Annotated in this window: 55 protein-coding genes (2 of these 55 running past the window's edge); 25 read left to right on the top strand and 30 right to left on the bottom strand. The window is 63.3% G+C overall.

Translation table 11 applies throughout. The features are described from left to right. Positions 1-702 carry the 3' portion of a DUF4336 domain-containing protein gene (locus ACEWPM_RS11675; RefSeq protein WP_393962280.1) on the top strand. It extends 99 nt beyond the left edge of the window, so only the last 702 of its 801 coding nucleotides appear in the window; the start codon falls outside the window, past its left edge; it ends in the stop codon at positions 700-702. 78 nt (positions 703-780) lie between these two features. Here the strand turns inward: ACEWPM_RS11675 and ACEWPM_RS11670 are convergent, their stop codons facing one another. The 3 genes from ACEWPM_RS11670 to secA all read right to left on the bottom strand — a co-directional run bounded on the left by ACEWPM_RS11670 (position 781) and on the right by secA (position 6,241). Next, positions 781-2,340 carry a substrate-binding domain-containing protein gene (locus ACEWPM_RS11670; RefSeq protein ID WP_393962281.1) on the bottom strand — a complete coding sequence of 520 codons (1,560 nt, stop codon included), beginning with the start codon at positions 2,338-2,340 and terminating at the stop codon, positions 781-783. A gap of 23 nt (positions 2,341-2,363) precedes the next feature. Continuing rightward, positions 2,364-3,392: a hypothetical protein gene (locus ACEWPM_RS11665; RefSeq protein ID WP_393962282.1), complete on the bottom strand. Its 1,029-nt coding sequence runs from the start codon at positions 3,390-3,392 to the stop codon at positions 2,364-2,366. A gap of 128 nt (positions 3,393-3,520) precedes the next feature. Then, complete coding sequence (gene secA / locus ACEWPM_RS11660; RefSeq protein ID WP_393962283.1) at positions 3,521-6,241, bottom strand: preprotein translocase subunit SecA; 2,721 nt, start codon at positions 6,239-6,241, stop codon at positions 3,521-3,523. A gap of 194 nt (positions 6,242-6,435) precedes the next feature. Between secA and ACEWPM_RS11655 the strand changes: the two genes are divergently transcribed. The 3 genes from ACEWPM_RS11655 to ACEWPM_RS11645 are packed head-to-tail and all read left to right on the top strand — an operon-like array spanning position 6,436 to position 8,927. After that, positions 6,436-7,296: a peptidylprolyl isomerase gene (locus ACEWPM_RS11655; protein WP_393962284.1), complete on the top strand. Its 861-nt coding sequence runs from the start codon at positions 6,436-6,438 to the stop codon at positions 7,294-7,296. A gap of 6 nt (positions 7,297-7,302) precedes the next feature. Further along, positions 7,303-8,532, top strand: a complete 1,230-nt coding sequence (gene argJ, locus ACEWPM_RS11650) for a bifunctional glutamate N-acetyltransferase/amino-acid acetyltransferase ArgJ (protein WP_393962285.1) — start codon at positions 7,303-7,305, stop codon at positions 8,530-8,532. Beyond that, positions 8,529-8,927: a (deoxy)nucleoside triphosphate pyrophosphohydrolase gene (locus ACEWPM_RS11645; RefSeq protein WP_393962286.1), complete on the top strand. Its 399-nt coding sequence runs from the start codon at positions 8,529-8,531 to the stop codon at positions 8,925-8,927. The genes argJ and ACEWPM_RS11645 overlap by 4 nt, the downstream gene beginning before the upstream one ends. A 60-nt stretch (positions 8,928-8,987) precedes the next feature. On the opposite strand, the gene infB is transcribed toward ACEWPM_RS11645, so the two are convergent. From infB to pip, 5 genes are all read right to left on the bottom strand, one after another. Then, the gene (infB, locus tag ACEWPM_RS11640; protein WP_393962287.1) at positions 8,988-11,480 is read right to left on the bottom strand and encodes a translation initiation factor IF-2; all 2,493 of its coding nucleotides are present in this window, start codon (positions 11,478-11,480) and stop codon (positions 8,988-8,990) included. After that, a complete protein-coding gene (locus ACEWPM_RS11635; protein WP_393962288.1) occupies positions 11,477-12,109 on the bottom strand; it encodes an RNA-binding protein in 633 nt (210 codons plus the stop codon). Before ACEWPM_RS11635 ends, infB begins: the two co-directional genes overlap by 4 nt. Positions 12,110-12,132: 23 nt before the next feature. Continuing rightward, the gene (nusA, locus tag ACEWPM_RS11630; protein WP_393962289.1) at positions 12,133-13,752 is read right to left on the bottom strand and encodes a transcription termination factor NusA; all 1,620 of its coding nucleotides are present in this window, start codon (positions 13,750-13,752) and stop codon (positions 12,133-12,135) included. 5 nt (positions 13,753-13,757) lie between these two features. Further along, positions 13,758-14,333 (bottom strand): ribosome maturation factor RimP, encoded by a 576-nt coding sequence (gene rimP, locus ACEWPM_RS11625; RefSeq protein WP_393962290.1) that lies wholly within the window; start codon positions 14,331-14,333, stop codon positions 13,758-13,760. A 167-nt stretch (positions 14,334-14,500) separates the two neighbouring features. Beyond that, positions 14,501-15,472: a prolyl aminopeptidase gene (gene pip / locus ACEWPM_RS11620; RefSeq protein WP_393962291.1), complete on the bottom strand. Its 972-nt coding sequence runs from the start codon at positions 15,470-15,472 to the stop codon at positions 14,501-14,503. An 80-nt stretch (positions 15,473-15,552) separates the two neighbouring features. On the opposite strand from pip, the gene ubiG reads away from it, so the two are divergent. After that, positions 15,553-16,299, top strand: a complete 747-nt coding sequence (gene ubiG, locus ACEWPM_RS11615; protein WP_393962292.1) for a bifunctional 2-polyprenyl-6-hydroxyphenol methylase/3-demethylubiquinol 3-O-methyltransferase UbiG — start codon at positions 15,553-15,555, stop codon at positions 16,297-16,299. Here ubiG and ACEWPM_RS11610 read toward each other — a convergent pair. Genes ACEWPM_RS11610 through ACEWPM_RS11595 form a run of 4 tightly spaced genes read right to left on the bottom strand, consistent with a single transcriptional unit; the run spans position 16,296 to position 18,600 of the window. Further along, a complete protein-coding gene (locus ACEWPM_RS11610; RefSeq protein WP_393962293.1) occupies positions 16,296-16,742 on the bottom strand; it encodes a MarR family winged helix-turn-helix transcriptional regulator in 447 nt (148 codons plus the stop codon). The genes ubiG and ACEWPM_RS11610 overlap by 4 nt on opposite strands. Then, positions 16,742-17,572, bottom strand: coding sequence for a carbon-nitrogen hydrolase family protein (locus ACEWPM_RS11605; protein WP_393962294.1), 831 nt, complete (start codon positions 17,570-17,572; stop codon positions 16,742-16,744). Before ACEWPM_RS11605 ends, ACEWPM_RS11610 begins: the two co-directional genes overlap by 1 nt. Further along, a complete protein-coding gene (gene grxC / locus ACEWPM_RS11600; protein ID WP_393962295.1) occupies positions 17,569-17,826 on the bottom strand; it encodes a glutaredoxin 3 in 258 nt (85 codons plus the stop codon). The genes ACEWPM_RS11605 and grxC overlap by 4 nt, the downstream gene beginning before the upstream one ends. Before the next feature lie 36 nt (positions 17,827-17,862). Continuing rightward, positions 17,863-18,600: a double zinc ribbon domain-containing protein gene (locus tag ACEWPM_RS11595; protein ID WP_393962296.1), complete on the bottom strand. Its 738-nt coding sequence runs from the start codon at positions 18,598-18,600 to the stop codon at positions 17,863-17,865. Positions 18,601-18,635: 35 nt separating this feature from the next. On the opposite strand from ACEWPM_RS11595, the gene ACEWPM_RS11590 reads away from it, so the two are divergent. Together ACEWPM_RS11590 and hemH are read left to right on the top strand one after the other, a co-directional pair. Further along, positions 18,636-19,454, top strand: coding sequence for a methyltransferase domain-containing protein (locus ACEWPM_RS11590; protein WP_393962297.1), 819 nt, complete (start codon positions 18,636-18,638; stop codon positions 19,452-19,454). Positions 19,455-19,525: 71 nt separating this feature from the next. Beyond that, positions 19,526-20,599, top strand: a complete 1,074-nt coding sequence (gene hemH / locus ACEWPM_RS11585; RefSeq protein ID WP_393962298.1) for a ferrochelatase — start codon at positions 19,526-19,528, stop codon at positions 20,597-20,599. A 96-nt stretch (positions 20,600-20,695) separates the two neighbouring features. On the opposite strand, the gene ACEWPM_RS11580 is transcribed toward hemH, so the two are convergent. Then, complete coding sequence (locus ACEWPM_RS11580) at positions 20,696-20,884, bottom strand: hypothetical protein (RefSeq protein WP_393933275.1); 189 nt, start codon at positions 20,882-20,884, stop codon at positions 20,696-20,698. Between the two features lie 144 nt (positions 20,885-21,028). Beyond that, positions 21,029-21,622, bottom strand: a complete 594-nt coding sequence (locus ACEWPM_RS11575) for a L,D-transpeptidase (RefSeq protein ID WP_393962299.1) — start codon at positions 21,620-21,622, stop codon at positions 21,029-21,031. Between the two features lie 173 nt (positions 21,623-21,795). Between ACEWPM_RS11575 and dalA the strand changes: the two genes are divergently transcribed. Next, positions 21,796-22,311: a divisome-associated lipoprotein DalA gene (dalA, locus tag ACEWPM_RS11570; protein WP_393962300.1), complete on the top strand. Its 516-nt coding sequence runs from the start codon at positions 21,796-21,798 to the stop codon at positions 22,309-22,311. A 106-nt stretch (positions 22,312-22,417) separates the two neighbouring features. Here the strand turns inward: dalA and ACEWPM_RS11565 are convergent, their stop codons facing one another. The 5 genes from ACEWPM_RS11565 to hslO all read right to left on the bottom strand — a co-directional run bounded on the left by ACEWPM_RS11565 (position 22,418) and on the right by hslO (position 26,967). Then, entirely contained in the window at positions 22,418-22,915 is a 498-nt protein-coding gene (locus ACEWPM_RS11565) for a L,D-transpeptidase family protein (RefSeq protein ID WP_393962301.1), read from the bottom strand. Positions 22,916-22,992: 77 nt separating this feature from the next. After that, entirely contained in the window at positions 22,993-24,207 is a 1,215-nt protein-coding gene (locus tag ACEWPM_RS11560; RefSeq protein WP_393962302.1) for a class I SAM-dependent RNA methyltransferase, read from the bottom strand. Further along, positions 24,204-25,358 carry a CCA tRNA nucleotidyltransferase gene (locus ACEWPM_RS11555; protein ID WP_393962303.1) on the bottom strand — a complete coding sequence of 385 codons (1,155 nt, stop codon included), beginning with the start codon at positions 25,356-25,358 and terminating at the stop codon, positions 24,204-24,206. Before ACEWPM_RS11555 ends, ACEWPM_RS11560 begins: the two co-directional genes overlap by 4 nt. Beyond that, complete coding sequence (locus ACEWPM_RS11550) at positions 25,355-25,960, bottom strand: CoA pyrophosphatase (protein WP_393962304.1); 606 nt, start codon at positions 25,958-25,960, stop codon at positions 25,355-25,357. Before ACEWPM_RS11550 ends, ACEWPM_RS11555 begins: the two co-directional genes overlap by 4 nt. Beyond that, positions 25,957-26,967, bottom strand: a complete 1,011-nt coding sequence (gene hslO / locus ACEWPM_RS11545; protein ID WP_393962305.1) for an Hsp33 family molecular chaperone HslO — start codon at positions 26,965-26,967, stop codon at positions 25,957-25,959. Before hslO ends, ACEWPM_RS11550 begins: the two co-directional genes overlap by 4 nt. An 82-nt stretch (positions 26,968-27,049) precedes the next feature. Here hslO and ACEWPM_RS11540 point away from each other — a divergent pair, with 82 nt between their 5' ends. Continuing rightward, positions 27,050-27,493, top strand: coding sequence for an NUDIX domain-containing protein (locus ACEWPM_RS11540; protein WP_393962306.1), 444 nt, complete (start codon positions 27,050-27,052; stop codon positions 27,491-27,493). Here the strand turns inward: ACEWPM_RS11540 and ACEWPM_RS11535 are convergent. Beyond that, entirely contained in the window at positions 27,468-28,751 is a 1,284-nt protein-coding gene (locus tag ACEWPM_RS11535) for a PP2C family protein-serine/threonine phosphatase (RefSeq protein WP_393962307.1), read from the bottom strand. The two genes, ACEWPM_RS11540 and ACEWPM_RS11535, sit on opposite strands and share 26 nt — an antisense overlap. Before the next feature lie 145 nt (positions 28,752-28,896). On the opposite strand from ACEWPM_RS11535, the gene ACEWPM_RS11530 reads away from it, so the two are divergent. Then, positions 28,897-29,229: an Hpt domain-containing protein gene (locus ACEWPM_RS11530; RefSeq protein ID WP_393962308.1), complete on the top strand. Its 333-nt coding sequence runs from the start codon at positions 28,897-28,899 to the stop codon at positions 29,227-29,229. Positions 29,230-29,243: 14 nt separating this feature from the next. On the opposite strand, the gene ilvA is transcribed toward ACEWPM_RS11530, so the two are convergent. Continuing rightward, positions 29,244-30,482, bottom strand: a complete 1,239-nt coding sequence (gene ilvA / locus ACEWPM_RS11525; RefSeq protein WP_393962309.1) for a threonine ammonia-lyase IlvA — start codon at positions 30,480-30,482, stop codon at positions 29,244-29,246. Positions 30,483-30,657: 175 nt separating this feature from the next. Between ilvA and ACEWPM_RS11520 the strand changes: the two genes are divergently transcribed. Continuing rightward, positions 30,658-31,884 (top strand): argininosuccinate synthase, encoded by a 1,227-nt coding sequence (locus ACEWPM_RS11520; RefSeq protein WP_393962310.1) that lies wholly within the window; start codon positions 30,658-30,660, stop codon positions 31,882-31,884. 84 nt (positions 31,885-31,968) lie between these two features. Here the strand turns inward: ACEWPM_RS11520 and ACEWPM_RS11515 are convergent, their stop codons facing one another. Together ACEWPM_RS11515 and ACEWPM_RS11510 are read right to left on the bottom strand one after the other, a co-directional pair. Then, complete coding sequence (locus ACEWPM_RS11515; RefSeq protein ID WP_393962311.1) at positions 31,969-32,520, bottom strand: ActR/PrrA/RegA family redox response regulator transcription factor; 552 nt, start codon at positions 32,518-32,520, stop codon at positions 31,969-31,971. 79 nt (positions 32,521-32,599) lie between these two features. Next, the gene (locus ACEWPM_RS11510; RefSeq protein WP_393962312.1) at positions 32,600-33,229 is read right to left on the bottom strand and encodes an SCO family protein; all 630 of its coding nucleotides are present in this window, start codon (positions 33,227-33,229) and stop codon (positions 32,600-32,602) included. 52 nt (positions 33,230-33,281) lie between these two features. On the opposite strand from ACEWPM_RS11510, the gene regB reads away from it, so the two are divergent. From regB to ACEWPM_RS11455, 11 genes are all read left to right on the top strand, one after another. Further along, positions 33,282-34,712 carry a sensor histidine kinase RegB gene (regB, locus tag ACEWPM_RS11505; RefSeq protein WP_393962313.1) on the top strand — a complete coding sequence of 477 codons (1,431 nt, stop codon included), beginning with the start codon at positions 33,282-33,284 and terminating at the stop codon, positions 34,710-34,712. A 108-nt stretch (positions 34,713-34,820) separates the two neighbouring features. After that, positions 34,821-36,320: a PAS domain-containing protein gene (locus tag ACEWPM_RS11500; RefSeq protein ID WP_393962314.1), complete on the top strand. Its 1,500-nt coding sequence runs from the start codon at positions 34,821-34,823 to the stop codon at positions 36,318-36,320. Positions 36,321-36,360: 40 nt separating this feature from the next. Continuing rightward, positions 36,361-36,840, top strand: a complete 480-nt coding sequence (gene tsaE / locus ACEWPM_RS11495; protein WP_393962315.1) for a tRNA (adenosine(37)-N6)-threonylcarbamoyltransferase complex ATPase subunit type 1 TsaE — start codon at positions 36,361-36,363, stop codon at positions 36,838-36,840. Further along, positions 36,833-37,843, top strand: a complete 1,011-nt coding sequence (locus tag ACEWPM_RS11490; protein ID WP_393962316.1) for an aminoglycoside phosphotransferase family protein — start codon at positions 36,833-36,835, stop codon at positions 37,841-37,843. The genes tsaE and ACEWPM_RS11490 overlap by 8 nt, the downstream gene beginning before the upstream one ends. Continuing rightward, positions 37,819-38,511, top strand: coding sequence for a nucleotidyltransferase family protein (locus ACEWPM_RS11485; protein ID WP_393962317.1), 693 nt, complete (start codon positions 37,819-37,821; stop codon positions 38,509-38,511). The genes ACEWPM_RS11490 and ACEWPM_RS11485 overlap by 25 nt, the downstream gene beginning before the upstream one ends. Beyond that, complete coding sequence (gene addB, locus ACEWPM_RS11480; RefSeq protein WP_393962318.1) at positions 38,504-41,431, top strand: double-strand break repair protein AddB; 2,928 nt, start codon at positions 38,504-38,506, stop codon at positions 41,429-41,431. Before ACEWPM_RS11485 ends, addB begins: the two co-directional genes overlap by 8 nt. Further along, complete coding sequence (addA, locus tag ACEWPM_RS11475; RefSeq protein WP_393962319.1) at positions 41,428-44,763, top strand: double-strand break repair helicase AddA; 3,336 nt, start codon at positions 41,428-41,430, stop codon at positions 44,761-44,763. Before addB ends, addA begins: the two co-directional genes overlap by 4 nt. 54 nt (positions 44,764-44,817) lie before the next feature. Continuing rightward, the gene (trxA, locus tag ACEWPM_RS11470; protein WP_393962320.1) at positions 44,818-45,138 is read left to right on the top strand and encodes a thioredoxin; all 321 of its coding nucleotides are present in this window, start codon (positions 44,818-44,820) and stop codon (positions 45,136-45,138) included. Positions 45,139-45,260: 122 nt separating this feature from the next. Then, positions 45,261-45,818 (top strand): ATP-dependent protease subunit HslV, encoded by a 558-nt coding sequence (gene hslV, locus ACEWPM_RS11465; protein WP_393962321.1) that lies wholly within the window; start codon positions 45,261-45,263, stop codon positions 45,816-45,818. A 63-nt stretch (positions 45,819-45,881) separates the two neighbouring features. Continuing rightward, positions 45,882-47,186 (top strand): ATP-dependent protease ATPase subunit HslU, encoded by a 1,305-nt coding sequence (gene hslU / locus ACEWPM_RS11460; protein ID WP_393962322.1) that lies wholly within the window; start codon positions 45,882-45,884, stop codon positions 47,184-47,186. 131 nt (positions 47,187-47,317) lie between these two features. After that, positions 47,318-48,541, top strand: a complete 1,224-nt coding sequence (locus ACEWPM_RS11455; protein ID WP_393962323.1) for an MFS transporter — start codon at positions 47,318-47,320, stop codon at positions 48,539-48,541. On the opposite strand, the gene ACEWPM_RS11450 is transcribed toward ACEWPM_RS11455, so the two are convergent. From ACEWPM_RS11450 to ACEWPM_RS11440, 3 genes are read right to left on the bottom strand one after another with little or no spacing between them, the layout of a single operon-like run. Further along, on the bottom strand, positions 48,524-49,117 hold the full coding sequence (locus ACEWPM_RS11450; RefSeq protein ID WP_393962324.1) for a Smr/MutS family protein: 594 nt from the start codon (positions 49,115-49,117) through the stop codon (positions 48,524-48,526). The two genes, ACEWPM_RS11455 and ACEWPM_RS11450, sit on opposite strands and share 18 nt — an antisense overlap. Beyond that, positions 49,117-50,151, bottom strand: a complete 1,035-nt coding sequence (gene mltA / locus ACEWPM_RS11445) for a murein transglycosylase A (RefSeq protein ID WP_393962325.1) — start codon at positions 50,149-50,151, stop codon at positions 49,117-49,119. Before mltA ends, ACEWPM_RS11450 begins: the two co-directional genes overlap by 1 nt. Beyond that, complete coding sequence (locus tag ACEWPM_RS11440; RefSeq protein ID WP_393962326.1) at positions 50,148-50,798, bottom strand: Tim44/TimA family putative adaptor protein; 651 nt, start codon at positions 50,796-50,798, stop codon at positions 50,148-50,150. The genes mltA and ACEWPM_RS11440 overlap by 4 nt, the downstream gene beginning before the upstream one ends. Positions 50,799-50,909: 111 nt before the next feature. Between ACEWPM_RS11440 and ACEWPM_RS11435 the strand changes: the two genes are divergently transcribed. Next, a complete protein-coding gene (locus tag ACEWPM_RS11435; protein WP_393962327.1) occupies positions 50,910-51,383 on the top strand; it encodes an FxsA family protein in 474 nt (157 codons plus the stop codon). A gap of 56 nt (positions 51,384-51,439) precedes the next feature. Further along, positions 51,440-51,940 (top strand): protein-export chaperone SecB, encoded by a 501-nt coding sequence (secB, locus tag ACEWPM_RS11430; RefSeq protein ID WP_393962328.1) that lies wholly within the window; start codon positions 51,440-51,442, stop codon positions 51,938-51,940. Here secB and dnaQ read toward each other — a convergent pair. From dnaQ to ACEWPM_RS11410, 4 genes are read right to left on the bottom strand one after another with little or no spacing between them, the layout of a single operon-like run. Further along, complete coding sequence (gene dnaQ, locus ACEWPM_RS11425; protein ID WP_393962329.1) at positions 51,937-52,629, bottom strand: DNA polymerase III subunit epsilon; 693 nt, start codon at positions 52,627-52,629, stop codon at positions 51,937-51,939. The two genes, secB and dnaQ, sit on opposite strands and share 4 nt — an antisense overlap. Continuing rightward, positions 52,622-53,215, bottom strand: coding sequence for a dephospho-CoA kinase (coaE, locus tag ACEWPM_RS11420; protein ID WP_393962330.1), 594 nt, complete (start codon positions 53,213-53,215; stop codon positions 52,622-52,624). The genes dnaQ and coaE overlap by 8 nt, the downstream gene beginning before the upstream one ends. After that, positions 53,212-54,045, bottom strand: coding sequence for a shikimate dehydrogenase (locus tag ACEWPM_RS11415; protein ID WP_393962331.1), 834 nt, complete (start codon positions 54,043-54,045; stop codon positions 53,212-53,214). The genes coaE and ACEWPM_RS11415 overlap by 4 nt, the downstream gene beginning before the upstream one ends. Continuing rightward, positions 54,042-54,641, bottom strand: a complete 600-nt coding sequence (locus ACEWPM_RS11410; RefSeq protein ID WP_393962332.1) for a Maf family protein — start codon at positions 54,639-54,641, stop codon at positions 54,042-54,044. The genes ACEWPM_RS11415 and ACEWPM_RS11410 overlap by 4 nt, the downstream gene beginning before the upstream one ends. Positions 54,642-55,050: 409 nt before the next feature. Between ACEWPM_RS11410 and ACEWPM_RS11405 the strand changes: the two genes are divergently transcribed. Then, positions 55,051-55,202 carry the 5' end (the start) of a CopD family protein gene (locus tag ACEWPM_RS11405; RefSeq protein WP_393962333.1) on the top strand. 298 nt of this gene lie beyond the right edge of the window, so only the first 152 of its 450 coding nucleotides appear in the window; the start codon lies at positions 55,051-55,053; its stop codon lies off the right edge, out of view.

The following is a 55,202-nucleotide window of genomic DNA, read 5'->3' as shown; positions in this document are numbered from 1 at the left end:
TACGGCATGCCCTATTCGACCCGCTGCACGGTGGTCCGGCTGCAGAATGGCGATCTCTGGGCGCATTCGCCTACCAACCTGACAGATGACCTCCGCCGCGAGTTGGACGCACTAGGCCCGGTGCGCCACCTGATAGCGCCCAACTGGATACATTACGCATCTGTCACAGAATGGCAGCGCGCCTACCCCGGGGCAATCTCCCACGCCGCCCCCGGCGTGGCCCGGCGCGCGGCGAGGAAGGGGATAAACGTCACCTTCGATCATGATCTGGACCAGGACGCGCCCAGTGACTGGCAAGGCCAGATCGACCAGATGATCGTTCAAGGCAGCAATATGCACCAGGAGGCGGTGTTTTTTCACCGCGCCTCGAACACACTCATTCTGGCCGACCTCATCGAGAATTTCGAGACGGCCAAACTTCCGATCTGGATGCGCCCCCTTGTCTGGATCGCCGGTATCGACGACAGCGATGGCAAGATGCCACCCGACATGCGGATGACATTTCGCAAGGCCGCGCTGGCCGATTCCGTCGAGCGGATGATTGCATGGGCGCCGGAGCGCATCATCCTCGCGCATGGGCGTTGGTACCGGAGCGACGGCGTCGCCGAGTTGCGCCGCGCCTTTCGCCGTGTTTTGCGCGACCGCGAGTGGACAGCGGCGATGGACCGGATCGAGGCGGATCGCGCGCGCTCCGACGACTAAGAGCAGCACTCTGCTTTTTCTTGGTAAAAATACCCCTTGCGGACCAGCGATGCCAGGCGCGACGTCCTAAGCGGAGCGCTAGCGCATCCAGATCTCGACCCTGCGATTGGCGCGGCGGCCCCATTCGCTGTCGTCGCAGGCCATCGGCATCGCCTCGCCAAACGCCTCGGTATCCAGTTGCAGCCGGTCCAGCTGCGCCGTCTCGGCGCTGTGGATCACGGCATCGCGCACCGCATCGGCGCGGCGCAGCGCGATGGTCCTGTTGGCCGCCGCCGGCCCCTCCCCATCCGAAAATCCGACGAAAAGCAGCTGCCGCCCGTCGTAAAACCCGCTCTCCAGCGCGCGCGCCAGGCTATCGACGTTCGAGCGTGATTGCGCATCCAGCCGGGCCGACCCAGGCTCGAACCGGAAAGTGGTAGTCAGGCGCTTGAGCGGGCTGAGCACGCGCACCATGCGCTGCAGATCTTCCAGGCCGATGTCCTCGCCCGCGCGCAGCACCGCATTGGCAAAGCGGTCACCCTGATCGTCGATGGAAATCTCCTCGGGCAACTGGTCGACAAAGCCGGCACGGCGGATCACCAGTTGAGCCGCAGGCTCACGGGTAAAGGCGAGAAATTCGCGCATCAACTTGGGCAGGCGGCGCGCGGGCAGATAGAGGAACATGGGCGCCGTCAGGGGGTAGTCCTCGGTCTTGACCGCGCGGCGCGTGGCGGTCATCCCGAACCCGCATTCTCCGGTCAGCGCCAACTCGAAGGTCAGGCCCTTTTCCGACCGGCTGCCGATCCCGATCGCGAACGGGTCCTGCGCCACCGCCTGCGACAACGCCTCTCCGTCGAGGTGCCGAATTGTGCCCTCGGCAAAACTGCCCCTCTCGCCACGCAGCATGCGCCGCTCGGTCGACTGGCCAAGGCCTGTGGTGGTGTCATGTAGATGCACCGCGATGGGCGCATCCGCGCCGCCAAGGCTGACCCATTCCGTGATCTCGCCCGACAGGATCTGCGCCAGTTGCGGCGTGGTCACGGAGGTGACCGGGTTTCCCGCCGAGACCAGCGGCACCAGCGCATCCAGCGCCAGAACGCGGCTGCGCCGCGCGTCGCGCATATCGCCAAGGCCCACCTCGCGGCCCCGGATCGCCTCGGCCCGCGTGACCTCGCGCAGGGACATCACCATGTCCGCCTCGCCCGCCAGCAGGTCGGCAAAGCCTTCGTCAGTATTGGTCAACCGGATGTGAAACCGGCCCCGTGCGTCACCGCTTTGCGGATCCGAAAGCGTGTAACTGAACGCGATGTCAGAGCTGTTCTCGCGCGACAACTCCAACCCCTGGCGCAGTGCGAACGCCTCGATCAGGGCGGGCATCAGGACGCGGCCAATCGTCGGCGCGCCCGACAAGGTCGCTTCGGCCACATATGCATTGAGATTGGGGCAGCCCGGCCCCTCGCAGAGCACGCCTGAGCCGTCGACCGTCAACTCGCCATAGATGGTATCGACGCGGTAGAATTCGCCGTCAAAGCCCAGAAGGTCACCGGTGATTGTCACGTCCCCGTCTCGCGACGTCAATGTTACGTCCTGCGCCGCGGCGCCAAAAGCCGCCAGACAAGGAAAAAGTGCGGCGAAGATCGCCGCACGTAGCTGTGTCATCTGATTGCCCTCAAGCCCGCGTGTCAGTTGCGCGCAATCGTGAGGTCATTCAGCAGATTATTCAACACCAGAAAATCCCCAACGGCATCGCACTCTGGCATCATCAGCGTCACATCCTGAACGCGCAGCGCGCCATCAGCCTGCAGCTGAAGCGCCTGCGCCTCGATATCGCGGTTGCAGTTGGCCTCGGTCACCTCGGCTTCGACGCGCAGTTCCACCTGACCATCGCGGCCGGCCAACTGGCTGGGGAATGTGTAGACCTCGGCCATCAGCCCATCTGGCTGACCGGCGTTGCCGAGGCGGGTCAGAAAGCCGCGATTGCCGTCTGCCGCGGCGGCCACGTCGCGACTGGCACCAGACCAAACATGGCCCTCCCCGGTGTAATCGGACCCGAATTCCAGCGCATGAAGCTGCACACCCGCATTGCCCTGCCACTGCACTGCGACGCGCTGATAATAGACGAGTCCCTCGACCTCGGCATTGGCCACGGCCCCGTCGCCATTGGGAAAGGACGCGATAAACGCCGCGCGGGACGAAAGGGCGGGAACCAGCATGCTGGCATAGCCGCCATCATCCGTCACTTCGGTGAACATCATGCCGTTGTGATGGAGGGTAAACCGCTCACCGGGGGCGCAGGGCGCATCCAGCGAGAGCGCAACCATTGCACCGGCTGCGACGTCGGCCTGCAGGGAATAGTCGCAGGTCAGGCTTGGGGCCGGCTCTTCTGCGGGCAAGGCATCCGTCAGGGTCTGGCCGGCAGCGTCGTTCAGCGCTGCCTCACGGATCTCGCTGAGAGGGGGGAGTTGCGGCAGCTTTCCCGGTGCTGGCGCCGCACTTGGCAATGTAGGCGCGGCAGAGGTCAGCGTGATGGCGGACAGGTGCAAGGCCCCGTTTATGGTGTCCGTGCCCTGCGCCAGGCTTGAGCCAAGGATTGGCGCGCGGCTCTGCTGTGCCACCGGGGCAACAGCGCTGCGCGATTGCATGAAGTGGCCAGCGCCCAGCGCCAACGCCAGCGTGCCACATCCCATAGCGACCATCTTGAGCTTATTCATACCGCACCTCCGCACGCCTGTAAGATCAGGTCATGCAAGGTGGGTACCTGCCGAAAAGGGCGCGCATGTGGCATAGGCGCGGAGTCATTCGGGCCGTCATGTGGCGGCCCGATGGTCTAATCTTCAGCTCACCCGATGCGTCCGTGGCAATGTTTGAACTTTTCACCGGACCCGCAAGGGCAGGCCGTGTTGCGCCCCGGATTGCCCCAAGTGGCGGGATCGTTCTCGTCGAATCCCTCGCGCGCGGCCTCGGAAGGGCGCTGGGCAGTGTCGCGGCCATCCTCCTGCGGTGTCGCCGCATCGGTTTGCGCCTTGAGCGCATTACGCTCGTCGATCATCTTTTTCAGCATCGCTTGCTGATCGGCCTCGGATACCGGCTGCACCTGACCCAGTTTCTGGGTCACGTCCTGACGCAGGCTGTCCAGCATGGATTCGAACAGACTAAACGCCTCATTCTTGTACTCGTTCAGCGGATCGCGCTGCGCATAGCCGCGAAAGCCGACGACGCTGCGCAGATGTTCCAGCGTCAGAAGATGCTCGCGCCACTTGGCATCGATGGTCTGCAGCAGGAGCTGCTTTTCAACCATACGCATGTTGCCCGCCCCGAAGGCGACGGCCTTTTTCGCCATCATCTCGTTCGCGTGCTTCTCGATGCGCTCGCTGATATCCTCGTCGTCGACGCCTTCCTCATCGGCCCATGCCTGCACCGGCAGGTCCATGTTCAGCTGCTCAACGATGGCGGCGTGCAGACCCTCCATATCCCACTGGTCAGCATAGGTCTTGGGCGGCATGTATTGATCGACCAGATCGTCGATCACCTCGCCGCGCATGTCCTTGATGATCTCGCTCAGGTCATCGGCGCGCATGATGTCGAGCCGCTGCTTGAAAATCACCTTGCGCTGCTCGTTCATCACATCATCGAACTTGAGCAGTTGCTTGCGGATGTCGAAGTTGCGCCCCTCGACCTTGGCCTGCGCGCGCTCGAGCGATTTGTTCACCCACGGGTGGATGATCGCCTCATCCTCTTTCATGCCGAGACCGGACAGCACCTTTTCCAGACGCTCGGACCCGAAGATGCGCATCAGGTCATCATCCAGCGACAGGAAGAACGAGGATTGCCCCGGATCGCCCTGACGGCCCGAGCGGCCGCGCAGCTGGTTGTCGATGCGGCGGCTCTCGTGCCGCTCGGTCGCGAGGACAAAGAGGCCACCGGCATCCTTGACCGCCTGCTCTTCGGCCTTGTGGCCTTCTTCGATACGGGCGCGGATCTCGGCGGGGTCGCCCTCGGGATCGGCGTGGATCGCCTCCATGATCTTGAGATCGATGTTACCGCCCAATTTGATATCGGTGCCGCGGCCAGCCATGTTGGTCGCGATGGTCACGGCGCCCAGCTTGCCTGCATCGCCAACGATCTGGGCCTCTTTCTCATGCTGGCGCGCGTTGAGCACGTTGTGCTCGATCCCCGCGTCGGTCAGCATCTGGCTGATCATCTCGGACTTCTCGATAGAGGTTGTGCCGACCAACGTCGGTTGGCCTTTCTCGTTGGCTTCCTTGATCTCCTCGACCACGGCCTTGTATTTCTCGGCGGTGGTTCGGAACACTGCATCGTCCTTGTCGATGCGCGCAATGGGCCGGTTTGTGGGCACGGCCACCACGCCAAGGCCATAGATCTCGGCAAATTCATCGGCTTCGGTCATCGCGGTGCCGGTCATACCCGACAGCTTGTCATAGAGACGGAAATAGTTTTGGAACGTCACCTGCGCCAGCGTCACGTTTTCAGGCTGGATATCGGCGCCCTCCTTGGCCTCGATGGCCTGGTGCAGGCCGTCCGACAGGCGGCGGCCCGCCATCATGCGCCCGGTGAATTCATCGATCAGCACGATCTCATTGTTGCGAACGATGTAGTCCTTGTCCTTCTGGAACAGCTTGTGCGCGCGCAGGCCCTGATTGACGTGATGCACGATGGTCGTGCTCTCAGGATCGTAAAGCGACTGGTCCTCAGGCAGAATGCCGCGCTCGACCAGCAGGGTTTCCAGAAACTCGTTGCCCTCATCGGTGAAGGTTACGCCGCGCGTCTTTTCATCGACCTTGTAGTGATCTTCTGCCAGTTCCGGGATCAGCTTGTCGATGGCGATATAGAGATCGCTGCGGTCCTGCGCGGGCCCCGAGATGATGAGGGGTGTGCGCGCCTCGTCGATCAGGATGCTGTCGACCTCGTCCACGATGGCGTAGTGATGGCCGCGTTGGCTCATCTGGGTCAGCTCGGATTTCATGTTGTCGCGCAGATAGTCGAAACCCAGCTCGTTATTGGTCGCATAGGTCACGTCGCAGGCATAAGCGCGCTGCTTTTCGTCCTCGGGCTGCTGCGGATAAACAACACCGGTGGTCATACCGAGGGCGGAAAAGACCGCGCTCATCCACTCGGCGTCCCGCTTGGCGAGGTAGTCGTTGACGGTAACGATATGCACGCCCTTGCCGGTCAGCGCGTTGAGATAGGCCGGAAAGGTCGCGACCAGCGTCTTGCCCTCGCCGGTCTTCATCTCGGAAATGTTACCCTGATGCAGGAAAATTCCGCCCATCAGCTGCACATCGAAAGCCCTCAGACCCAAGGCACGGCGCGCGGCCTCGCGGCAGTTGGCAAAGGCTTCGGGCAGAAGCGCATCAAGGCTCTCGCCGCCCTGCAGGCGCGTGCGCAGATCGTCCGTCTTGGCGATGATGCCGGCATCGTCCAGCGCCTCGATCTCGGGCTCCAGCGCGTTGATCTTGGCGACCAAGGGGCGCGTCGCCTTGACCTTGCGGTCATTGGGCGTGCCGAAAACCTTACGGGCGACCGTTCCTAAACCCAGCATGTGCAATCCGTTCCAGTATTGTGATTTCTTCGTGTTCGGCAATGCCTTGTCCCGTTTCCATTGCACCCCTATCTCGGGAGGGGTATCAGCGGGATATGCCTTTATTCAAAGGCGATGTAAGCGCCTGCTGGCTTAGTGTCAACGTCGCGCACCCAGCGCGGCATCTGCCGACGACAACTGTGAAGGAACGTTCAATGCTCGACCGTATCAAACCGATTGCCACCTGCGCCATGCTGATGGGGGCACTCGGCGCTGCGCCGGTCCTGGCCCAAGACGACGCGCCCAGCGCGGATACCGTCGTTGCCACTGTGGATGGCACCGATATCACCCTTGGTCACATGCTGATCCTGCGTGCGGGGCTGCCCGAGCAGTTTCAGCAGGTGCCGGCCGATGTCCTCTTTCCCGGCATCCTCGACCAGCTGATCCAGCAGACGCTGCTGTCGGACGCGCATGAGGGGGATCTGCCTCGCCGCGCCGCGCTGGCTTTGGAAAACGAGCGCCGTGCGCTGATCGCCGCCGAAGAGATGGCCGCGATTTCCGAGGCCGCCGTCACCGATGAGGCCATCCAGACCTATTTCGACGAAAACTACACCGGCGGGGATCCCGTCACCGAATACAACGCCGCGCATATCCTCGTCGAGACCGAGGAAGAGGCGCAGGCGTTGGTCGAGGAGGCCCGCGGTGGCGCCGATTTTGCCGCCTTGGCCGAAGAGCATTCGACCGGCCCGTCCGGCCCGTCCGGCGGCGCGCTGGGCTGGTTCAGCGAAGGCATGATGGTCGAGCCGTTCCAGACCGCCGTCGAGGGCATGGAAGCGGACAGCATCAGCGATCCGGTTCAAACCCAGTTTGGCTGGCACGTGATCAAGCTGGTCGAGACCCGCGCCAAGGATGCCCCCGATTTGGAACAGGTGCGCCCCGAGATTGTCGACGCCCTGCGCCAGCAGGCGATCGAACAGAAGGTCACCGAGCTGCAGAAGGGTAGCGAGATTGACCGGAACGCGGGCGATGAGATGGATCCCGCCGTGCTAAATCAGATGAACCTTCTGGAAGAGTAAACACACGTGGCCAAGATCACCTCCGTCTCGCCGCTGGCGCCCGCCGCTTTCCCGGACCTTCCCGTGATCGAGGGGGTTCGGTTTGCCAGTATTGCCGCCGGTGTGCGCTATCAGGGGCGCACCGACGTGATGCTGGCGCATCTGGCGCCGGGCAGCACGGTGGCGGGGGTGTTTACCCGCTCGGCCACGCGGTCAGCCCCGGTGCTGGACTGCCAGGCCAAGATCGGGCGTAGCGGAGATGAGGGCGCGGCAATCATCGTGAACTCGGGAAATTCCAATGCCTTTACCGGCGCGCGCGGAGTAGAATCGGTGCGCGCCGTGACCGGTGCCGTTGCCGATACGCTCAACCTGCCTGCGCACCGTGTCTTTTCCTCCTCGACCGGCGTGATCGGCGAGCCGATGAAGCACGAGCGGATCACCGCCGTGCTGGGCGATCTGAAATCGGCACTGCGCGAGGATGGCATTGCCGATGCCGCCCGCGCGATCATGACAACTGACACCTTCCCCAAGGGTTCGGCCACCGAGGTGGATGTGGGCGGCAAGACCGTGCGCATCGCCGGCATCGCCAAGGGCTCGGGCATGATCGAGCCTGACATGGGCACGATGCTGGTCTATATCTTTACCGATGCCGCAGTGCCGCAGCCCGTGCTGCAATCCATGGTATCGGCCCTGAACCGCACCACCTTCAACTGCATTACCGTCGACAGCGACACCTCGACTTCGGACACGCTGCTGGTCGGCGCGACGGGCGCCTCGGGCGCAGATATTACCGAGCATTCCATCGGTTTCATGGAAGGGCTGCGCCGCGTCATGCTGGATCTTGCGAAGCAGGTCGTGCGCGACGGCGAAGGCGCGACCAAGCTGGTTGAGATTTCCGTCACCGGCGCGGCCAGCGATGCCGATGCGCATCGGCACGCCAAATCCATCGCCAATTCGCCGCTGGTGAAAACCGCCATCGCGGGCGAGGACCCCAACTGGGGCCGCGTGGTGATGGCCGTGGGCAAATCCGGCGCGCGCGCGGATCGCGATACGCTCTCCATCTGGTTCGGCGATATCAAGGTGGCCGAAAACGGCTGGGTCAGCCCCGACTATGACGAGGACCGCGCCGCCGCCTACATGAAGGCGCAGGATCTGATCATCCATGTCGATCTGGGCCTTGGTGGCGGCTGCGCTCGCGTCTGGACCTGCGATCTGACGCATGGCTATATCGACATCAACGCCGACTACCGCTCGTGAAGGTCATTCTGGTTTCGGCGGTGGCGCTGATCGACGTCGATGGCCGCGTGCTGCTGGCTCAGCGACCCGAAGGCAAATCAATGGCAGGCCTCTGGGAATTTCCGGGGGGCAAAGTCGAGCCGGGCGAAACGCCAGAGGCGGCGCTGATCCGCGAGTTGCACGAAGAGCTGGGCATCGACACCTGGGCCAGCTGCCTTGCGCCGCTGACCTTTGCCAGCCATAGCTACGACGATTTCCACCTGCTCATGCCCCTATTTGCCTGCCGGAAATGGGACGGAATCGTGCAGGGGCGCGAAGGGCAGGCGCTGAAATGGGCGCGGCCAAACCAGCTGCGCGATTACCCCATGCCGCCGGCCGATATTCCACTGATCCCGATCCTGCGCGACTGGCTGTAGGTCTGGCACAGAAAAAGGGCGCCCCGAGGGGCACCCTTCTCAATTTCTATCAGGTCTAGATCAGTCCAGCGTGCGCGTGATCTCTTCGCGCTCGAAGATCTCGATGACATCGTCGGGGCGGATATCTTCGTATTTCTCGAAGGCCATACCGCATTCCTGACCCGACTGAACCTCGGCCACTTCGTCCTTGAAGCGCTTGAGCGTTTTCAGCGTGCCTTCATGGATCACGACATCGTCGCGCAAGAGGCGCACACCGGCCGAGCGACGGGCGATGCCCTCAGTGACCAGGCAGCCCGCAACCTTGCCGACGCCCGTGACCTTGAAGACTTCCTTGATCTTGGCGTAGCCGATGAACTTCTCGCGGATCTCCGCACCCAGAAGGCCCGAGGCCGCCGCCTTGATGTCATCCACGAGGTCGTAGATCACCGAATAATACCGGATCTCGACGCCCTTCTGGTTCGCGCTCTGACGAGCAGGCGCATTGGCCCGGACGTTGAAGCCGATGACCGGCGCGCCTGACGCTTCGGCAAGGCCGATATCGCTCTCGGTGATGGCGCCGACGCCCGAATGCAGTACACGCACGCGCACCTCTTCGTTGCCGATCTTCTCCATCGCCTGAACGATGGCCTCGGCCGAGCCCTGAACGTCCGCCTTAACGAGAATCGGCAGCTCGGCCACGTTTTCGTTCTGCTTGGCCTGCGCCATCATCTGGTCCAGCGTGACCGCAGCACCGGCTGCAGCGCGCTTCTCCTTGGCGGCGTTGGCGCGGTATTCCGCGATCTCACGGGCCTGCGCCTCGGTGTCGACGACGTTCAGGACATCGCCGGCCTCAGGCGTGCCATTGAGGCCCAGAACCTCGACCGGGACGGACGGACCCGCCTCATTCACGCGGTCGCCATGATCGTTGATCAGCGCACGAACCTTGCCGTACTGCTCGCCCACGACAAATATGTCGCCCCGGCGTAGCGTGCCCTTCTGCACCAGAACAGTTGCAACGGGTCCACGGCCCACATCCAGCTGCGCCTCGATCACGGCACCTTCGGCGGCGCGGTTCGGGTTCGACTTCAGCTCCAGGATTTCGGCCTGCAGCGCGATTGCTTCCAGAAGCTCGTCCAAGCCCTTGCCGCTCTTGGCGCTGACCTCGACGTCCTGCACATCACCCGACATCGCCTCGACGACGACCTCGTGCTGCAGAAGATCGGTGCGCACCTTTTGCGGGTTCGCCTCGGGCTTGTCGACCTTGTTGATCGCGATGATCATCGGGACCTTGGCGGCCTTGGCGTGGTTGATCGCCTCGATGGTCTGCGGCATGACCGCATCATCGGCTGCTACAACCAGAACGACGATATCCGTCACCTGCGCGCCGCGGGCCCGCATCGACGTAAACGCGGCGTGGCCGGGCGTATCGAGGAAGGTCAGCAGCGACCCGCTATCTGTCTTGACCTGATATGCGCCGATATGCTGCGTGATGCCGCCGGCCTCGCCGGACTGCACCTTGGCATCGCGGATCGCATCCAGAAGCGACGTCTTGCCGTGGTCGACATGGCCCATGATCGTGACGACCGGGGGACGCTGCTTCATGTCCTCGTCCTTGTCCTCGACCTTGGCAATCACGTCCTCCACGTCGGCGTCCGAGACACGGACGACGCGGTGGCCGAATTCCTCGACGATGAGCTCGGCAGTGTCGGCGTCAATCGCCTGATTCTGCGTCACCATCATATCATTCTGCATCAGCGCCTTGACCACGTCACCGACACGCTCGGCCATACGCTGAGCCAGCTCGGCCACAACGATGGTTTCCGGTAGTTGGACATCGCGAATGATCTTTTCACGTTCCTGGCTACCGCCCATCGCCTTCTGACGGGCGCGCTCCTGCTTGCGTTTCATCGCGGCCATGGACTTCTGGCGGCCGCCTTCGCCGCCAGACAGTGCCTGGTTCAGCGTCAGCTTGCCCGAGCGACGATTGTCGTCGCCCATGCCCTTGCCCTTGGCGGGACGCTTCTGCTCGCTATCGCGATCCTGGGTCTTGCGGGGGGCCGAAGACGGGGCCGCGCCGCGCGGTGCGGCACGCGCGCCCTCGGGCTCTGCGGCCGGGGCGGCTGCAGCCTGCTTGGCCGCGTCTGCGGCTGCTCGGCGCTGGCGCTCGTCCTCTTCTTCCTTGGCCTTGAGCGCCTCAACGCGCTCCTGCTCTTCGCGCTCCTTGGCCTCAGCCTCTTCGCGGCGGCGCTGGCGTTCTTCCTCGCGCTCTTTCTCTTCGGCCTCGCGGCGCGCGGCATCTTCGCCCTCACGCGCCTTGGCAGCCTGAAGCGCCTTCATGCGGCGCTCCATCTCGGCATCCGAGATGCCTGCGGGACGTTTGGACGGATCACCAATGGGCGCGGGTTTGCCAGCACCCGCCACGTTGCCTGCGCCCGGCTTGGGCACGACGACACGCTTGCGCTTGGTCTCCACCACGACGTTCTTGGTCCGGCCATGGCTGAAGCTCTGCTTCACGCTGCCCCCACGGGGACCGCCACGAACACCCAATGTCTTCTTTCCGTCGTTGTCGCTCATCTGGTCTTCTTTCCTTTCCGATGGCCGTTGCCATCGTCCGAAACGCGCAGGCCTTTCAGCCTTGCCGCTTCCTCTACAACACGTTGCGTCAAACCGCCAGCAGACAGTGCCGCATGGATCGTAGTTTGCCGCCCAAAGGCCTGTCCCAGCTCATCGGCGGTCAGCCAACCGATGAAAGAGCCGAAATGCGGCGTGCTGAGCTTTGACTTTCCACGCTCCGAGCCGTCGCTGGCCTGTATCAGTACTTCGGCCTCTTCCTTATCGAGGCTTCCCTTGACCTTCTCGTAGCCCGAAACGGCCTTGCCGCCCTTACGTGCAAGGCTGATCAAATTGACCACCCGCTGCGCCAACAGTTTTTCGACCCAATCGGACAGTCCCTCAGGCACAGTGACCGGCTGTTTGGCGGCGCGGGCAAAAAGGCCCTTCTTCGCCGCCTTGTCGATCGCGGCGCGATCCGCTGACACCCAGATGCCGCGCCCCGGCAGTTTTTCCATCAGATCCGGAGCCAACTGGCCCTCGGGGCCAATGACAAAACGGATCAGACCGTGTTTCGGTTGCACCTCGCCCGTGGCGATGCATTTACGCTCTGGACCGTCTTCGCGGTCTTTGGGCGCTCCGCCGCGTCCCATCAGGTGCACTCCGAGGCCTGCGATCAGGCCTCGGCCTCCTCGTCAGTTGCGTCGTCGGCGCTGTCTTCCGCGCCGTCTTCCAGTTCCGTCGGATCGACCCAGCCCAGAAGGACGCGCGCGGTCATCACCATATCCTGCGCTTCTTCCAACGAGACGTCAAAGGGTTCAAGCAGGCCATCGTCCTTGATGCGCTCGCCGTCCTGAACCGTCCAGCCGCCGGCCAGTTCCCAATCGGCGCAGGTTGCGAAATCTTCCAGCGTCTTGACGCCATCCTCGGCCAACGCCAGTACCATTTGGGGTGTCAGGCCCTCAAATTCAACCAGGCTGTCCTCGACACCCAATTCCCGCGCCTTGTCCAACGCCTCCTTGGCTTTCGCCTCAAGGATGTCGCGGGCGCGTGCCTGAAGCTCGCCTGCCGTATCCTCGTCGACGCCGTCGATCACCAGCAACTCGTCCAGCTCGACATAGGCGACCTCTTCGAGGTTGGTGAAACCTTCGGAAACCAGAAGCTGGGCAAAGAACTCGTCCAGATCGAGATTGTCCATAAAGAGCTTGGTGCGCTCCTCGAATTCCTTCTGGCGGCGCTCACTATCCTCGGCCTCGGTCATGATGTCGATATCGAGACCGGTCAGCTGGCTGGCCAGACGCACGTTCTGGCCGCGGCGGCCAATGGCAAGGCTCAGCTGATCCTCGGGCACGACAACGTCGATCTTGCCGGCTTCCTCATCGAGAACCACCTTCGAGACCTCGGCGGGCTGAAGCGCGTTGACAAGGAAAGTCGGCTGGTCGTCATTCCACGGAATGATGTCGATCTTCTCGCCCTGAAGCTCGTTCACCACGGCCTGAACGCGGCTGCCGCGCATACCGACGCAGGCGCCGACCGGATCGATCGAGTTGTCATAGGAGATGACTGCGATCTTGGCGCGGCTGCCGGGATCGCGGGCGACGGCCTTGATCTCGATGATACCATCGTAGATCTCGGGCACTTCCATCTTGAAGAGCTCGGCCATGAATTCGGGCGCGGTGCGCGACAGGAAGATTTGCGGACCGCGCTGTTCGCGGCGCACGTCCTTGATGTAGCAACGGATGCGGTCATTGGGGCGATACGCCTCGCGGCCGATCTTTTCATTGCGGCGCAGGATTGCCTCGCCGCGGCCCACATCGACGATGACGTTGCCATATTCCTCGCGCTTGACCAGACCATTGATGATGGTCCCGGCGCGGTCCTTGAATTCCTCGAACTGGCGGTCACGCTCGGCTTCGCGGACCTTCTGCAGGATCACCTGCTTGGCCGATTGCGCGGCGATGCGGCCCATCTCGACCGGCGGGACCTCCTCGATGAACTCGTCGCCCACCTTGGGATCGTCCAGGTATTGCCTGGCCTGCTCGACGGTGAACTCGGCCTGATAATTCTCGACGGCGTCATCCTCGACCACGGTGCGCACGCGGGTGAAGGTCGCGCGGCCCGTCTTGCGGTCGATGCTGACGCGGATGTCCATCTCGGCGCCGTATCGCGATTTGGCCGCGCGGCTGAGCGATTCTTCCATCGCCTCGACCACCAGACCGGGGTCGATCATCTTTTCGCGGGCGACAGCCTCGGCGGTCTGCAACAGCTCCAGCTGGTTTGCGGATGTGATTGCCATGGATTTCAGTCCTCCTCAGAACCGGTATCAGTCTGGATTTCGTCAAAATCGGTTTCGTTGATACTGCCCGCTGCCTTGCGCTGACGCAGCATTTCCTTGATCAGCTCATCGGTCAGGACCAGCTTGGCATCGGCCAGCCAGTCGAATTCAAGGCCGATGGTGCCCTCTTCCACGTTGATCAGCACCTCGGTGCCCTCGACGCCGGCCAGAACACCCTTGAAGCGTTTGCGCCCGTCGATCAGCTCGTTCGTCTCGATCTTGGCCTCGTAGCCCTCAAATGCCTCGAAATCCTTGAGCCGAGTCAGGGGCCGGTCGATGCCGGGACTGCTGACTTCGAGCGTGTAAGGATCGGTCAGCGGATCTTCGACATCCAGCGTGGCGCTGACGGCGGTCGAGACCTTGGCGCATTCATCCACCTCGATGCCGCCCTCGGGGCGGTCGACCATGATCTGCAGCGTATGATACTTGCCGCCCATCAGACGCACGCGCACCAACTCCAGCCCCAGATCCTCGATCACCGGGGTGATGATCTCGGCCATGCGGCGGTCGATGGCGGCTTTGGCGATAAGGTCGTTGTTCATAGGTCTCGGGTCAGTCTCGTTCAGGATCGTAAAGCACAAAAAAACGGGCGCGCGGCCCGTTGAATTATCCGGTGGGTTACTTCGGTTTGGACCCGAAGAGCGCCGCTGTTGAGCGTGATATAGCGAGGGGCGCGCCGGGATGCAAGGGCCATGACCGGTGCCGGCGATCAGCCCCGCTTCTGCACATCCATGACGCGGACCAGCTCAGCGCTGATGCCCGGCTCTGACAGGGCGTGACCGGCGACCGGGATCATGTGCAACTGGCACCCTTTCCACGCATGGGACAGCGCGTGGGCCGTGGCTGGCGGGCAGATCATGTCATAGCGGCCCTGCACGATTGTGCCGGGCACCTCGGCCAGACGGTCGATATTGGCCATGATCCAGCCGTCATGTTCGAGAAATCCGGCATTGATGAAATAGTGATTCTCGAGCCGGGCAAAGGCGCGGGCGTATTCGGCGGGGCTGTCGCCTCCCATCCCTGAGGAGCGCACCGTAGCCAGCGCGTTTTCCCAGCCGCTCCAGGCCTTGGCATGTAGGACCTCCGTGTGATGATCGCCGGAAAAGAGGCGTTTGTGATAGGCGGCGATCATATCGCCGCGCTCGCCTTCGGGAATCAGCGCCTCGAAGCGGGACCATGGCTCGGGCCAGAAGCGTCCGGCACCGCCGCCATAGAACCAGTCAAGCTCCCCTTGCGTCATGGTAAAGATCCCGCGCAGCACCAGATGCCGGCAGCGCGTGGGGTGAGTGATTCCGTAGATCAAGGCCAGCGTTGCCCCCCAGCTGCCGCCAAAAACCACCCAATGATCGATGCCCAGCGTCTCGCGGATCAGCTCGATATCATCCACCAGATGCCAAGTCGTGTTGTCCTCGACCGACGCGTGCGGCTTGGACCGGCCACATCCGCGCTGGTCGAAGAGGATGATCCGGTACGTTTTGGGATCGAAATAGCGGCGCATCGCAGGGCTGCATCCCCCGCCGGGGCCACCGTGAAATACGATGACGGGAACACCATCTCGCTTGCCGGATTGCTCGACATAGACCTCGTGACCATCACCCACGTCCAGCATCCGGCGGTCAAATGGCTCGACCGGTGGATAGAGATACTGGACTGCGCCCTTTGGTCCCGAGATTTTATCCATGGCCGCCCTATGTTATGTGCTGCGGGCAACAGCCATCAACGGTGTGCCACCCAGCACACCTGAACACAGGGGAATGCGGAATGCAAAGGGCAGCATCCACGATAGACGATGCCGAAGTCGCCAAGTTTCAGGCGATGGCCGAGGAATGGTGGGATCCCACCGGCAAGTTCAAGCCTCTGCACATGATGAACCCCTGCCGCCTCGACTATATCACGCAGCAAATAGCGGCCGAGTTCGAGCGCGATTTGAGCGGTGACGCGCCGTTCAAGGGGTTGCGCATCCTCGATATTGGCTGCGGCGGTGGCCTCTTGGCCGAGCCGATGGCGCGTCTGGGCGCAGACGTGGTCGGCGCCGATGCGGCCGAGCGCAACATTCCCGTCGCGCGCCTTCATGCCGAGCAGTCGGGCCTTGAGATCGACTATCGCCACACCAGCGCCGAGGCGATGGCCGAGGCGGGCGAGCAGTTCGATGCCGTGCTGAATATGGAAGTGGTCGAGCATGTCGCCGATCCGCTGGCCTATCTGACCGCCTGCCATGACCTGCTAAGGCCGGGCGGACTGCAGATCTGCTCGACCCTCAACCGCAATCCGAAAAGCTACATGATGGCGATCATCGGCGCCGAGCACGTGATGCGCTGGCTACCAAAAGGCACACATGACTGGGCGAAATTCATCACGCCGGATGAGCTTTACGAGCTGTTGCGCAAGGCGGGGCTGGAGCCGGTGGATCGTAAGGGGTTCGTCTTCAATCCAATCAGCTGGAAATGGTCGATCTCGGACCGGGATCTGAGCGTGAATTACGTCACGGCCAGCCGCAGGCCCGCCTAGTTTCCCGGCTCAAGCCGTGCGCGCAGGCTGCGCAGCACTGGCAGCGCGGCGCGCACCTGGTCCTCGCCCAACTCGGCCACAACCTCGGAGATCAGCGGCGTGATCGAGGCGACGGCCGCATCGCGCGCGGTGCGGCCTACCGGGCTGATCGACACCAGTTTGCGCCGCGCATCATCCCAATCGGGCCGGATATGGACGTATCCGGCCCATTCCAGCTTGTGCAATGTGTTGGTCATCGCGCCGCGCGTGACGTGAAAGCTTTTGGCCAGTTCCGCCGGGCTGCGCTCGACCCCTGCCCGCGCCAGATGGTTCAGCACCGAAAAATGCGAGACCTCCATGCCCTTGGGCAACACGCGGCTCAACTGATTGCGGATCAGCTGATCATTGGTCAGGATCTCGCTGAAGAGCGCGACGGCCAAGGCATTGGTGGGCGTGTCTTCCATCAGGGGCCGCCGAATTCGGGATCATGCATCAGCGCGGGAATGCGCTGACGCGCTTGTGCCACCTCGGCCATGTCCAGATCAACGTAAATCACCGCGGTGCCATCGCCGCCATCGGCCAGAACCTCGCCCCAGGGCGCGACGGCAAGGCTGTGCCCATAGGTCTGGCGCGGCTTGCCTTCGGTCGCGGGATGCGTGCCGGCCTGCGCGGGGGCAAGGATGTAGGCGCCCGTCTCGATCGCGCGGGCGCGCAGAAGGGTATGCCAATGGGCGGCACCGGTAACGGGCGAGAACGCCGAGGGCACGGTCAGGATCTGCGCGCCCTTCTGGGCGAGGTTGCGGTAGAGATGCGGGAAGCGGATATCGTAGCAGATGGTCATCCCGACAGCGGCAAAGGGCGTCTGCGCCAGAACCGCGCGTTTGCCGGGGCGATAGCCAGCCGATTCGCGATAACTTTCGCTGTCGCTGATGGTCACGTCGAACATGTGGATCTTGTCATAGCGCGCCGCGATGGTGCCGTCCGTTGCGATCAGGAACGAGCGGTTGGCAAAGCGGCCGTCCGCGTCCCCCGTCCTGAGCGCGAGCGAGCCGATCAGCAGCCAGATGCCCCGACGCGCGGCCACGTCTCGCAGCGCGGCGAGGGTGATGTCATCGCCTTGCAGCGCCAGAACCTCGTTCTGCCGCGTGCGGCTGGACGACACGCAATTCGTCACCTCCGGCGTCAGGACAAATTCGGCCCCGCCCTCTGCCGCCTCTTCGATCAGCGGCAGCGTCTGGCGGAGATTCGCGGCCGGATCATCGCTGCTGCACAGCTGGATCAGCGCGGCCCTCATGCCGCCAGCAGCGCGTCCAGCTTGCCCGCCCGCTCCAGCGCGAAAAGCTCGTCGCACCCGCCGACATGAACCTCGCCCACGAAAATCTGCGGAACGGTGCGCCCGCCATTGGCGCGCTGCATCATCTCAGCCCGGCGCTCGGGCTGACGGGCGATGTCGATTTCGGAAAAATTGACGCCCTTCTGGGACAAAAGACGCTTGGCCGCAGTGCAAAAACCGCAAAGCGGGGAGGTATAGATTTCGACGGGGGCCATGCGGGCAATCCTTGTATCCGGTGTTTGCCCGTGAATTTAGGCATCCTTGGCCGCACGCGCCAGTACCAGAATATCAACGCCCGCCGCACCTGCGGCAAGGCAGGCCTCGGTCGCCGCCGACAGGGTCGCGCCCGAGGTCATCACATCATCCACCAGCAAAACGTGCCGCCCGGCCAGCCGGTGGCGCCTCTTGGGATGGACGCGGATTGTCCCCTCCATCGTGGCAAAGCGCGCATCGCGACCCATTCCGCCCAGCGAGGGCGTCGCACGCGGGCGGATCAACAGATCGGGGCAGACCGGGCGATCCACCTCCCGCGCAACTGCGCGGGCAAGGAGGGCAGACTGGTTATAGCGCCGTTTCAGCAGGCGCAGCCAATGCAGTGGAACGGGCGCCAGCAATGTATCGAGCCGCAAGAGAGGCTTCACCGCGCGCGCCATCCAGACCGCCGCCGGCCCCGCCATGTCATGCCTATCACCATGTTTCAGCTTCAGCACCATTCGGCGGCCATTGCCGTCATAGACCAGCGCCGCGCGCCCGGCCCCCCAGGGGCGCGGCACGCGCAGGCAGTCGTCGCAAATCAGCAGATCCCCCGGCGCATCCGGCCCGGCCAGCAGGGGCACGCCGCATGAATTGCAGGTCTGCCCCGCGATGAAAGGCGTATCGCGCCAACAGGGGCCGCAAAGGCCAAAGTCGCTATCCACCAGATCGCCGCAAAAGGTGCAGCGCGCCGGGTAGATCAGCCGGATCGCGGATTGAAACCGGGCTGCCTTCATCTATATGTCGCCCACATGACCAAGGCTGCTCCCCTATGACGACGCCCCTGACAGACCGCGCGGCCCTCTCGCGCCAGCGCGCCCGCGCAGAGACGCGCGGCGCCGCGATGTTCTTGCATGATGCGGCCATCGCGGAGGTGCAGGATCGTCTGGAAATGGTTAACAAATCATTTACCGCGCCCGCCATCGTGACGGGCTGGCCCGGTGCCTGGCGGGATGCCGTGGAGGGCGCGACCATCGTGCCGGATGACGAGACCCTCGCGCTGGAAGAAGGCGCGCATGATCTGGTCATCCACGCGATGTCGCTGCACTGGGCCAATGATCCGGTTGGCCAGCTGATCCAATCGCGCCGCGCGCTGCGCCCCGATGGTCTCTTTCTGGGAATCATGCCGGGCGGCACGACGCTGCATCAACTTCGCGCCAGCCTTGCGCAAGCCGAGGCCGAGGTGTCGGGCGGCCTGTCGCCCCGCGTCCTGCCCACAGGCGAGGTGCGCGAATTGGGCGGTCTGCTGCAACGGGCGGGTATGACGCTGCCGGTCGTTGACAGTGTGCCGCTTACTGCCAGCTATGCCAGCCTCACTGCCCTGATGCATGATCTGCGCGCGATGGGCGAGGTGAACGCGATGCAGGCGCGGCCGCGGCATTTTGCCCGGCGCGCCCTTTTTGATCGGGCGGCGCAGATCTATGCCGAGAGCTTCGGCACCGAGGATGGCCGGATCGCCGCCACCTATGATCTGATCTGTCTTACCGGCTGGTCGCCAGACGCCTCGCAACCCCAGCCGCTGCGCCCCGGCTCGGCCAAGACGCGGCTGGCCGATGCACTCGGCACCGATGAGACGCCTTTGCGCGATTGACCCCCGCGCGGTTTCGCTTATGTCCGGTGGACAGCAAGCGCCACGCGCATCAGCCAAAGGACCACGAACCCATGACAGAGCCTGCCAAGGATGCAACCCGCCCCGTTCACGCGCCCAAGGATCACCCCAAGGTGCCGCGCGAAAAGACCGGGATCCTTCTGGCCAATCTGGGCACGCCGGACAATTACGACTACTGGTCGATGCGCCGCTACCTGAACGAGTTCCTGTCCGACCGCCGCGTCATCGACTATTCGCCTTGGAAATGGCAGCCGCTACTCCAGCTGATCATCCTGACCAGACGGCCGTTCACCAGCGGCGCGGCCTACAAGTCCATCTGGAACGAGGACAAGGGCGAAAGCCCCCTCATGACCATCACGCGCGATCAGACGGACGCGCTGCGCAGCGCGCTGACGGCCGAATACGGCGATGATGTCATGGTCGATTTCTGCATGCGCTACGGCAATCCGTCAACCGAGTCCAAGGTGCGCGAGATGACCGAGGCCGGGTGCACCCGCATCGTCTTCTTCCCGCTTTACCCGCAATATGCAGGGGCAACCTCGGCGACGGCGAACGACCAGTTCTTCCGTGCTTTGATGAAGGAAACGCGCCAGCCCGCCGCGCGCACCGTGCAGCCCTATTTCGACCACCCCGAGTATATCGACGCGCTCGCCCGCTCGGTCGAGGAGGCTTATGCCGGCGAGGCCGATCCCGAGATCCTCGTCGTGTCCTATCATGGCATGCCCAAGCGCTACCTGATGCAGGGCGATCCGTATCATTGCCAGTGCCAGAAAACGACGCGCCTGCTGAAGGAACGGCTGGGCTGGGACGACAGCCGGATCACCACGACATTCCAGTCAGTGTTTGGGCCTGAAGAATGGCTGAAGCCCTATACGGTCGAAGAGGTCGCGCGCCTCGCGAAGGAAGACGGCAAGAAGCGCATCGCCGTCATCGCCCCGGCGTTCTCCGCCGATTGCATCGAAACGCTGGAAGAAATCAACGAAGAGATCCGCGAAAGCTTTGAGCATGCGGGTGGCGAGGAATTCACCTATATCCCCTGCCTCAATGACGGCCCCGCACATATTGAGGCGCTGACCAATGTCATCCGCGAAAATCTGCAAGGCTGGGTCAGGCACGGCGCAAGCTGAACGGAAAAAGCGCCGGACCCTGCGGTCCGACGCCTCTTTAGTCTGAAATCAGACTGGCTGCATTTGCGCGGCTCGTAATACAGCCGCCCGAAATGCTTAGTCGGCTGCGATCACAGCTGCGACGATCGCCAGCAGAACCAGCGGGACCCACACGCCAGCGGCGGACGAGCTTGCATTGGTTTCTTCGACGATGACCGGAGCTTCCATGACGGGGGGCTCCATGTTGCCAGCGAAGCCAGCGGATGCAGCAGCGGACAGAGCGGCGGCCAGAACGAGTTTCTTCATAGTATCCTCCAGAAATTAGCGTGTCGTCGCACCTCGCGACGGCAGGCACCCAAGACGTTTACCTCGTGTCAACTCTCAAACCAGCAAATTTCCGTGATTGCAATTGAACTCGCTGCACAGGTGCGACCTTGCGCCCTGATATTGTCAAATTAGCAACACCTGCGTACCCACTTTGGCCAGCGAGAAAAGCTCGGCAATGTGCTGATTATAAAGGCCGATACAACCGCTGGAGGATTTGCGGCCGATCTTGCGCGTGTCATGTGTGCCGTGGATGCGATAGTATTTCCACCCCAGATAAAGCGCATGTGTTCCCAGCGGATTGTCGGGGCCCGGCGGCACGTAGCGCGGCCAGTCGGGATTGCGCCGGAGCATGTTGGCGGTCGGGCTCCAGCTGGGGCCCTCGACCTTGCGGATGACATTGGTGCGTCCGCGCCGGGTCAGATCCTCGGATAGCGGAATCGACGAGGGGTAGAGCTTGTAGGTCCGGCCATCCGCGCCCCAGAAATGCAGCGCGCGCGAATCGATATCCACCAATATCGCGCCGTTTCGCAAGGATTTGAAGTAAGGCTGCCACGTCAGTGATCGAAAGCTGGATATGTTGCGGCGCACGCTTGAGGTTATGGGCTGCTCCATCTCGATCGTGCCGATGTTCTGCGCCAGCGCAGGCGCCCCGATCACCGCAGCGGCGCCCGACAAAAAGCTACGTCTGTTCAATGGCTTGAATGAATTATGGGTCATGGTAGCCTCCCCGGCGAACGGATTGCATGGATGGGCAGGGAGCATATGGCGCGAAAGTCGCAGTCGCAATTCAAACAATAGCCCTCGGCGAAGTTCCCCTCATGTGGGTTTGAATCGCAACGCCCGCGGCTGTAGGGAGTATCGAAACAATCAATCTGGATGGTCCCCTGCCCATGTCGCGCATTCTGGTACTCCTCTTCTCCGCCCTGCTTGCCCTCAGCGCATGCGCCCCGCCGCCATCCCAGCCGCAAATCGGGGCCGACGGCAAACCGCTTCCGAAGGTATATCGCATCGGCTTCGGCGATACCTCTGCCATCCAGTACCGTATGCTGGATTCGATCAATGCCCTGCGCAGCGCCGCCGGTCGTCAGCCGGTGCAGCTGAACGCCCAGCTAAACGCCGCCGCGGCAACCCATTCGCGGGATATGTCGGTGCAGAACCGGCCGTGGCATTTCGGATCGGACGGCTCCTCGCCCATCGAGCGGGTCGAGCGCGTCGGCTTCACCGGTGGCCTCGTCGGCGAGGCGATCTCCGAAACCTACGAGACCGAGCTCGAGACTTTGGCCGCCTGGATGGAAGAGCCGGGCACACGTAGTGTCATCCTGTCGCCCAAGGCCAACAACATGGGCTTTTCCTGGCTTCAGGAAAGCGGCGGCAAAATCTGGTGGACACTGGTGATGGGCGGCTGAGTCTTTCAAAACCCGATATTCGACAAGCAAAGCGCCGGAGCAGTGAAACTGCCCGGCACTTTCATCATTCCGGAAAAGCTCAGCCCGGCTCGACGCCGAGCACCGCTCAGGGATGGAGAGTGATCGGCGTGCCATCCTCGACCATCGCGTAGATCCATTCTATTTCCTTATTGGTGACGGCAATGCACCCGGCGGTCCAATCCGGCCCCTTGCGGCCCCGGAACCCGTTCGGTTGGCCATGAATGAAGATATCGCCACCCGGGCTCTTCTCTCTGGCGCGCGCCTGCGCCCGGTCGAAGGCGTTGGGATAGGAGATACCGATCGACAAGTGGAACTTGCTGTTGGGATTGCGCCGGTCGATCAGGTAGGTGCCCTCGGGCGTGCGCCCGTCGCCTTCTTCGTACTTATGACCCGATGGGGCAAAGCCCAGATCGAAATCATAAGCTTCCAACACCCGGTCATGGTGCAACAGATACATCTTGCGCTCGGTCTTCTTGACCAAGACATGCGTGACCTCGGGACCATTATACGTCTTGAACTTTGATCCACAGGCCGAGAGGCCCACAACCATCAGCGCAACAGCCAGAAATTTCCAGATTCTCATTTGCCCTACTCGATTTGTTTTTCGCCTTAATAACCCGAAATCAGGCCTTCGAGATAGAGAAAAAAGGTTACCAACGCCTAAATCCGTGTCAGCTGTGCCACCAATTCGACATGACTGGACCAGCGAAACTGATCGACCACGCGCAGATGATCCAGCTTGTATCCCGCCGCGACGGCGGCGGCCGCGTCGCGTGCGAATGTCACGGGATTGCACGACACATAGGCAATGCGTGGCAGGTTTGCCGCGATCAGCTCGGCCATCTGCGCCTCGGCCCCGGCGCGGGGCGGATCGATGACCGCGCCGTCATAGCGTTTCAATTCGTCCGGCAGCAGCGGGCGGCGGAAGAGGTCCCGTGTCTCGACGCTGACCTGTTTCAGACCTGTCGCCTTGCGCCATCCGGCATCGAGCGCCTCGGTCATGCCTGCATCACCTTCGACCGCGTGAACCCGCGCGCCATCTGCCAGCGGTAGCGCGAAGGTGCCGCAGCCCGCAAAGAGATCGACGACATGCCCCGCGCCGTCCAGCGCCGCGCGTACATCGGCCAAAAGCGCGGCCTCGCCCTCGGCGGTGGCCTGTAGGAATGCACCGGGCGGAGGCGTCACCTCCGCCGCGCCAAAGCGTTGCATCGGCAAGCGGCGCGTCGCGATCACCTCGCCATCCCAAGCGAGGCGGGCGAGGTCATGCGCTTCGGCCAGCTGCGCCAGAAGGATGCGCAGCGGCCCATCGAGGGGCTTGCCATTCACCACGTTCACATCCAACCCGGCCTGAGACAGGCAGGCGGCCACATCCAGCGCACCCTTGCGGCTGGCCGCGTTCAGCGCCAGCGCCTCGGCCACCGGAATGGCGCGGATCAGGTCGGGATGCAGCAGTCGGCAATCGGGGATTTCCACGATCACATCCGACGCGCGGCCATGAAAACCCGCCATCGCCCCCCTCTTGGTGCGCCGCGCCGAGAGGGTGGCCCGCCGCCGCGCCTGTGCGGGCGAGGTGGCAATGGGCTGAAACGGCGCCTCGATCCGGTGCGCCGCGAGCGCGGTGCGCACCACATCCTCCTTGAAGGCCGCAACGAAGGCGTCATCGGCATGCTGCAACTGGCACCCTCCGCAGGCCTTGAAATGGCGGCAGGGAGGGGCAACACGGCGGTCACTGGGCGCCTCGATTCGGATATCGGTCAGGCGCTGGCCTTCCAGCGTGCCGGTCACACGCTCGCCCGGCAGGGTCATGGGGACAAAGATCGGGCCTGCGGCGATCCCGTCACCCTGATGCCCCAGCCGTTCGATCAGGTAGCTCATGCGTCTTTTCCCAATAAATCATTCCGGCTCAGTGCGAAGCCCGAGTCAATCCAGCGCGCCTCGAGGGTTTTCAGCCGCGCGCCCAAAGCCGCCCCCTGATAGCCGGGCATCAGATCGGCTGCACGCACCGGAAAGACCTGCCGCGCGCCCGACGCGGACGCCCGAAGCGCCCCGGCATCCAATGGCTGCTCCAGCAGCGCCGCGCGCAGCAGCAGGATATCGCGCGCCGCCTCGGCCCCGTGGCGGTATCCCAGAACCGCAGGCGCGCAGAGGTTGCCGATACCCTCGGCAAGCACATCCAGCCGGGCCACGTCCGCGTTGCTGAGCCGAAGCCGATCGCGCGAGTCGCTACCGCCCAGGGCGGCAAGGCGGCGCACCGGCTCGGGCGCGACTTGCACCTCGCCTTCCAGATGCACAAGGGGAGCAAGCGCACGGTGGTCCGCACCGGGCAGAACACGGCCCAGCGCGCCGACTTGCGCCATCGCGGCAACGGCGCGGGACGGATCGGGCGCCGCCAGCATGCGCATCATTTCGGCGCCGACACGCTCACGCGCCAGGTCGTCCAGCCCGTCCAGATGCCCGGCCACGGCGGCCAGACCTTCGGGGTCGATACCCCGGTTGCCGCCATATTGGGCGTAAAAGCGAAAGAACCGCAGGATGCGCAGGTAGTCTTCGCGAATGCGCTTTCCCGCATCCTCGATAAAGCGAACACGGCGCGCCAGCGTATCGGAGAGCCCGCCCAGCGGATCAATCACCACGCCGTCAGCGCCGGAATAAAGTGCGTTCATCGTGAAATCCCGGCGGCGTGCGTCCTGAAGGATATCGTCAGTAAAGGCGACCGTGGCGTGGCGGCCATCGGTCTCGACATCCCGGCGGAAGGTGGTGATTTCAAACGGCACCCCGCCTGCGACCAGCGTCACCGTGCCGTGATCCGCGCCCGTCGGAATAGCCTTCAACCCGGCGGCATCGGCCAGCTGCGCCATCTGCTGGGGCGTGGCATCTGTCGCCAGATCCAGATCGCCGATCGGCTCTCCCAACAGGGTATTACGCACCGCGCCGCCCACCAGATAGACTTGGTGACCGGCCTCGCGAAACGCGGCAAAAATCGCGGCCAGCGGCGCATCGTGGAGCCAGGGTGCATCAATCTTCATGTCCGTTCTGCCACGTCGGCCAGCGCGCGCAGCATCCGCGCAGTCGCGCCCCAGATGTAATAGGGGCCATATGGCACGGTGTAATAGCGCCGCATCGTCCCGCGCCAGTAGCGCGCCTCGATCCGGTACTGCGCGGATGCCAACACATGCTCCAAAGGCACGTCAAAGACCTCGGCAACCTCGCCGGCCTCCGGCACCGGCGAGAATGGCGACAGAACACGGCCGATTACCGGCGTCACAAGATAGCCGGTCACCGTCTCGTGCCGGGGCAGATGGCCCAGCACCTCGACATTCGCGGGGTCCAGCCCGATTTCCTCATGCGCCTCGCGCAGGGCAGCAGCGGTAACATCGCTGTCGCCCTCATCCTGCTTGCCACCCGGAAACGCGATCTGGCCCGGATGCTGCTTGAGCACGGAGGACCGCTGTGTCAGCAGCAGGCGCGCGCCTGTCGGGGTCATCACCAGCGGCGCCAGCACACCGGCGGGCCGCAGTTTGCGCCCCTCGGGCAGAACGGTGCCGGGGTTCAGGTCGAAATCTGACGTCGCCGCGCCGGGCCGGCCCAGCGCGCCGGCGATCCTTGCGATGACATCATGCCCGCTCATGCGCTGTCGTCGCCGCCCTTGCCACCCGTCGCCTCGAATCCCAGCGTGCCGGGATCCATCTCGTAATGGGCACCGCAAAACTGACAATCTGCAGTCACGAGGCCGGCCTCGGTGGTCATCGTTTCGATATCCTTGGCCGAGTAAATCGAAAGGCTCTGGCGCACGCGCTTTTCCGAGCAAGTGCAGCCAAAGCGGACCGGCTGCGCATCAAAAACGCGGGGCGCCTCTTCGTGGAACAGGCGCAGCAAAAGATCCGTCGGCGCGACGCTGGGGCCGATCAGCTCCAGCGCGTCGACAGTATCCAGCAGCACGTTGGCGCGGTTCCAATTCTCGCCTTCCAGACCGTCGGGAACCACATCGTCGGGCTGCAGCAGACCGCCATCGCCGGTGCCGCCCTCAGGCTGGGTCCTGAGCGGCGAGGCTTTGGGCATATGCTGCAGCATGACGCCCCCAGCGCGCCAATGCTCCTGTGTATCCGTCTCGGTCGAGCGGCCAAAGCTGAGCGCAAAGCGCGTCGGTATCTGCTCGGACTGCGCGAAATACGCCTCGGCGCAGGCGCGCAGGCTGCCGCCCGCCAGGGGCGTGATCCCCTGATAGGGCGTCGTGCCCTTACCCTGATCGATCATGATGGCGAAGTAGCCCCCGCCCACCTGCGCAAAGGGATCGGCCTCCGTCAGCCGGTCCGCATCATAGCTTGCGTAGGCGCGGATGCGCGCGGGTTCGCCCTCCGCTTGCGGGCCGTAGTAATCTGTGGCGATCATGCGCACCGGGCCGTTCGACTGCACCTGCAGGGACAGCTTCCAACGCAGCTTGATCGTCTGCCCGATCAGCGCGGTCAGCAGAGACATCTCGGCGACCAGCGCCTCGACGACAGGGGGGTAGTCATGTTGCTTGAGGATACCGTCAAGAACGCCGTCCAGTCGCGCGACGCGCCCCCGGATATTCGAATTGTCCAGTTGGAACGGCAAGACCGTGTCGTCCCAAGCGATTTTTTCACCGATGCTCATGGGGGTTTCCTTATGTGCCGGAGATTGGCATATCGCGAAGATATAGGAAGGGGCAACCCAGCGTCCAATAGGAGCGAGCCAGATGATACCCAGAGTGGGCCAGCCGCCGCAGCGAGGACGGTCCTACCGACTGCGCCACGGCGTCTATGCTATTCTGCCTATGGATGGCGGGCTCCTGGTGACGCTGCAACATGCGCCGGAAGCGGAACTGCAGCTGCCCGGCGGAGGGATCGATCCGGGCGAATCGCCGCTTCAGGCGCTTTACCGCGAAGTGGTCGAAGAGACAGGCTGGACTATTGCCGCGCCGCGCCGAGCTGGTGCCTTTCGCCGTTTCGTCTATATGCCGGAATACGACATGTGGGCCGAGAAGCTGTGCACGATCTACGTGGCCCGGCCCGTGCGTGCCCTCTGCGCCCCGACGGAGCCGGGGCATACAGCTTTACTGATTGACCCCGGCACTGCGGCGCGGGAGTTGGGCAACGAGGGTGACCGTATGTTCGTCAGGCGGTGGGCGTCGCTGGCTTGATCTCGAGCAAAATGGCTGAAACGTCGTCGGCAAACGTGTCGCTTCCGGTGAAATCGGCCAATTTCCAGATGAGCGCCTCGAGGCAGGAAAGCGCTTTGACGTCTTTCAGCTCGCCAAGCAATTCGGCCAACCCGGCATCATCGAGCAGCGTGTCATCGGGCGCGGCACATTCCGTCACGCCGTCCGAATGAATCATCAACCGGTCACCCGGGTATAACTGCACGGCAAAGTCCTGATACTCGGCGCCGGGGATCAGTCCAACGGGCAATCCGCCCTCGCCCACCATTTCGACACTGCCATCGGCACGCTGGATTGCGGGGTAGGGATGCCCCGCCTGCGCCATCACGACCCGCCCCGTCGCAAGATCGACATCTGCGAGGAGGAGCGTAAAATAATGCTCGGTATCAAGCTCGCTCAGGAAGAGATCATTGAGCGCGGCAATCGTCTCGGCGGGCGGGCGCGGCACATAACTGCCATCCGCCAGACGCCTTAGCGCGACATTCTGCTCGGGCGCGGCGCCCGACAGATACCCTGCCAGCCGCGCCGTCATCAGGGCCGAGCTGACACCATGCCCCGAGACGTCGATGCCATAGAGCCCGATGCGCGTCTCACTGACCGGAAACATCCCCACCAGATCACCGCCCACATGCCCGGATGAGCGCAGCATCATCGAGACTTCTGCCGTACCATAATCACGGTGACGGTCGCTGACCAGCGACTGCTGCAGCTTCTTGGCCTCCATCAGATCGGCATCCAGCGACGCATAGAGCGCCTGAAGCCTGTCCAACGTCGAATTGACGAGGCGGTTCTTCTCGGTCAGTTCACGCTCCATTTCGAGGATACGTTCACCGGCGGCAATGCGCGCGCGCAGCTCGCCCGCGTCGACCGGCTTGGTCAGGAAATCATCCGCACCAGCGTCCAGACCATGGGCGATTTCCGCCTTGTCAGATTTGGAGGTCAGAAGAATGAAATAGCCGTAGTTGTCCCGCGTCATCCGCCGGAATGCATCGCAGAATTCGACGCCGGACATGCCCGGCATCATCCAATCGCTCAGCACCAGATCGGGGGGCATATCCCGACACATCTCGAGTGCCTGATGACCGGATTCCGCCTCGGTTACAGCGAAGCCCCATTTCTTGAGGGACGCGGCCAAGATACGGCGCTGCAATCGGCTGTCATCCACAACCAGAACGCGCTGAATGGCGCGGGGCGAAACAGGGCCGTCCAGCCGGGCGGATAGGTGGGTGATCTGGGACAAAATAGTTCCCTCCGGACTCAATCCACCGAAATTAATACGCGTCCCGTTAACAGGCCGTGAACGCGCGCCCGATTGAAAACAAAAGGCCTCGGTAACGGTGCCTTAACGCCTTTGGCGGAGTGTAACCCTTATCAGGAGGACATCGATGATTGATTGGGTCAGGATTGCGGAGCTGCGCAGCGAAATCGGTGCCGACGATTTTGCGGAGGTCGTGGAGCTCTTTCTGGAGGAGGTAGAGGGAGAGATCACGAAGTTGAAACCCGGCGCCGACGCGCAAACTCTCGAATCGCGCCTCCATTTTCTCAAAGGAAGCGCGCTCAATCTTGGTTTCACCGCCTTTTCAGATCTATGCCAAAAAGGCGAATCCACCGCCGCTGGCGGGCACGCTGGGGAAGTGGAACTGTCCGCGATAATCGCAAGCTACCACTCGGCAAGAGCCGAGTTTCTCCGCGGCTTGCCGGGACTGGACGCAAGATGAAAAAGATGCCGAATCTAAATCAGGAATTCAGCGAGAACACTGTCATCCGTGATGTCACGGTACGTGAACCCCGCCTCCGAAAATGCGGCCAGCAAACGATCGAAATTCTCTTCGTGGCTCGTCTCGATGCCGATCAGGACCGAGCCGAAATTGCGCGCAGATTTCTTGAGATACTCAAACCGCGCGATATCATCGTCCGGGCCCAGAAGGTTGAGAAAATCCTTGAGCGCGCCGGGTCTCTGCGGCAGGCGAAGGATAAAGTACTTCTTGACGCCGGAATGTCGCTGGGCACGCTCCTTGACCTCAGGCAGCCGCTCGAAATCGAAATTGCCACCGGAGGTAACGCAGACCACGGTCTTGCCCCGGATTCGATTGCGCATATCCTTGAGCGCATCCACCGCAAGCGCGCCCGCCGGCTCCAGCACAATACCTTCGATGTTCAGCATCTCGATCATCGTGGTACACAGCCGATCCTCGTTGACCGTCACCACTTGGCCAGGATCAAGATGGCTGAGCCTCGCGAATGTCCTGGCGCCGATCTGGGCCACCGCCGCGCCGTCGGCAAAGTTGTTGACGTGGTCCAGACGCACCGGCGCGCCCGCCATGAGCGCCGCCTGAAGGCTCGCGCCGCCCAGCGGTTCAACCAAGGTGATCTCTGCCCGGTCCGCGAGATAGCTGGTCACACCCGATGATAGCCCACCACCGCCAACCGGCATGACGATATGGTCCGGCATCCCGCCCAGATCGCGCTCGATCTCAACCATCACGGAGGCCTGCCCCTCGATCACATCCTCATCATCGAAGGGCGACAGGAAATGACCGCCCATACTGGCGCAATAGTCCTGCGCGGCGGCGAGAGTGACATCGAAGTAATCCCCGGTCAGCTCAATCCGAATATTGTCTCCACCGAAAATCCGGGTCTTGCCGATCTTTTGCTGTGGCGTCGTCACTGGCATGAATATCACGCCCTCAACCCCGAAATGGCGGCACATGAAGGCAACGCCCTGCGCGTGATTGCCGGCGCTGGCGCAGACAAAGACCGGCGCCGGGCCACCCTTCGCCAGCACCTTGCGCATCGCGTTGAACGCGCCGCGCAGCTTGTAGGACCGCACCGGCGTCAAATCCTCGCGCTTGAGCAGGATGTTGGCCTCATAGCGCTCTGACAAATGTTCATTGCGCTGCAAGGGCGTCGCGTCGAACACATCGCGCATCGCGGCTTCGGCGGCGCGGGCTTTATCTTGAAAGTCGCTCATGGTCCATGCCTGCCCCAAGCGCTCTGCACACGCAAGAGGGCACGTGCGCCGTCCGCGGATCCGAAAGCCCCGGCCAGATGCCCGGCACGTTGAAGCCGCGCCAAATCCTGCCCCGTCTTGCCCAGCGCGAAAAAACCGGATACCTCCCGGCGCGACCCTGACAAAGGAAATGCACATGTCCGCGCCCAAGAAAGTCGTGCTGGCCTATTCCGGCGGCCTCGATACCTCGATCATCCTGAAATGGCTGCAAACCGAATACGGTTGCGAGGTGGTCACCTTCACCGCCGATCTGGGCCAGGGCGAAGAGCTGGAGCCGGCGCGCGACAAGGCGATCACCCTCGGGATCAAGCCCGAGAACATCCATATCGAGGATGTGCGCGAGGAATTCGTGCGCGATTTCGTCTATCCGATGTTCCGCGCCAATGCGCTTTACGAGGGACTCTACCTGCTCGGTACCTCCATCGCCCGCCCGCTGATCTCCAAGCGCCTAGTCGAAATTGCCGCCGAAACCGGCGCCGACGCCGTGGCCCATGGCGCCACAGGCAAGGGCAATGACCAAGTACGTTTCGAACTGGCCGCCTATGCGCTCAACCCCGATATCAAGGTCATCGCGCCGTGGCGCGAATGGGATCTGACCAGCCGGACCAAACTTATCGACTTTGCCGAGAAAAACCAGATCCCCATCGCCAAGGACAAACGCGGCGAGGCGCCCTTCTCGGTCGACGCGAACCTCCTGCACACATCCTCCGAGGGCAAGGTGCTGGAAGATCCCGCCGAGATGGCGCCCGATTATGTATATCAACGCACCGTCTCGCCCGAGGATGCGCCGGACGCACCCGAATTCATCGAAATCGGCTTCGAGCACGGCGATGCTGTCTCGATCAATGGTGAGGCTCTCAGCCCCGCGACGATCCTTACCCGCCTCAATGAGCTGGGCGGCAAGCATGGCATTGGCCGGCTCGATTTCGTCGAGAACCGCTTTGTCGGAATGAAATCGCGCGGCATCTATGAAACCCCCGGCGGCACCGTTCTCTTGGAGGCGCATCGCGGGATCGAGCAGATCACGCTCGATTCCGGCGCGGGCCACCTCAAGGACAGCCTGATGCCCCGCTACGCCGAGCTGATCTATAACGGCTTCTGGTTCTCGCCCGAGCGCGAGATGCTGCAGGCCGCCATCGACAAGAGCCAGGAGCACGTGACCGGCACTGTCAGGCTCAAGCTCTACAAGGGCGCAGCCACCTGCGTGGGCCGCTGGTCGGATCACTCGCTCTATTCCGAGGCGCATGTGACCTTCGAGGATGACGCGGGCGCTTACGATCAAAAGGACGCTGCCGGCTTCATCCAGTTGAACGCGCTCCGGCTCAAGCTTTTGGCCGCGCGTAACCGGCGCCTGAAGGGCTAAGCACATCTCTGAAGGGCAGGCGCTCCCCTGCTCTTCATCTCGGTAAAAATACTCGCGAAACGCCGAGACGCGCGCGGCGAGACGTTATCTTGGCGATCGTTTGGCCAATATCCGCTGCAACGTCCTGCGGTGCATGTTGAGCCGCCGCGCGGTCTCGGAGACGTTGCGGTCACACAGCTCATAAACGCGTTGAATATGCTCCCAACGCACACGATCCGCGCTCATCGGATTTTCGGGCGGCGGAGGCATGTCATCGCCCGTCGCCATCAGCGCGTTCGTGATGTCGGTGGCGTCTGCGGGTTTCGAAAGGTAGTCGGTCGCTCCGATCTTTACCGCGGCCACGGCGGTGGCGATGGCCCCATATCCAGTCAGAACAACGACCCGGCTTTCGGGGCGGTGCTCGCGGATGACCTCCACCACGTCAAGGCCGTTGCCATCCTCGAGGCGCAGATCGCAAACGGCATAAGCCGGAGGGCGAGCTTCAGCCGCGGTCCGTCCTTCGGCAACGGAGGTGGCAACCTCGACGTCAAAGCCTCGCTTTTCCATCGCCTTTGCAAGGCGACGCACAAATGCTTCGTCGTCGTCGACCAACAGCAGCGACGAATCGCTGCCAAGGTCCAGCTGGGTCTCGGCCATCACACGCGCTCCAATTCACTAGAATGCTTGAATAGGAGTTAGGCCGCCCCGGCCCCCGCGTCAAACCGCGAAACGCCGTTCAGCTGGCCTCGACAAAGCACTGGACCTTGTCCGCCATCTCCTCGCCTGTGGTTTCGCGGCGGAAAAACTCGACAAAGCCGCGTCCCGGCAGCGTCAGGTAGGTGAAAGTCGAGTGATCGACGAGGTAGTAATCCTCTTCTCCTTCGGCAGGCTCATGCGCCTTGTAAAAGGTGCGGTAGGCTTGGCTCGCGACCTTGACCTGCTCGGGCGAGCCTGTGAGTCCCAGCATGCGGGGATGCATCGCATCGGTGAAATCTGCAACAACCTCTGGCGTATCGCGCGCAGGATCGACCGAGATGAAGATTGGCTTGACCATGATCCCGCGCTCTTCGAGGATCTCGGTCGCCTCTGCGTTGCGTGCCACGTCCAGCGGGCAGACATCGGGGCAGAAGGTATAGCCGAAGTAAATCAGCGAGGGCTGGTCCAGCACCTCTGCGCTGGTGACGGTCGCGCCGGTTTCATCGACCAGCGTGAAGTCCCCCCCGATGCTTGCGCCGCCATCGGCCACGGCCGTGCTGCGGCATTGGGCGAATTCCCCACCCCCGCTGCGACCTACCGTCAACAGGTAGATGCCCCCCAGCACAACGATCAGGGCAAGGCCGGCGGCGATGGCGAAAATGCGGGTCATGAGGGAATCCTTCCGGCTGGGCAAGTGCATGTGATTGTGCCACATCTACCCCATGCCTCTACGAACACAACAGGGCGAATTATCGCAGACCGGCGCGCAGATCGAGGTCGCTCCGCGCGGCCGGGGCGCCTGGATCCGGTTGCGCACGCTGATCCTGCTACGCTGGTGGGCGATCATCGGCCAGATATCGGCGGTGATCGTGGTCGAGCGCTACATGGGCATCGAGATCGAGACGGGTCTTTGCTATCTGGTAATCGGCGCGGCCATCGTCAGCAACCTCGTCGCCTCGTTGGTCTTTCCCGCCACCAAACGGCTCAGCGAGACGGAAAACCTCGCCGTGGTGCTCTTTGATCTGCTGCAACTGGGAGTGCTGCTTTATCTTACCGGCGGGCTGAACAATCCGTTCTCGGTTCTGATCGTCGGGCCGGTGATCGTTTCGGCCTCGTCTCTCTCGTCCCGGTCGACCCTGTTTCTGGGCATGACGGCCATTCTGATCGTCACGGCGCTGGCACGGTTTCACCTCGACCTGCGCAGCGAGGCGGGCCTTGTCATGCAGATGCCCGCCATTTTCCTGTTCGGAACATGGGTCGCCATCGTGATCGGCATCGTCTTCCTCGGCGTCTACTCACGCTGGATCGTGACCGAGATCCGCGCGATGTCGGGCGCGCTGCAAGCGACGCAAATGGCGCTGGCGCGGGAGCAGAAGCTGACCGATCTGGGCGGTGTCATCGCCGCCGCCGCGCATGAGCTGGGCACGCCTCTGGCCACGATCAAGCTGACCAGCGCCGAGTTGGCCAGTGACCTGCCGAAGGACAGCGACATGCGCGAGGATGCCCTGCTGATCGGCCAGCAGGCCGACCGGTGCCGCGACATCCTGCGCTCGATGGGCCGGGCCGGCAAGGATGACCTGCATCTGCGCCAGGCGCCCTTTACTGCCGTCGTCGAAGAAGCAGGTGAGCCGCATGCAGACCGGGGCAAAACGCTATTGTTCGATCATGCCGCGGCAGGCGGCAGTACAGGCGGCCCTCCGGTGATCCTGCGCCGGCCCGAGGTCATCCACGGGCTGCGCAATCTCATTCAGAACGCCGTCGATTTCGCCGATGCGCGCGTCTGGATCGAGACGCGCTGGTCGCCCATGCGCATCACCTTGCGCATCATGGATGACGGGCCGGGATTTCCCCCACATTTGCTGAGCCGCATCGGGGATCCCCTGATTCCGCGCCGCGCGCGTGGGCTCGGCCCCATGGGCCGACGCCCGGGATACGAGGGGATGGGCCTTGGCCTTTTCATTGCCAAGACTCTGCTGGAGCGGTCTGGCGCGGATCTCAGCTTTGCCAACGGATCGGACAGTTTTCAGGGCGATTCGGGTATGCATGAGAGAACCGGCGCCGTCGTCGAAGCCGTCTGGGCCCGCGCCGAGCTGGAGGTCGGCAAGGATCACTTGGCTGGGGGCATCGGACAGAATATGCCGATAAACGACTGATTTATCGAGCCTTCCAAGCTTCTCTTCGATTTCTTCTGATTGCTTAACCGAGCGTTAACCAGCGTCGGGGCAAATTTAGCCCCGTACTAGGACGAAAGGGACGCGCTGATGCTGTGGCTGCAACTGGGCTTGATCGCCGGGGTAATATCCTTCGGTATATTATGGCTGATCGGACGTCTAACCCCGGTGACGCACGGCCCATCCGCAATACCGTCTTCGCCCGAGGGCGAAGCCGTCTTTCTCTTTGACGGGGACGCCGTGTCGGATCATCACGCCGGGGCACTGCCGGAAGGCAATCCCGAGGCATTGACCTGGCCTCAGATCCGCGATTGGCTTTCCCCACGTTTTGATGGATTGCCGAACAGCCTGACTAATTTGTCACCCATCGACACGATCAAGTTGCGCCCGCGGGAGGCGCTTGACACGGCGCGGCTCACACTGGCGCGAAATGCTCATGGCACGCGGGTCGTACTGTGCGATCCTCCGCATGCCTGCCCGGCCGAGCGACACGAGATGCTGGTGGCCAAGGCGCGGATGGAAGACATCTCCGACGCATTCGCGCGCGCCCCGCATCCCATCTGGAAGACGGGCCTGGATGGCAAGATCATCTGGCGGAACGATGCTTCCAAAGCGGCTTTTGATCCAGCGGAATACTGCGACAAGCTGCTGGATGACAACGCCGAAAAAACGGGCATCACACGCCTGTCCTTTACACCAGAAGGTGCATCACGCGCCCGCTGGTACGAGGTCAGCCGAGCCAAGCACCAATGGGGCGCACTGCATCACGCGACCGACATCACAAAAGTCGTGAATGCCGAGCGGATGCAAAAGGATTTCGTCCAGACCCTGACCAAGACTTTTGCCTATCTCACGATCGGCCTCGCCGTGTTCGATCGCAATCGCAAGCTCGCGCTTTTCAACCCGGCTCTTGTCGATCTCACCTCTCTTGGCGTCGACTTTCTAAGCGGCCAGCCGGACCTTATGGCGTTTTTCGACAAGTTGAGGGACCGGCGCGTCATGCCCGAGCCGCGCAGTTATGCGTCCTGGCGCACTCAGATCGGCGAAGTGATCGGCGCAGCCGAAGGTGGCCTTTATCAAGAGACGTGGTCACTGCCCAACGACGTCACCTATCGCGTCACCGGCAGGCCACACCCCGATGGGGCTGTCGCGTTCCTCTTCGAGGATATCTCCGCCGAGGTGATGCTGAACCGGCGCTTTCGCTCGCAACTGGATCTGCGCCAAGCGGCGCTGGACAGCTTGCCGGAGGCGGTCATCGTCATCGGCCCGAACGGGGTCCTTGCATTCTGTAACTCCTCGGCCATCGACCTGCTGGGCGTCGACCCGGACACCTGTTTTGCCGACATGTGCATCTCTGATCTAATGCACGCCTGCGCCCAGGCCATGCCCGCGCCCTCGGTATGGACAGAGGTGGAAGAGCAGTTGCGCATGCGCCAGCAAAAGAGCGCACTGCGCAAGGCCGCCGAGATTGCGCCGGGCCACAGCCTGACGTACCGGGTCGAGCTTCTGCCCGGTGGCGCGCGGATGCTGATCCTGCGCAGCCGCGCCGAGTCTGCCGCCAAACCCCCTGCCCGGCTCGCCGCTGGCTGATCGCTGTTGCAGGCGGCGGCCGCGCGTGTAGTGTCGGGCCATGCACAGCCGCACCACCTGCACCCTACCCTCTGACGGTCCGGACCGAACCTGCGAGATCGCATGTCGGCTCGGCGCTCGTTTGACGCCCGGCGATACCGTCTTGCTCAGCGGCGAGATCGGCGCAGGCAAGACGCATTTCGCACGCTGCCTCATCCAGTCGCTGCTGACGGCGCCCGAGGACGTGCCCTCACCCACCTACACGCTGGTGCAGACCTACATTGGCAAGCCCGGCGAAATCTGGCACGCCGATCTCTATCGGCTGAGCGATCCGAACGATGTGTTCGAGCTGGGCCTGACCGAAGCATTCGAGAGCGCAATCTGCCTGATCGAATGGCCTGACCGGCTGGGCGATCTGGTGCCGCGCACGGCGCTGGGGCTGGACATCACGTCCGGGGATGCGCCCAATGATCGCGTCCTTACGTTTTCCGGCGATGGCGCCGCATGGGCCAATCGGCTGGGGGAGATTGCAAATGACTGACCGCACCGCGCTTGCCGTCCGTTTTCTCGGCGGGACGGACTGGGCCGGCGCAGACCTCTCGCCCCTCGCCGGGGATGCGTCAAACCGGCGCTACATGCGCGCGACACGCGGCGAGGGCACTGCTGTCCTGATGGATGCACCCGCCGAGCGCGGCGAGGATGTGCGCCCCTTCATTGCGATCGCCCGGTACCTGTCGGACATGGGCCTGAGCGCGCCGCGCATCTTGGCGCAGGATGTCCAGCACGGCTTCCTACTGCTTGAGGATCTGGGCGACGATCTTTTTGCGCGGGTGATTCCTCGCGCCCCCGAATGCGAGACTGCTCTCTATGAAGCGGCCACGGATGTGCTGGTCCACCTTCATGCGCAGGCATTGCCGCCCGACCTGCTACCATATGATCCGCCCTTGATGGCCAGCATGGCAATGCTCGCCTTCGATTGGTATGCGAATGATCCAGACAGCATCAGGCGCGCCGCAGCCCATGCCGCTGTTCTGTCCGCCCTCGCCACCGATGCCAGCGATGACTCGGTGCTGATCCAACGCGATTACCATGCCGAAAACCTGCTCTGGCTGCCGGATCGCAAAGGTCCTGCGCGCGTCGGATTGCTGGATTTTCAGGACGCAATGCGAGGGCATCCGGCCTATGATCTTGTCTCGCTCCTGCAAGATGCCCGCCGCGACGTGCCTGCCGAGATCGAACAGGACATGATCGCGCGCTATGTCGAACGGACAGGAGTGGATGCCGGGCAGTTCGATGCGGCCTATCACGTGCTGGGCGCACAGCGGAACCTGCGGATCATTGGCGTCTTTGCCAGGCTTTGCCTGCGCGACGGCAAGGGACACTACATTGACCTCATCCCGCGCGTCTGGGCCCTGCTGGAGCGCGACCTGGCCCATCCGGCGCTGGCGCAACTGGCCCCGTTGATCATCGCCGCCCTCCCCGCCCCGACACCCGAATTCCTCAAGGATCTGAAGCACCGATGCGCCACACTCCCGACGCCCTGATGCTGTTCGCCGCCGGGTTTGGCACGCGTATGGGCAGCCTGACTCGAGACCGCCCCAAGCCCCTGATCGAGGTCGCGGGGCGACCCCTTCTGGATCATGCGCTGGAGGTTGCCAAGGCGGCGCGCGTCGGGCGCATTGTGGTCAACACGCATTACATGGCCGAGCAGATCGCCGCACATCTGGCGGGGCGCGATATCGTCATTTCGTATGAGGCGGGCGAGATCCTTGACACCGGCGGCGGGCTCCGCGCGGCGATGCCGCTGCTGGACGGCTCGCCAGTCTATACGATGAACACCGATGCTGTCTGGCGCGGCCCGAACCCTCTGGCACAACTGGCGCAGGCATGGGACGAAGGCAGGATGGACGCGCTGCTGCTCTGCCTGCCCCCTGCCCAGGCCATCGGCCACGCGGGCAGCGGCGATTTCACGCTAAACGATCAGGGCCGCGCCACGCGGGGGCCGGGCCTGATCTACTCGGGCGCGCAGATTATTCGCACGGATGTTCTGGATGACATGCCTGAGGGTGCATTTTCGCTAAATACGGTGTGGGACAGGATGATGGCCGAGGGCCGGCTCTACGGCTCCGTCTACAGCGGCAAATGGTGCGACGTCGGGCATCCGGGCGGCATTGCTCTGGCCGAGGATATGCTGGCGATGCCCGATGTTTGAACGTGAGGACACCGCGCGCGTCTTTGGCCTGCCGCCCGGCGTCGATTTCCCCGACCAGCTGATCGCAGGGATACTGAACCGCCTCGACGGCGAACCGCCCGAGGCGCTGGGCCACGTTCACCTGATCGTCAATACAAGGCGGATGGCCCGGCGTATTCAGGCGTTGCTTGCGGTGGGTCCTGCGCGGTTGATGCCCCGCATCTCGCTGGTGGCGGAACTGGGGCGCGACTGGACGATGACCGATATCGCCCCGCCTGCCCCGCCGCTGCGTCGGCGGCTGGAGCTGATTCAGCTGATCTCCTCCTTGCTTGACGCGCAGCCGGATCTGGCTCCGCGCACGGCGCTTTACGATCTGGCCAACAGCCTTGCGGGTTTGATGGACGAGATGGAGGGCGAAGGCGTCTCGCCCGACGTGATCGACCGGCTCGATGTCAGCGACCAGTCGGGACATTGGGAGCGTATTCGCGCCTTCCTGAACATTGTGCGCCATTTCACCGAAGGTCGCGGCGCACCGGGGGCCGAGGCGCGGCAGCGGCGGGTTATCGAGCGGATGATCGCGCGGTGGGAGGATGCGCCGCCGCAGCATCCGGTGCTGCTTGCCGGGTCGACCGGATCGCGCGGCACGACCCAGATGTTGATGCAGGCCGTGGCGCGCCTGCCGCAGGGGGCCGTGATCCTTCCGGGATACGACTTCGACACGCCCGAGCATGTCTGGGCCTCGATGAGCGACGCGATGTTGAGCGAGGATCACCCGCAATACCGCTTTCAGGCTCTGCGCAACGCACTTGGGCTGGACGATGTGCCACGCTGGACCCTGGCGCAGCCCGCCAGCCCGGCACGCGCCAAGCTGGTATCGCTTGCGCTGCGCCCCGCGCCGATCACCGATCAATGGCTGGACGAGGGGCCAAGACTGGACGGGATCGCCAAGGCGATGGACAGTGTCACCCTGATCGAGGCGCCATCGCACCGGATCGAGGCGCTGACCATCGCGATGCGCCTGCGCGAGGCCGCCGAGACGGGGCAGACGGCAGCGCTGATCACGCCGGATCGGGGATTGACACGGCGGGTTGCCGCCGCGCTGGACCGCTGGGGGATCATCCCCGATGACAGCGCGGGCATCCCCTTGCACTTGTCGCCGCCGGGGCGGTTTCTGCGCCATGTCGCTGAACTGTCGCAGCGCCCGCTGACCGCCGAGGCGCTGCTGACGCTGCTCAAGCATCCACTGACTCATACAGGCGGCCAGCGCGGCACGCATTTGCGCCTCACCCGTGAGCTGGAGCTGCACCTGCGCCGCAACGGACCTCCCTTCCCCACTGCCGCAAGCGTCGCGGACTGGGCGGCAAAGCACTCCGAGCCGTTGGCAGCGGATTGGGCCAGTTGGATAGGGCAGTGGCTGACCGGGCAGGACGCGCCGGATGCTATGCCGCTGGGCGCCCGTGTCACGGCGCATCTCACCGCGGCCGAGGCTATCGCCGATGGCTCTGCCCCAGAGAGCACCAGCGAGCTATGGCAAAAGGATGCGGGCAAGACCGCGCGCGATGTCTGCGACCTGCTGGCCGCCGAGGCGGAGCATGGCGGCGAGATGACCGCCACCGATTACGCCGCACTTTTCGCCGCGCTGTTGAGGGGCGAACAGGTGCGCAGCGCCGAGGCGCCCCATTCAGGCATCCTGATCTGGGGCACGCTGGAGGCCCGCGTTCAGGGCGCGGATATGCTGATCCTTGCCGGCCTCAACGAGGGAAGCTGGCCCGAAGCGCAGACGCCCGACCCGTGGCTGAACCGCGCGCTGAGGCACCGCGCGGGGCTGCTTTTGCCCGAAAGGCGCATCGGTCTGGCCGCACATGATTTTCAGCAGGCCGTTCTAGCAAGCGAGGTCTGGCTGACGCGCAGCACCCGCTCGGACGAGAGCGAGACGGTCGTGTCGCGCTGGCTGAACCGCATCCAGAACCTTATGTCGGGCCTGCCGGAACAGGGTGGAGCGGCCGCGCTGGGCGCAATGCGCCAGCGCGGTCAGAAATGGCTGAACCGCGCCGCGCAACTGGAAGCGACCCAGCGCATGGATCCTGCCCCGCGCCCCGCCCCTTGCCCGCCGTTGGAGGCGAGACCAAACCGCCTGTCAGTAACTGAAATCAAGCGGCTGATCCGCGATCCCTACGCGATCTACGCCAAGCATGTGCTTGGCCTGCGCCCGCTTGATCCGCTGATGCGCGCGCCCGATGCGCTCTTGCGCGGGATCGTGCTTCACGCGGTGCTGGAGCGCTTCATAAGGGACAGTGTCGACGCGCCCGAACGGCTAACGCGCAAGGTGCTGATGGATCTCGCGCAGGATGTACTCAGCCGCGAAGTACCATGGGCCGAGGCGCGCACGCTTTGGCTCGCGCGGCTCGAGCGTGTGGCCGACTGGTTCATCGAGACCGAAGAGGCGCGCCGCGCCCTCGCCATGCCCACCGCCTTCGAGGCGAAAGGTCAGGCAGAGATGGCCGATCTGGGCTTTACCCTTGTCGCCGAGGCCGACCGGATCGACATTGACGAGCGTGGCTGCCTGCATATCTACGACTACAAGACCGGCAAGCCGCCCGGCCCCAAGGAGCAGACGCAATTCGACAAGCAATTGCTGCTGGAGGCCGCCATCGCCCAGCGCGCAGGGTTCGGCGATCTGGCCCCCTGCCAAGTGGCGCGCGCCGTCTATATCGGCCTCGGCGCGATCCCGGCCGAGACGCCGGCGCCGCTGGAAGACGAGCCTCCCGAGAAGGTCTGGGAGGGACTGCATGATCTGATCGCGGCCTATCGGAACATCCGCAAGGGATATGTCGCGCGCCGCGCCATGCGCAAACAGGACGATGCAGGCGATTACGACCAGCTGGCGCGCTTTGGCGAGTGGGACATCACCGACGATCCGACCCCGCAGGAGATGACATGACCCAGCGTGACGACGCCACATTGCGTCAGATCGCGGCGGCGCAGCCGGGCAATTCGACCTGGCTCAGCGCGAATGCCGGATCGGGCAAGACGCGCGTTCTGACCGACCGGGTGGCGCGATTGCTGCTGAACGGGGTCGATCCGCAGCATATCCTGTGCCTGACCTATACCAAGGCCGCGGCCAGCGAGATGCAGAACCGCCTTTTTGCGCGTCTGGGTCAGTGGGCCATGCTGGATTCTGCCAGCCTGGGCACCGCGCTGCGCGATCTTGGGGCCGAAGGGCCGATGGGCGACACCGCCCTTCGCGATGCGCGCCGCCTGTTCGCCCGTGCGATCGAGGCACCGGGAGGCCTCAAGATCCAGACGATCCATTCCTTCTGCGCCTCGCTCCTGCGCCGCTTTCCGCTGGAGGCCGGGGTGAGCCCTCAATTCGTCGAGATGGAGGAACGCACGGCCAAGCTTCTGCGCGCCGAGATCGTCGAGGAAATCGCCGCCGGCCCCCACGCCGCCAAGCTTGACGCGCTGGCCCGTTATCACACGGGCGAGACGCTGGACGAGTTGACGCGTGAGATTGCCAGCCGCGCACCGATGTTCGAAGCGCCCTGGACCGAGGCGGGCCTTGCCAATGCCATGGGCCTGCGCCCGGACGTCACCGCGCGCAGTATCGAGGATGAGGTGTTTCTAGGCAGTGAGACGGCTCTGTTGAGCCGTTTAGTGACGGCTTTGCAGGTAGGCAGCAAGACCGACGCCGCTGTTGCGGCCAAGCTGGGGCGGATATCGGAGCTGGGATATGACGCGCTGCCTATTCTTGAGGATGCGTTTCTGACCAAGTCGGGCAAGGCGCCCTTTACCGTCTCCAGCCGGATGCCCACCAAGGCCACGCGCGAGGAGCTGGGCGACAGCATGGACCTGATCGACGCCTGGATGCACCGGGTGGAGGCGGCCCGGTCAAAGCGCATCGCGCTGGAGGCGACGCGCCTCGCGGTGACGCTGCAGAACTTTGCGCAGGTCTTCCTGCCCGCCTATGCGAAGGCCAAACAGCTGCGCGGCTGGCTGGATTTCGATGATCTGATCCTGCGCGCGCGGGCATTGCTGACACGCTCGGACGTGGCGGCCTGGGTGCTTTTTCGGCTGGATGGGGGCATCGACCACATTCTGGTGGACGAGGCGCAGGATACCAGCCCCGTGCAATGGCAGGTGATCGACCGGCTGGCGCAGGAATTCACCGCCGGCGAAGGCGCGCGGCAGGAAGTGGAGCGGACGATCTTTGTCGTGGGCGACAAGAAGCAGTCGATCTACTCGTTCCAAGGTGCCGATCCGCGCGAGTTCGACCGGATGCAGCGCGAATGGTCGGACCGCCTCGCCGCCGCCGGAACGCCCTTGCACAGCCAGCGGCTCGAACATTCCTTTCGCTCGTCCAGCGCGATTCTGGACGCGGTGGATGCGACGTTCCGAAACTTGCAGGACTCGGGTTTTTCCACGGATCAGAGTCACATTTCCTTTTGGCCAGACATGCCCGGTCGCGTCGATCTGTGGCCCGTCAACCCGGCAGCCGAACCAACCGATCCGCCGCCGTGGCATACGCCCGTCGACATCAAGGCCGAGGATGATCCAAGCGTCATTCTGGCCCGGCAGATTGCGGACACCATCGCGCGCATGATCGCCGAGCAGCAGCCGATTCCGGGCGGCGACGGCACGCGCGCCGTGCAGGCGGGCGATTTCCTGATCCTCGTGCAGTCCCGCAGCGACATCTTTCACGAGATCATCAGCGCCTGCAAAACGCGCGGCCTGCCCATCGCGGGGGCCGACCGGATGAAGGTCGCCGCCGAGCTGGCGGTCAAGGATCTGGCGGCGATCCTGTCATTCCTGTCGACCCCCGAGGATGATTTGTCGCTGGCCGTCGCGCTACGCTCGCCCCTTCTGGGCTGGGACGAGGCGGAGCTTTACGGGCTGGCGCAGGGGCGCGGGCGCAAATACCTTTGGGAAGTGCTGCGCGACAGGGCAGAAAATTTTCCCGACACGATGACCGTTCTGAATGACCTTCGCGATCACGCCGACTTCCTGCGCCCCTATGATCTGATCGAGCGCATCCTGACCCGTCATGATGGCCGCCGCCGGATGCTTGCCCGGCTGGGTCCCGAGGCCGAGGACGGCATTGATGCACTTCTTTCTCAGGCGCTGGCCTATGAGCAGAAGGCGGTGGATAGCCTCACAGGCTTTCTCGTCTGGCTCGAGACCGACGATCTGGAGATCAAGCGCCAGATGGACGCGGCCGGGGACCTGATCCGCGTGATGACCGTGCATGGCGCCAAGGGCCTCGAGGCGCCCATCGTCATCCTGCCCGAGACGGGTAAGCGCAAGAATGACGTGCGTGCCCAGTTACTTGACGTCGGGGGGGCGCCCGTGTGGCGAGCCAAATCGGGCGTGATGCCCGATGCCCAAAGCACAGTTCTTGACCGGATCAAGGGCGCCCAGGCGGCCGAGCGGGATCGCCTGCTCTACGTCGCCATGACGCGCGCGGAAAAATGGCTGATCGTCGCCTCCGCCAAGGAGCCAGGCGACAAGGGAGATAGCTGGTATGAGAAAATCCGGGACGGCCTGACGCATCTGGGGGCCGCTCCATACCGCATCCACGGGGGCGACGGCCTGAGGCTGGAGCGTGGCGACTGGACTGGCACGGTGCAGGCCGGAGCGCCCGACGACGTGCGCCAGCCTGCGCCCCTACCCGCCCATTTCAACACCCATGCCCCCGCCATTCCGGATGCAGACGCGCCGCGCAGCCCGTCGGATCTGGGCGGGGCCAAGGCACTGCCGGGTGACGCCGGTCAGGACGAGGATGCAGCAAAGCTGCGCGGCACGCAGATCCATGCCCTGCTGGAGTTTCTGCCCGACCAGCCCGAGCCCGAATGGCCCAGTATCGCGGCGCGGATCCTGCCCACGGCGCCGAATGTGCGCGACCTGCTGGACGAAGCCGCGCGCTGCATCACCTCAGCCGAACTTGCGCAGCTCTGGGCCCCTTACGCGCTGCCGGAGGTGGGCATCACCGCCGATCTGCCCGGCCGTGGCCGCCTGCAAGGGGTGATCGACCGGCTGATCCTGACGGAAGGCGCGGCCCTGATCGTCGATTTCAAGACGAATGCCACCGTGCCCGACACGCCCGAGACCTGCCCCGACGGCCTTTTGCGACAGATGGGCGCCTATGCGACAATGGCCGCGCTGATCTATCCCGACCGCCGGATCGATACGGCCATCCTCTGGACGCGGACGGCCACGCTCATGCGCCTGCCGCACGATCTTGTGACATCTGCGCTGGCGCGGGCTGCGGCAACTTGACCTTGCGCCCCTTGCTCCATAGGTAATCAGGGAACCCAAGCGCAGGAGAGACCCATGGCAACCGTAGCCGTCACCGATGATACTTTCGACGCCGAAGTAAAGAATTCCGATATCCCCGTCGTGGTGGATTTCTGGGCCGAATGGTGCGGCCCGTGCAAGCAGATCGGCCCCGCCCTGGAAGAACTATCGAGCGAGATGGAAGGCAAGATCAAGGTCGTGAAGGTCGATGTCGATAGCAATCCGAATTCCGCCGTGGCGATGGGCGTGCGCGGCATCCCCGCGCTTTTCATCTTCAAGGATGGCGAAGTCGTCTCGAACCGTTCGGGCGCAGCCCCCAAGGCCGCCCTGCAAAGCTGGATCGAAGACTCGATCTGATGCAACCCTAGCACCTTGATATCAAAGGGCGCCCCGGTGGCGCCCTTTTTGCTGCGCACCGCAAAACTTGCGATCTGCCCGCGCGGCTTCCATATAGGCGCAAATGCGACAGGAGGACGATAATGGCCAGCGAGCAATTTCCCGGATGGCACGGCACCACCATCATCGGCGTGCGCAAGGGCGGTGAGGTGGTGATTGCCGGAGACGGGCAGGTCAGCCTTGGCCAGACTGTGATCAAGGGCAGCGCTCGCAAGGTGCGCCGGCTCAGCCCCGGTGGCTTTGACGTGGTCGCGGGCTTTGCCGGATCGACCGCCGATGCGTTCACTCTGTTGGAGCGGCTGGAGAGCAAGCTGGAGGCGACGCCCGGCCAGCTCCAGCGCGCCAGCGTCGAGCTGGCCAAGGACTGGCGCACCGATAAGTATCTGCAAAAACTGGAGGCGATGCTGATCGTGACAGATGGCAAGGATCTCTATGTCATCACGGGCGCCGGTGACGTGCTGGAGCCCGAGCATGACGTGGCGGCCATCGGATCGGGCGGAAATTTCGCACTCGCCGCCGCGCGCGGCATGATCGAGTCGGACCGCAATGCCGAAGAGATCGCGCGCGCCGCTATGGCCATCGCCGCCGATATCTGCGTCTACACCAACGGCAACCTGACCGTTGAGTCGATTGGCGGCTGACCGCGGCCGCTTGTCTTTACGCCGCTCGTGATTACGTCCCCCGAGACTGCAAAAGGAAACCGCATGACCGACCTGACCCCCCGCGAAATCGTAAGCGAGCTTGACCGCTTCATCATCGGGCAGAAGGACGCCAAGCGGGCGGTTGCCGTTGCGCTGCGCAACCGCTGGCGGCGCAAGCAGCTGGGCCCCGATCTGCGCGAAGAGGTCTATCCCAAGAATATTCTGATGATCGGCCCCACCGGTGTCGGTAAGACCGAGATCAGCCGACGCCTGGCCAAACTGGCCCGCGCGCCCTTCATCAAGGTCGAGGCGACCAAGTTCACCGAGGTCGGCTATGTCGGCCGCGACGTCGAGCAAATCATCCGTGACCTTGTCGACAGCGCGATCACCATGATCCGCGACAAGATGCGCGAGGATGTCACCAGCGCCGCGCGGACTGCCGCCGAAGAGCGCGTGATTACCGCCATTGCAGGCGAGGATGCCCGGGATGGCACGCGCGAGATGTTCCGCAAGAAGCTGAAATCCGGCGAGCTGGACGATACCGTGATCGAACTGGACGTCGCCGATAATTCCAGCCCCATGGGCATGATGGATATTCCCGGCCAGCCCGGCGGCGGGCAGATGATGAATCTCGGCGATATCTTCGGCAAGGCATTCGGCGGGCGCACCACCAAGCGCAGGGTGACCGTGGCGGACAGTTACGATATCCTAATCGGCGAAGAGGCCGACAAGCTGCTGGATGACGAGACGGTCAACCGCGCCGCGCTTGAGGCGGTCGAGCAGAACGGCATCGTCTTCCTCGACGAGATCGACAAGGTTTGCGCCCGCACCGACGCGCGCGGGGGCGAGGTCAGCCGCGAGGGCGTGCAGCGCGATCTGCTGCCGCTGATCGAGGGCACCACCGTCAGCACCAAATACGGCGCGGTCAAGACTGACCATATTCTTTTCATCGCGTCCGGCGCGTTCCACATCGCCAAGCCGTCGGACCTTTTGCCCGAACTCCAGGGTCGCCTGCCCATCCGGGTCGAGCTGCGCGCGCTGACCGAGGCCGATTTCGTTCGCATCCTGACCGAGACGGATAATGCGCTTACCCGCCAATACACCGCCCTCATGGGCACCGAGGAAGTTACCGTCGACTTCACGCAAGATGGCATCGAGGCCCTGGCGCGCATTGCCGCCGAGGTAAATTCATCAGTCGAGAATATCGGCGCGCGCCGACTTTACACGGTGATGGAGCGCGTCTTCGAAGAGCTGAGCTTTGATGCGCCCGACCGCGCCGGCGACAGCGTGACCGTCGACGCGGCCTTCGTTGACAAGAACCTGGGCGAGCTGGCCAAATCCACCGATCTCAGCCGCTACGTGCTCTAGCGCCGCACCCGGTTTTTTCTTGGGGTCAAATACCCAGATTCCGACGGTGCAGGGCGCAATGACAGTCCTTCATTGTGCCCTGCAGCCGTTTCACGCTTTCCTTCTGAGCGCTTTCGCGCCACCTAAGGCGGATGCAAACGCTCATCTTCCTGCGTGATAACGCCCGCTGGCTCGCTGCCGGGGTGCTGCTGACCTTCCTCAGCAGCTTCGGTCAGACATTCTTCATCTCGATCTTTGCCGGGGAAATCCGTGCGGCTTTCGGGTTGAGCCACGGGGAATGGGGCGGAATTTATTCGCTTGGCACGACGGTTTCTGCCGTTCTGATGGTCTGGGCGGGCGGGCTGACGGATGTGTTTCGCGTGCGCGTCATCGGGGCGGTCATTTTTGGCGGGCTGGCGCTCGCTTGCGCCGCAATGGCGCTCAACCCGGTCTGGTGGCTCTTGCCTGTCATCATCTTTGCGCTGCGCTTTACCGGGCAGGGGATGAGCAGCCATATCGCCGTGGTCGCAATGGCCCGCTGGTTCATCGCAGCGCGAGGCCGGGCGCTCTCGGTGGCCAAGCTGGGCTTTTCGCTGGGCGAGGCGGTGCTGCCGGTGACCTTCGTCGCGTTGATGCTGGTGATGGACTGGCACTTCCTTTGGCTCATCGCCGCGGGCATCGCGGTGATGGGCGCGCCCATTCTGCTTCTTTTGCTGCGACAAGAGCGGACACCGCAAAGCCATGCCGAAAGCGGGCAGAGCCTCGGGATGGAGGCGCGGCACTGGACCCGCAATCAGACGTTCCAGCACTGGCTGTTCTGGTTCATGATCCCCGCGCTGCTGGGCCCTTCGGCCTTCAACACCGCCTTTTTCTTTCACCAGGTCCACATCGCCGAGATCAAGGCGATGTCCCATGTCGAGCTGGTGGCGATGTTTCCCTTCTACACCGCCGTCAGTATCGGCGCGATGATCCTCAGCGGCTGGGCGCTGGACCGGGTCGGCACGCCGCGCCTGATCCCCTGGATGCAGGTGCCGATGGTCGCGGCCTTCGCCCTGTTTGCCATGGCAGAGGGTAGCTGGGGCATGCTGGCGGGCTTTTTCTTTCTGGGCTTGAACACCGGGTTCAACAACACGCTACCTTCGGCCTTCTGGGCGGAGTTCTACGGCACGCGGCACATCGGGTCGATCAAGGCGATGGCGGCGGCCGTCATGGTGCTGGGCTCGGCCATCGGGCCGGGTGTGTCGGGTGTGGGCATCGACCTTGGGCTAGGGATTGAGGCGCAGTTCTGGTGGATCGCTTTCTTCTTTGTCATCTCGACCTTGCTGATGATGATCGGCGTTGGCCGGGCCAAGGGACTGCTACCGGGGCCTGCGTAAATAGACGTAATAGGCACCGCCGCCGCCATGACGGTTATGCGCGTTCGTCACCTGAAGCACCAGGCCGGCCAGCGGCGGCACGCTCAGCCAATGAGGCACATTGTGACGCAACACGCCGTGGCGGACGGGGATCGGGCCGTCTTCATCGCTGCGCCGCCCCTTGCCGGTGATGACGAGAACAAGGCGCTTGCCCTGACCATGCGCACGCAAGATGAAGCCGCGCAGCGCGCCATGCGCCCGGTCTGCCGTCATGCCATGCAGGTCGATGCGCGCCTCAGGTGCCAGCTTGCCGCGCTTTAGCCTCCCATAGGCCTTATGATCCATCGCCACGGGCTGTGATTTCAGCCGGTCCGCAAGTGCGGGCAGGACGTCATGCGCGTGCCCGCTACGGGCGGATTTTTGACCCAGTTTGAAGTGCTGGACAGGGGCGGGGGCAGGCCGCTCCGGCTCAGGCTTGGGCGCGGCTGCCTTGGGCGGCGCCTTTGGCCGGGGCTGCGCGGGATGCAGCGCCTCGGCAGTGCGCGCCACCTGCCGCCACAGGTCCAGCTCGTCAGGTTTCAGACGCCGGCGGGACATCAGATGGCATCCGGTGCCAGCGCATAGGCGCGCTGGATCGGCATGAGGACCAGCATCCGGCCCGGATCGCGGAGCTGTCCCGCCGCGCGGCCTGCCGCGTCGCCCGTCCCCATGAAAATATCAGCGCGCTGCGCCCCCTTGATGGCCGAGCCGGTGTCCTGTGCGATCATCAGGCGGCGCACCGGATCGGCACCGTCCTTTTCGATCCAGACAGGTGCCCCCAACGGCACGAATTTGGGGTCAATCGCCACGGATCGGCCTGTTGTGATCGACCGGTTCATCGCACCCCGAGGCCCGAGCTCGGGGCGCAGATCATCAATTCGTCGGAAAAAGACGTAGGATGGGTTGTGCAGCAGCAGCTCGGCCCCGTCCTCGGGATTGCGGCGCACCCAATTCTTGATCACCTCGGCTGAGACCTGATGGACCTCATAGATTCCGCGCCGCACCATCTCGGCCCCGATCGAGCGATAATCATGCCCGTTCGAGCCGCCATAGCCTACGCGGATCATGCGCCCGTCTGTCAGTTTGATCCGACCAGAGCCTTGAATTTGCAGGAAGAACAGCTCGACCGGGTCATCGACCCAAGCAATTTCGAGCCCCCGGTTCTGCATCGTTTCGCCGGTTTCGATCTCGCGGCGGCTGAGCCAGATGCTGGCGGCGCGCGACTCGGGTGGCTGGCGGTAGATCGGGTAGCGAAACCGCTCGCTTCGCCGAAGGGAGCCGCTCAGTTCAGGCTCGAAATACCCCGTGAACAGGGCAGGGCGTCCTTCGGTGATCAGGACGGGGCGAAAAAACAGCTCAAAAAAATCCCGTGCGCCGGGACCATTTTGCGCCAATGCGCACAGCGCGCGCCAGTCGACATCCGTCATGTCGGCGCAGGTATCATTGAAAACGCGAAGGGCGGCAGCGTGATCGTCACGCTCCCACCCATCCAGATCTTCAAAGCTGAGAATATCGTAGCGTACCTCGGCCTGCGCTGCGGTGCCGCCAAGGGCCATCGCAAGCGCAGCTGCGACGAGCGCCGCCTTGATCATTCGCCCGTCGCGACGAGCCGCCAGTTGGGATCGTCGACGCCCATCATGCGCTCGAATGTCCAGACGTCCTTCTGACGCTTGGATTTACCCGGCTCGCCCTCGATGACCTTACCCTCGGCATCCTTCACGACCGACACAAGCTCGCCGACGAATTTGACGGTGATGTCAGCAACGCCATCTTCAAAACTGGCACTGGAAAGCGACATGTCGCGAATGCCGATGAATTCGGCCTCTATCGTCAGGACCTTCTCCTCGCGGATGGCGACCACCTCGGCAAAGGAATCGTAGACATCCTCGGACAGGAAGTCGCGCACCTCCTCCATTTCGCCGCGCTCGAAGGCCATCAGGATCATTTCATAGGCGCCGCGCGCGCCGCCGAGGAAATCGGCCACACCAAAGGACGGCTCGGCGCGTTTCATCTCGGCAAGGGCGGCTGCGGTCTCGCTGTCTTCGGGCACATGGTCGATGATATCGCGGTCAGGCCCGCCCTCGATCACCTCCAAATTATGCGTGCGCTGCGTCGAAACAGGGCGCGCCTCGGGCGACGGCTCGTGACCGTCGCGCGTGCCCAGAACGCTTTTCAGCCTCAGGATCAGGAAAACAGCGATGCCCGCAAGCACCAAAAGCTGCAGAATGGGCGAGTTCATGAGCACCTCATCAGGGCAATACGTTGAAATTCGTTTACTTGCGTTCTTATGTAGGGGTCGAGGCGGGCCAAGTCCACCTTGGCGCGCAGCAAACCCGAAGGACATTCTGCCATGTGGCTACTCTTTGCGTTCATGATCGTTCCGATCGTTGAAATTGCCCTCTTCATCCAGGTAGGGGGACTGATCGGGTTGTGGCCGACGCTGGCCATCGTCGTGCTGACCGCGATCTTGGGAACCTGGCTGGTGAGAACGCAAGGCGCGCTGGCCTTGAGCGAGCTTCGCGGATCCTTCTCGCGGCAGACCGATCCGACCGAGCCGCTGGCTCATGGGGCGATGATCCTGATCGCGGGTGTCTTGCTGCTGACGCCCGGATTTTTCACCGACGCGGTCGGGTTTGCCCTGTTGACGCCGCCCTTCCGGCGCGCTGCATTCGAATACCTGCGCAAGCGGGTCAAGGTTCAGACCTTCTCGACCGGGCCGCAACCTGGGCCGCGGACACAGGGGCCGAGTACGATCGAGGGCGAATATGTCGAGGTCGATCCGGACAGCGCGCCACGCGGCCCATCCGGCTGGACCAGGGATTGAGCCGCTGACCCCGACCTGCTAGACCATTTTTCCGAACAGATATTCAGGAGAGACCGATGGCCGAGCAGGAAAATGGTGCCGCTGGCACCGAGCAACCGCAGATCAAGATGCATGTCCTCACGCAATTCGTGCGGGACCTGTCCTTTGAGAATATCCTGGCCCAGCGCGGCTCGGGCGGTGAGGTTCAGCCCGACGTCACCGTCAGCGTCAATCTGGACGCCAAGAAGCGCGCCGCCGAGCACCAGTACGAAGTGATCGCAAAGTTGAAGATCAATTCGAAGAACAAGGGCACCGAGGACGATCTGTTCCTGCTGGAGCTGGAATATGCAGGCGTTTTCCATGTCGAGAACGTGCCGGAAGAGCAGCTGCACCCCTTCCTGATGATCGAATGCCCGCGCATCATGTTTCCATTCTTCCGCCGCATCGTGTCGGACGTCACGCGCGACGGTGGCTTCCCGCCGCTGAACATGGAAAACATCGATTTCGTAGCGATCTATCGCAATGAAATCGCGCGCCGCCAAGCCGAGCAGCAGAACCAGCCCAGCGGCACCGCCTAAGACGTCCTGCGCCAGAGCGGCGCGTCCCCAAGCGTTTCGATAAACGCCTCATGCGCGGCGGCCTCTGCTTCGGTCAGCCGCGCGGGCAGGGGCGTCGGCCTTGGGGCCGGGCGCCAGCTGCTTTGCGTCTCCATTCCGCTAGTTTGGCTCTGAGTCTGACCCAGGATCAGGCCCGGCTGGCGACCGCCGATCAGTTCCAGATAAACTTCGGCTAGGATCTCGGAGTCCAAAAGCGCGCCGTGCAGCGTGCGGGCGCCATTGTCGATATTGAAGCGGCGGCAAAGCGCATCCAGCGACGCAGGCGAGCCGGGGAATTTCTTCCGCGCGATGGCCAGTGTGTCGATGGCCTGTTCCCAAGGCAGTTGCCGCTTGTTCAGCCACCGCAGCTCAGCATTCAGGAATTTCATGTCGAAGGCGGCGTTGTGAATGACCAGCTTGGCATCGCCCACGAATTCCAGAAAGGCATCCGCAATCTCGGCAAAGACAGGCTTGCCCCGCAGAAAATCATCGCCTAGCCCGTGCACCTTGAAGGCATCCTCGGGCATCGCGCGCTTGGGGTCAATATATTGGTGGTAGGTCCGGCCGGTCGGCATGTGGTTGAGCAGCTCGACCCCGCCGATCTCGACGATGCGGTCCCCCTGATCAGGCTCGAATCCGGTCGTTTCTGTGTCCAGCACGATTTCACGCATTCGATTTCTCCTGTCTGATCGCGTCCACCACAGCCTGTACCTGTGCCTTGGCGTGTTCAAGCGTATCAGTCTCGATCACCCAGGTCGCGCGCGCCCTTTTTTCCGCATCGGACATCTGCTTGGCTAGAAGGGCCTTGAACTGCGCCTCACTCATGGTCCCACGTTCCAGAACACGGGCGCGCTGAACCTCGGGCGGTGCGGTGACGCAGACCGTGCCATCCACCTTTGCGTCATACCCGCCCTCAAAGAGCAGAGGAATGTCCAGAACGACGATATCAGTCTCTGCATTGACCAAAAACGTCTCGCGGTCGGCGGCGACCAAGGGGTGCACAATGGCCTCTACACGGGCCAACGCGGTCTCTTCCTCGGCGATGATCCGTTTGAGGGCGTCGCGCGACACCGCGCCGTTCTTGATCGCGTCCGGGAATTGCGCCGCGATTTCGTCCACCGCTCCGCCGCCCGGGGCGTAGAGGCGATGCACCGCGGCATCCGCATCCCAGACGGCACAGCCAAGATCGGCGAACATGCGCGTGGTCGTCGACTTGCCCATCCCGATGGAGCCGGTAAGACCCAGTATATACCTCATCGCAAAGCAGCGGCGCGCGTTGCGCTATCGACCTCGGGGCGCTCGCCAAACCACCTCTCGAACCCAGGCACGGCCTGATGCAGAAGCATTCCAAGCCCATCGACGGTATGGCAACCCATCTGGCTGGCCACCTCCAGAAGCTTGGTCTGCAGCGGCGCGTAGACCAGATCCGTGACAACCGCACCTTTTTGCAGACCGTCGAGCGGCACCCGCAGCGGCGGGTTGCCCACCATTCCCAGCGACGTGGTGTTCACTACCGTCGCCGCATGGTCCAACATATTGCCCGCCTGAACCCAGTCGAACACGTGAACCCGTTTCCCGAACTCCTGCGCAAGCGCGTCAGCTCTCACGCGGGTGCGGTTGGAAAGCAGGATCTCGGGTACCCCCGCATCGAGAAGTGAAGCGATGACCGCCCGCGAGGCGCCACCCGCTCCAAAGACGGCGGTCGGACCTGATCGGGCGTCCCAGCCGCAGGGCGCACTTTGAAGATTCTTGATGAAGCCATAGCCGTCGGTATTGTCGGCGTGGATTTTCCCGTCCTTTCGGAAAATCAGGGTATTCGCAGCCCCTATCAGCGTGGCGCGGTCGGTGACCAGATCCGCAATCTGCAAGACTTTCTCCTTGTGCGGGATCGTCACGTTGACCCCTACAAACCCTGCCTTCGGCAAGGTACGCAAGACTACTTCCAGATCATCGGCGGCGACATTCATCGGAATGTAATGCCCGGCAATCCCGCGCGTCTTCAGCCAGTGCTGGTGGATCTTGGGCGAGCGTGAATGGGCGATCGGGGTGCCGATCACGCCGGCGAGGGGGATACCGGGTTCGCTCATGTCTCAATCTCTCCGCGAGTGGCGAGGTAGCCGATCAGCTCCAACAAGGGCAGGCCGAGGACATGGAAATGATCGCCTGTGATGCGTTGAAACAGTCGCACGCCTTCTTCTTCCAGTTTATAGGCGCCAACCGAGTGACGGATACTTTCCCAGTTGCGCGCGATGTAGTCGTCCAGATACCTACCCGATACATCACGCATCTGCATCTGCACAACACCGACATGACGCCATTGGGGTCGGCCCCCCTCACAGATCACGGCTGCCGAAATCAGGCGATGGGTCTTACCGCGAAGCCGCGTCAGTTGATCACGGGCCTCCTCGGGGCTTTTCGGTTTGGACAGCAGATCGCCATCGAACGCCAGGACCTGATCGCAGCCGATCACCAGCGCGTCCTTGTGCCGCTCGCCGATCTTGCGCGCTTTCATCTCGGCCAGTGCATCGGCCACGTCACGCGGCGGCGCGCCCTCGGCCAAAAGCGCGGATTTCACCGCATCCTCATCGACGCGCGCAGGCATGGCTTCACACGGAATACCGGCGTTTTCCAGCAAACTGCGACGAATGGCGGATTGCGAGGCCAAGATGATGCGCGTGCTCATGTGGAAAACCCGAGGAACAAGTGGCGGAGCATGTGCCACAGATATCCCCATTTCGCCCGAGACGCCACCGGGCCGGGGAAAACCCGCATCTTTCACGGCGGCCCATCCCTTCCATCCCGTGGTGGATTGTATGGAATCCGGGGCGGGAGGAATCAGGCAGGCATGGATTGATCCACAGGAGCGAGAACCGATTGAGCAGATCGAGCACGGCGATTTCCAACGCAAATATGGCGCGACCGTCTGACTGCGACAGTTTTCCACAACGCTGTCCATAAGCGGTGCGGCTGTTGCCATTTCTGTGGATAGCGCGGTAATCCACAGGCAGGGCGCATGCCTACTTAATCATCATCCTTTTCTATATTTCTTATTTATTATTGTAAGGGTGGCTCAGCGATGGACGGGACATGACATGATAGACTTGCTTGCCGGCCTCTATCCCTGGACAAAGGCACTTCATATCGTTTCGGTCATCGCCTGGATGGCGGGGCTGTTCTACCTTCCACGGCTTTTTGTCTACCATGCCGAGGCCTCGAAGCCTGGGGACAGCCGTGATGAGATATT

Source organism: Roseovarius maritimus, from assembly GCF_043355895.2.
GTDB classification, from domain to species: Bacteria; Pseudomonadota; Alphaproteobacteria; order Rhodobacterales; family Rhodobacteraceae; genus Roseovarius; species Roseovarius maritimus.
Note: the sequence above shows the minus strand (reverse complement) of the source record. Positions and strands in the feature narration are given on the sequence as shown.

Excerpts from the sequence above, each read along its gene's own strand:
- ACEWPM_RS11670 (WP_393962281.1), bottom strand. The coding sequence starts at position 2,340 with ATGACACAGCTACGTGCGGCGATCTTCGCCGCACTTTTTCCTTGTCTG.
- ACEWPM_RS11665 (WP_393962282.1), bottom strand. The coding sequence starts at position 3,392 with ATGAATAAGCTCAAGATGGTCGCTATGGGATGTGGCACGCTGGCGTTG.
- secA (WP_393962283.1), bottom strand. The coding sequence starts at position 6,241 with ATGCTGGGTTTAGGAACGGTCGCCCGTAAGGTTTTCGGCACGCCCAAT.
- ACEWPM_RS11655 (WP_393962284.1), top strand. The coding sequence starts at position 6,436 with ATGCTCGACCGTATCAAACCGATTGCCACCTGCGCCATGCTGATGGGG.
- infB (WP_393962287.1), bottom strand. The coding sequence starts at position 11,480 with ATGAGCGACAACGACGGAAAGAAGACATTGGGTGTTCGTGGCGGTCCC.
- ACEWPM_RS11635 (WP_393962288.1), bottom strand. The coding sequence starts at position 12,109 with ATGGGACGCGGCGGAGCGCCCAAAGACCGCGAAGACGGTCCAGAGCGT.
- nusA (WP_393962289.1), bottom strand. The coding sequence starts at position 13,752 with ATGGCAATCACATCCGCAAACCAGCTGGAGCTGTTGCAGACCGCCGAG.
- rimP (WP_393962290.1), bottom strand. The coding sequence starts at position 14,333 with ATGAACAACGACCTTATCGCCAAAGCCGCCATCGACCGCCGCATGGCC.
- pip (WP_393962291.1), bottom strand. The coding sequence starts at position 15,472 with ATGGATAAAATCTCGGGACCAAAGGGCGCAGTCCAGTATCTCTATCCA.
- ubiG (WP_393962292.1), top strand. The coding sequence starts at position 15,553 with ATGCAAAGGGCAGCATCCACGATAGACGATGCCGAAGTCGCCAAGTTT.
- ACEWPM_RS11610 (WP_393962293.1), bottom strand. The coding sequence starts at position 16,742 with ATGGAAGACACGCCCACCAATGCCTTGGCCGTCGCGCTCTTCAGCGAG.
- ACEWPM_RS11605 (WP_393962294.1), bottom strand. The coding sequence starts at position 17,572 with ATGAGGGCCGCGCTGATCCAGCTGTGCAGCAGCGATGATCCGGCCGCG.
- grxC (WP_393962295.1), bottom strand. The coding sequence starts at position 17,826 with ATGGCCCCCGTCGAAATCTATACCTCCCCGCTTTGCGGTTTTTGCACT.
- ACEWPM_RS11595 (WP_393962296.1), bottom strand. The coding sequence starts at position 18,600 with ATGAAGGCAGCCCGGTTTCAATCCGCGATCCGGCTGATCTACCCGGCG.
- ACEWPM_RS11590 (WP_393962297.1), top strand. The coding sequence starts at position 18,636 with ATGACGACGCCCCTGACAGACCGCGCGGCCCTCTCGCGCCAGCGCGCC.
- hemH (WP_393962298.1), top strand. The coding sequence starts at position 19,526 with ATGACAGAGCCTGCCAAGGATGCAACCCGCCCCGTTCACGCGCCCAAG.
- ACEWPM_RS11580 (WP_393933275.1), bottom strand. The coding sequence starts at position 20,884 with ATGAAGAAACTCGTTCTGGCCGCCGCTCTGTCCGCTGCTGCATCCGCT.
- ACEWPM_RS11575 (WP_393962299.1), bottom strand. The coding sequence starts at position 21,622 with ATGACCCATAATTCATTCAAGCCATTGAACAGACGTAGCTTTTTGTCG.
- dalA (WP_393962300.1), top strand. The coding sequence starts at position 21,796 with ATGTCGCGCATTCTGGTACTCCTCTTCTCCGCCCTGCTTGCCCTCAGC.
- ACEWPM_RS11565 (WP_393962301.1), bottom strand. The coding sequence starts at position 22,915 with ATGAGAATCTGGAAATTTCTGGCTGTTGCGCTGATGGTTGTGGGCCTC.
- ACEWPM_RS11560 (WP_393962302.1), bottom strand. The coding sequence starts at position 24,207 with ATGAGCTACCTGATCGAACGGCTGGGGCATCAGGGTGACGGGATCGCC.
- ACEWPM_RS11555 (WP_393962303.1), bottom strand. The coding sequence starts at position 25,358 with ATGAAGATTGATGCACCCTGGCTCCACGATGCGCCGCTGGCCGCGATT.
- ACEWPM_RS11550 (WP_393962304.1), bottom strand. The coding sequence starts at position 25,960 with ATGAGCGGGCATGATGTCATCGCAAGGATCGCCGGCGCGCTGGGCCGG.
- hslO (WP_393962305.1), bottom strand. The coding sequence starts at position 26,967 with ATGAGCATCGGTGAAAAAATCGCTTGGGACGACACGGTCTTGCCGTTC.
- ACEWPM_RS11540 (WP_393962306.1), top strand. The coding sequence starts at position 27,050 with ATGATACCCAGAGTGGGCCAGCCGCCGCAGCGAGGACGGTCCTACCGA.
- ACEWPM_RS11530 (WP_393962308.1), top strand. The coding sequence starts at position 28,897 with ATGATTGATTGGGTCAGGATTGCGGAGCTGCGCAGCGAAATCGGTGCC.
- ilvA (WP_393962309.1), bottom strand. The coding sequence starts at position 30,482 with ATGAGCGACTTTCAAGATAAAGCCCGCGCCGCCGAAGCCGCGATGCGC.
- ACEWPM_RS11520 (WP_393962310.1), top strand. The coding sequence starts at position 30,658 with ATGTCCGCGCCCAAGAAAGTCGTGCTGGCCTATTCCGGCGGCCTCGAT.
- ACEWPM_RS11515 (WP_393962311.1), bottom strand. The coding sequence starts at position 32,520 with ATGGCCGAGACCCAGCTGGACCTTGGCAGCGATTCGTCGCTGCTGTTG.
- ACEWPM_RS11510 (WP_393962312.1), bottom strand. The coding sequence starts at position 33,229 with ATGACCCGCATTTTCGCCATCGCCGCCGGCCTTGCCCTGATCGTTGTG.
- regB (WP_393962313.1), top strand. The coding sequence starts at position 33,282 with ATGCCTCTACGAACACAACAGGGCGAATTATCGCAGACCGGCGCGCAG.
- ACEWPM_RS11500 (WP_393962314.1), top strand. The coding sequence starts at position 34,821 with ATGCTGTGGCTGCAACTGGGCTTGATCGCCGGGGTAATATCCTTCGGT.
- tsaE (WP_393962315.1), top strand. The coding sequence starts at position 36,361 with ATGCACAGCCGCACCACCTGCACCCTACCCTCTGACGGTCCGGACCGA.
- ACEWPM_RS11490 (WP_393962316.1), top strand. The coding sequence starts at position 36,833 with ATGACTGACCGCACCGCGCTTGCCGTCCGTTTTCTCGGCGGGACGGAC.
- ACEWPM_RS11485 (WP_393962317.1), top strand. The coding sequence starts at position 37,819 with ATGCGCCACACTCCCGACGCCCTGATGCTGTTCGCCGCCGGGTTTGGC.
- addB (WP_393962318.1), top strand. The coding sequence starts at position 38,504 with ATGTTTGAACGTGAGGACACCGCGCGCGTCTTTGGCCTGCCGCCCGGC.
- addA (WP_393962319.1), top strand. The coding sequence starts at position 41,428 with ATGACCCAGCGTGACGACGCCACATTGCGTCAGATCGCGGCGGCGCAG.
- trxA (WP_393962320.1), top strand. The coding sequence starts at position 44,818 with ATGGCAACCGTAGCCGTCACCGATGATACTTTCGACGCCGAAGTAAAG.
- hslV (WP_393962321.1), top strand. The coding sequence starts at position 45,261 with ATGGCCAGCGAGCAATTTCCCGGATGGCACGGCACCACCATCATCGGC.
- hslU (WP_393962322.1), top strand. The coding sequence starts at position 45,882 with ATGACCGACCTGACCCCCCGCGAAATCGTAAGCGAGCTTGACCGCTTC.
- ACEWPM_RS11455 (WP_393962323.1), top strand. The coding sequence starts at position 47,318 with ATGCAAACGCTCATCTTCCTGCGTGATAACGCCCGCTGGCTCGCTGCC.
- ACEWPM_RS11450 (WP_393962324.1), bottom strand. The coding sequence starts at position 49,117 with ATGTCCCGCCGGCGTCTGAAACCTGACGAGCTGGACCTGTGGCGGCAG.
- mltA (WP_393962325.1), bottom strand. The coding sequence starts at position 50,151 with ATGATCAAGGCGGCGCTCGTCGCAGCTGCGCTTGCGATGGCCCTTGGC.
- ACEWPM_RS11440 (WP_393962326.1), bottom strand. The coding sequence starts at position 50,798 with ATGAACTCGCCCATTCTGCAGCTTTTGGTGCTTGCGGGCATCGCTGTT.
- ACEWPM_RS11435 (WP_393962327.1), top strand. The coding sequence starts at position 50,910 with ATGTGGCTACTCTTTGCGTTCATGATCGTTCCGATCGTTGAAATTGCC.
- secB (WP_393962328.1), top strand. The coding sequence starts at position 51,440 with ATGGCCGAGCAGGAAAATGGTGCCGCTGGCACCGAGCAACCGCAGATC.
- dnaQ (WP_393962329.1), bottom strand. The coding sequence starts at position 52,629 with ATGCGTGAAATCGTGCTGGACACAGAAACGACCGGATTCGAGCCTGAT.
- coaE (WP_393962330.1), bottom strand. The coding sequence starts at position 53,215 with ATGAGGTATATACTGGGTCTTACCGGCTCCATCGGGATGGGCAAGTCG.
- ACEWPM_RS11415 (WP_393962331.1), bottom strand. The coding sequence starts at position 54,045 with ATGAGCGAACCCGGTATCCCCCTCGCCGGCGTGATCGGCACCCCGATC.
- ACEWPM_RS11410 (WP_393962332.1), bottom strand. The coding sequence starts at position 54,641 with ATGAGCACGCGCATCATCTTGGCCTCGCAATCCGCCATTCGTCGCAGT.